The following is a 57,671-nucleotide window of genomic DNA, read 5'->3' on the forward strand; positions in this document are numbered from 1 at the left end:
ACAGGCACGGTACGGATCGATACTGAAGAGTTCGCGCTGAAGACCAAGCTGAACGGCTCGAAAACAGGCGATACGGTGTCGCTGGCATTAAGACCGGAAGCCATTTCCCTGGGAAAGCGCCCGGGTAACGACGCAAGCCTTTCAGGCGAGATTACCGACGTGCATTTTCTGGGCTCGGTTATTCGTGTTCGCGTTGGTTTCGGTGAAAGCGTGGTGTCGCTTGACACTTTCAATAATCCGACATCACCACCTCCTGCCGTCGGTGAAAAAGCGGACATCAGTTTCTCTTCAGGCGACGTATTGGTTCTGCATTAAGCTTGGCGTGGCGTATTCATGAACCATCTTGTGTTCATTTCGGCAAACGTTTTTGGCTCTCTTTGCTTGGCACGGTTCGATATTTTCAGCGCTACATTGCAACCGCAACGGTGAAGCTGTACTGGCGTAACGGAAAATAAGCCGGATAATTAATGAAGTTGGCTGGCTGCGGCACCCGCTATGGTGCTGTTTTGGGCTGATGTGGCCCGGGTTGGTCGGCTCTTGATCGCGTTTGGTGCTTGTCGAAACACGCATTGGAACACCGATGCCGGTACTGTGAGTGTCGCTGAATGAGCCTGACTGTCTTTCTCGCGGTGCTTGCAGCGGCGCTCATGCATGCATTGTGGAATGCGTCCATCAAGATGCGGGGAGACCGTTTCGCCTCGATCTCGCTCATGTCGCTTGGTATGGCCTGTACCGCGTTGCCGATACTGCCTTTCGTCGAATTTCCAGGTGCGGCGGCTTGGCCATGGATCATTGCATCTGTCGTTATCCATATTGGCTATCGGCTTTTCCTGATCCGCGCCTATGAGGTCGGTGACCTGGCTCAGACATACCCACTGGCACGGGGCAGCGCGCCGCTGATTACCACCGTTGGGGGTATCTTTCTCGTCGGTGAGGTTCCCGGCGCGCTCGCCATTGCCGGCATCGTTCTTCTCTCAGCCGGGACTTTCTTGATGTCACTACGCGGCGGCGCTCAACTTGGAAAATTGAATGGCGCCGCTGTCGGCTTTGCTCTCGTGACCTCGATATTCATAGCGGGCTATACGCTTGCCGACGGCGTGGGCGCGAGAATAACCAGCACTGCTGCCAGTTACGCTGCCTGGTTGTTCTTTTGTGATGGCCTATGCGCCACTGCAATTGGCCTATTCTATCGCGGCAAAGGGTTGTTGACGACGCTGGCGGCGGAATGGAAAATAGGGCTTCTCACCGGGTTCCTCAGCGCAACCGCCTACGGGATTGCCATGTGGGCGATGACCAAGGCACCGATTGCCTCGGTCGCCAGTTTGCGCGAAACATCGATCCTGTTTGCCATGGCGATCTCGGTATTCGCGCTTGGCGAAAAGATGACAGCCTGGCGCTGTGTTGCTGCGCTTTCGATCGTGGCCGGCGTGATTGCGCTTCGAGTGGGGTAGAGCGCTCTTTGAAACAAATGTAAATTCAGGGGTTTGGATGGTGGGCGTGACAGGGATTGAACCTGTGACCCCTGCAATGTCAATGCAACGGCAATCCAGCAAATTCAAGGTGAAAGGATAGCACATGCTAGCAGCTGTGACCTTCCTAAATCAGCAATTTGCAACACTAGCAAAGCGGCAGCGTGTCAGTTGCGTGTCACCCTAGAAAAGCGAAACACCCGACGCTAATCGGCGCGATGTAATCATGGCGGACTGCTTAGGATGCGACGAGTAAGGATCAAGTCACGTTCGCCCTAGCTGTCACAACCGATTTTGCATGGGACGTATGATTAGCAAACCGTCATTCGTCTGTGATTGGGTGTTGAACGACGGCATATAGACCGCGCTCCTTCACGAAGGCGACCCCGACGCGATGACACCACACCGCATGACCGAGAGACTAAGAAACGTCTGGACTGAAAATCTCGCAATAGTATCACTGTCGCGCGCGCAGGAATTGCAATGGCGCGGCTCACCCACCTTGTGTCCACCCCTTGTCCGGGCACATTGTCTGGATAAGGAAGTAGACAAGGAGAATTTCGGACTGACTACGCCCGGCGCGCTAATAAAACCATAGGATTATTGACCGTTTGCGGGCCACAAAATGATGCCACATTGAGGCACGTGCTGGCGAGACGCGGTGCCCGCTGAATTTCTCCTTTTCCTAGCCCGGTTCTTAGCTAAAGTTCGTAGTGGGTTCGGATGATCCAGCCCCCTCCCGGCAAACAAGCCATGGAGGGCGACTTGAACGGACCAGAAATTGTTGTGTCGGTATTGGCCGACATCGAACGCGACATTCAACATCATCACCCAGAGCATCCAGCCAGCATTCCGGCGATAGTTTCACCGGGGGTCGCTGCCGCCCTGTTACAGAAATCCATAAGGCGCGGTCGAACTGATCTCGCGCTTGCCGCCGCAGCCCACTTTCTGAAAGGTGCGAAGGAACGGCTCTGGCGCAGGCTCGTCATCATCGCGGTCGAAGACATTGGCCTTGGCGACCTCGACGCGGTGTATCAGACTATTGCCGCTGCATCGCATCGACGGCGTCTGGAACAACGTTTTGGTGAGGACCGCCTTGCTGGCCTCATCATCGCCCGGCTGGCATCAGCAGCCAAATGCCGCGCCTGCGACGATCTATACGTCTCAACGGAAGACGTTCCGAGATGGCGCGAGGACAGGCTGGAACTTGCCGAACTACCCATGTGTGACCTGTACGATCTAATTGCAGCGGATGAGACGATAGAACGCCGCGCCATAGCGGTGCGCTACTTGATGGGAACTGACATGGTGACCAGCAGCAATTTGGAGAGACGTCGAGGGCGTCCACAGGCCCTGTTCGATATGTTGTGCGAGATTGCCCCACACAGCCTCGGCGAGATTGCACGCGAGGCATACCGTCTGACCCGCGAACCGTTCACTGCCTTCCTGCCATTGCTGCATCGGAAACTCGACGGCAGCGAGGCCGAACTTTGCACCGACCCATTTCCACCCGAGGAAAATATAGGCGGCGTGCCAAGCTGGGCGCTAGACGGCTTTAGCCGGGAAGGCCGCAGGGCGCTGGTACGCTTCCTCAACACAGATTGCGCTACCGCTCAATGGATACGGACGCATGTTGCATCGGGTGACCGGATGAACGTCTTGCGACATGCGCAATTCCGGGTCGAGGCGGGGCTTGTCGTGGATCGCATGATCTGGACGACAGGAGAACGGTTACGACGGTAAGCTGATTTCGATAGCTGGCCGTTTCCGCCCGAAGACGCCGCGACCCTGCTCACCCTGTTGCAGAGTGACGTCAACTTCCTGAATGACGCGCGGGAGGCGACCTATGGGCATTGAGCGCGTCGGCCACACCCAGCAGAAAATCGACGGTTCGGTAAAATGCGAGCCGTTGGTAAAATCGGAATTTAATCCGAGTGTCGGTATGCTTGATTGCACAGGATGGATGGCGACAAAGAAAGAAACATCCTGTGCAATCAATTGCACTGACCATCGTCGGACAGGTGCGCCTACATTCGAGCGAGAAGTACCTACCTCGCCATTTCCAGCCCTACCAGCGGCCATCAGAGAACTGGTCCATCATTCCCTTTCCGAGAACACGAGGCGCGGCTACCGTGCTGATATCGAGCACTACCAGGGCAGTGGTCGAACGATCCCCTCGACCCCAGAAATTGTGGCAACTTATCTTGCCGAGAGTGTCGGTCTCTGCGCCGTCGCCACCTTGCAGCACAGGCTGGCGGCTATTGCCAAGGCGCATGCTGCATTGGGGGCTGACGACCCGACCAAGAGCGAACTCGTTCAAGCCACGATGCGCGGCATTCGACGCACCCAGGGTGCCGCCCAGCGGCAGGCGCAGGCACTGCTCCGCGACGATCTATTCGCTGTGCTCGACCGGCTTGGCGACCGCCCGAAAGACATCAGGGATCGCGCCATGTTGTTGTTGGGTTACGCGCTTGCCGCCAGACGGTCCGAATTGGTGGCGCTCGATGTGGAGGAAGTCGAGTTCACGACCAAAGGTGCGCTCGTCACCATCCGGCGTAGCAAAACAGATCAAGAATGCCGAGGTAGGAAAGTCGCAGTGCCGTTCGGGCGGACCCGTCATTGCCCGATATCGGCATTACGGGACTGGCTCAATTTCGCCGGGATCGAAACCGGACCGATCTTCCTTGCCATGAACAAGCACGGCGACACCCTGAGCAGACGCATCTGCGGCGAGGCTGTCCGGCAGACGCTCAAGGCACGTCTCGCGGCGGTCGGTTACGATCCTAAGCCATTCTCGGCACACTCGCTTCGCAGCGGTCTGGTGACCTCCGCAGCAATGGCTGGTGCGTCCAGTTACAAGATTAGGCAGGTGACCGGCCACCGCACCGAGGCTGGCCTTGCGCCATACCTTCGGATAGTTGATCTGTTCGATGACGCAGCAGTGGCAAGGGTTTTGTAAAACTTTATTTTCCGTCAGAGGTTTAGCGCCACGGGCGACCAGAGCGGCCCTTTGCGTTCCTCGTCCTTCAAGCTGCCCGATCCAAAGTGGAAGCGCAGGCCCGCGAGGAAACTATGTGCATCTTGGCTGCCGAGCGTCGTCCCGCCGATTTCCGCCGTGCCACGGTCATACCGATAGCCTGCAAAAACAGAGACAGGCATCTGTTCGAAACGGTAATTGCCGATACCAGAAATGGAATAGACGTTTACGTTCCCGCCTTGGGCGCTGAAACGGTTGAGGCTTCCCTCTACGTCGAACCGGAGATTATCGGTAGCGTAAAGTCTCGTGCCGATCTTGCCGACAAGATGATTGGCGTTGAACCCAGTGTAGGATGCTCGACCAAAGCCAATTTGCCCATAAAGGGTGGCGACGTCCGTGTAGATTGCCGCTTCACCACCACCGACGACATCTGTGGCGTAGCTATCAGCGCCTACACTGGCGAGGACGTCTAGCACAGTGGAGCCAAACCGGGATGCTTGAACGAATGCACCAACCGCATATGCGTCAGGAACGCGATAGTAGGCGTGCGCAGCACCGACAAGCGCGTTAGTGTCCACATTCTTGACAGAAGTTCTACTATATGAGCCGTCGATCTGGATATTCCAGTTCGTGTCCATCTGAACGTTAGTTGTCCCGCGCAAGGCCCATGTTGTGCCGTGAAGGTCAAAGTTGTTCAGTTTGCCGTAGCCAAAGCTGCCTTCGGCGAAACCCGAGATCGTTTCGCTCCCCGAGGGTGCGTTTTCAGCCGCAGGGTTGTATCGCACCGGAGGCTCAAAAAGCACCCTATCCATATCGGCGGCTACCGCCCATGTCACTCCCGCAGAAAACAGTGCTGCAGCCGATATGCTTACCGTGTAAATTTTTCTCATGACCAACCCCTATCTGCTGATCATCGTAGACAGGTATGGTTAATCGGGAATTAATTTCAACCAGAACGCGCATTATTCAATCGGATCGACAGCAACTCAATTTGGTCAATATACATTATCTGTCATCAATCTCGGGACGCGGAGCCGTTCATCTTCCCACATGCAAGGCCAGCTGGCCCACACCGTTAGCTGGGCAGGACGCTCGTCGTCATAGCTGGCCGCGCCAAACGAAAAGCTGTCGGCTCAAGAAACCACTCATCAATGTCTCACCCTAGCAGCCATTCGATGTTGCCGCACTTGCCAGTATAGACGCCATTCTGCTCGAACAGCCGAATGCATGACTCGATGATGAGGGCGGTGTTTCCCTTCTCAAGACGATGTAGCTTGACCGAAATCACTTGTTTACGATCGATTGATGTGGTGCGTGGATAATGAAGCTCATGAAAGCACTTTTGATCACGATCATCGCGGCGACACTTCTATGTCCAGTATTTGCATCTGCACAAAGCGGCTGCGCGGACAATATGACCCAAACGGGCATGAACCAATGCAGTTCTGCCGATGTAGATAAAGCGAATGGATCAATCCAAGCTGTCTACGACCGATTGCGTAGCGAACTATCGCATGAAGGCAAGAAACGCATCAAATACGCTCAAAGGTCGTGGATTGCCTTTCGTGACGCATGGTGCAAGTACGAGGCAATGTCAGTCGAACAGGGTTCTATGTACCCTTCCGTACTAGCAAGATGTCTTGTTCGCCTCACGAGCGAACAAGCTGATCGACTTACATATCAACTCACTTGCAACGGTGACGTAGACTGCCCGCGGACAGGCCCATGAGAAAGCTAATTTGCATCACTTTGGCTTGTTGGCCTGCTTGCGCGTTTGCTGACGATGTTCCTCGTTACGACCCGCCGCGATACTGTGTGACAGTTGCCGACACCGTCGGGGGATCGGAGATGATATACAACGGTTGCATAAAACAAGAACAAGACGCCTATAACCGATTGAAGGCGGATTGGTCAGGGCTTCCAGCAAAAACAAAGGCTTATTGCGATCAAGTAGCGGCCTCCATCGGCGGCACGTATGCTATTCTCCAAGGATGCATCGAGCAGGAGTTGGGTGCAGCTTCAGCTCGACCCGATTTCAAATTCTAATCATACTCTCGAGTGAACTGCCAATGCCAACTATACCACGTTCCCCGCGCCTCGCAGTCCTGATTGACGCCGACAATGCTTCTGCAAAGATAGCCGATGGGTTGTTCGAGGAAATAGCTAAGATCGGAGAAGCCAGCGTTCGACGCATCTATGGTGACTTCTCAAGTACCCGCTCAAAAGGCTGGGCGGATATTCTTTCGAAGCACGCCATCATCCCGCAGCAGCAATTCGCCTACACTACGGGCAAGAACGCTTCCGACATCACATTAGTGATTGACGCGATGGATCTTCTGCACAGCGGTCGGTTCGGTGGGTTTTGCCTCGTGTCGTCCGACAGCGACTTCACCCGGCTCGCTGCACGTATTCGCGAACAGGGCGTCGATGTGTATGGTTTCGGCGAGCAAAAGACCCCCGAGAGTTTCCGACAGGCGTGTCGTCGGTTCGTTTATACAGAAAATTTACTCGCAGCTATCCCGACCAAGGGGGCTGATGAGCCTCAATCGGCCGCGCCTCTCCAGCCAACAAGCGCAGCAGCGGCGATTATCAAAAGAGTAATTGCGCAGATGGAAAGCGAGGATGGTTGGGTGTCGCTCGGCGTAGTCGGCAATCAACTTGCCAATCTCGTCTCCGATTTCGACCCGCGTACCTTCGGCTCGCGTAAATTAGGCGACCTCGTGCGAAAGACGAATGAGTTCGAAATCGACCATCCTGAGGGCGGAACTATGCGCATCAGGGTGACATCGAAGCCCTCCGGGCGATCAGTGTCGAAGACAAGGCAGACTTCCTAACCTCCGAGAACCTTCTCTTATAGAGCCCTATTTTGGCTCGCCGGGGTCATCCAAAATGCCACTCCGTCTTTGCATCAAGCATGCCCTCAATGTCATCTGGCCCGCCAGTCTCCGGCAGGAAGCCATGCTGGCTAGTCAGATGGCGGCCCGGACCTTGCATCGGCACAAACCGGAAACCTTCCCCGCTCACCGTCGCAGGCGCTCACCAAGCAGGCTCAGATCATGCAGAAGGCGACCCGCTGCAACGGGTAAGATTGCACCTTTCGGCGAAATAGGCGAAGCTTCTGGCGGTGGGAGGGCTGGCAGTGGATGGACAATGGCTAGGACCGTTTAGCGGAACAAATAACGGCATCATGATGATCGACGCCGATCACTATGGCGATCACGTGCGAGGCTCCGCGTATGCCTTTGACGACACGCAAGGCTTTCCAAGCGTCTTGACCTCATTTCGCACTACGGACTTAAATGCGGTCCAGACATTTGATGTGGTGTTAGATTACTTGCACCCTTACACGCTGGATTTGCTTCCGAGGCATGAACTACCTCAGCTATTTCCCAATCAACAGCTTCCCCAAACAGCGACAATTACGTTGGCCCTAAAGACACGATCCCTGAACGTCGCGTGGCGTACACCGATAGGTACGTCTGGCACGGCAACACTTCCGCGCAGCAAAGCCGGAAAAGCATCGGACTATAGGGGAGACCGCAAGGTCCGTTCCTGGGACAAGTTCAAACAGTTCGCTATCGAGTTGGAACCGGGCCGGTACATATTTAGGGGGCAATCACTGCCTTCAAGGCTGCGGACGTCTTTCCATCGCACCAAGCGCAAAAATCTCTTGCAGTTCATAGACGAGGATATTCCGATCCTTCACAGGACGCTGATGGCGAGAACGCGACATCTGTTTAATTTGGGCGAGCCGATGCAGAACGGGGCGTTCTGGAACCTTATTCAGCATCATGGCTATCCCACACCGCTTTTGGACTGGACACATTCACCTTTTGTGGCCGCCTATTTTGCATTCTCGAAGTTGCGCAATGAAGCTACTCGGTCCGACAAAGTGCGCATTATCATGTTTGATCGCAGACAATGGGTTAGCGATCTGAGGCAACTTCAGCGGGTACACTTCGTCAGGCCACACCTATCCATATTGGAGGCTTTGGCAATCGAAAACGAACGTGCCCTACCCCAGCAGGCCCTGTCTAGCATCACCAACGTCGACGACATCGAGGGCTATATTCATAGTCGCGAAGTCGAGTTAGGAAAGCAGTATCTCAAGGTCTTTGATCTTCCTTACGAAAATCGCGATAACGTGATGAAGGAACTCCGCCTAATGGGCATCACAGCCGGTTCGCTATTCCCCGGCTTGGATGGAGCATGTGAAGAACTCAGATTACGGCAGTTCCCCTAAAGACATCAAATACGCAACTCAGCTATTTCTCGAACATAGCCCATCTTTCAGTGCGGTCATGTCATGTGAGTGTCCCACGGTAGTTCGAACTTCTGCACGTGGTCGAGGTTTCGGGCGTGCTTTGTCGCAAGCGTATTTATGACTTCTTCTAGAGCCTGCTCGGAAAGGATCATTCGGTTTTCGCTAAAGGCTTCTTTGTCTTCCTTCTCGAAATGGTTCTTCGTGTTCTGAATGTGGATGCGGTTCCGTAGCTTACGCAACTCGTCCAGCTTTTCGTAAAATATCGTGCTTTTCAAATCGAAGAAGTCATTTTCCTTGAGCTGGCGATGTACTTTTCGAACTCGTCAATTTGCTTGCCTCTGATCGCGTCCAGTACCTTTTGCGGAAGCGTCATACCCTCCCGCGTGTTGTTCTTGATCCGGGCATGGAAGTCGTACAGAAGGGCCTCGATGATGGAGATGTTCAAGAGCGTGATCGGCTTTAAAAGGTATCGCTTCCGGGCGGGCGTTCCTTCGGCCCGTAATGTATACAGCATTTTTAGAATACTGAGGTTATAGACGATGTTGTCGCCCAGCTTAAAGTCACCAATGAATTTGCTTTCGTAAGTTACCAACTCACCCCTCCCGACGACCGCATCGACTTTCGATACCTTCACTTCCAAAATGCTGTAGTCGAACTTCAGCCCGTTGGCTTGGAACCCGTCACCGTGAAGTTCCACCCGGACGGCACGTTCCACATGATGACCCAAAAGTATGCTGGGATCAACGAGCCGACGACAGCCGAAGTACCCGACGTTGCCGATTGGTGGGAAAAGAAGGTACTAGACACTGGCCCGACAATAAGCTCCCCCGATACGTCGATTGCTACGGGGACCGGCATGGCAAGCCGCGTATCTACTTCAATCGGCTCGGAACGCCAATGACCAGGCTACCGGGGGCCGGTCTAAAGTGAAGTCTTCATAACCGATTATCAGAAGGCCCTTGCGGGGCGTTGCGGAGAAGCCGACTGTCGGGGCAAGGAAGACCCGTCGCGGGCACCGTCGACCTGATCGCGCAATACTACCAGTCTCTTGTCTTGGTTCAAACAGCAGACGCAACGAAGTGGAACTTTCGCAGCGTCATAGAGCCGTTCCGCGCCGAGTTTGTCTCGCAGGTGACGGCGGCGCTCCGAGCAACCGCCATTGATTATGTGGCGTTGCAAAAGTCGAGTGTGTCGCAATCAACCTGATAGTCCCACGCCCCGATGTCGTCGAGGTACTCTTTAGCTATAAATTCCTTGAGGCATGCTTGGACTTCCCCAGAGACATACTCCCAACTGGGGCCACTAAATTTCGTTTTCATTGGCAAGGGGATCACCTTAGTCCAGGCATGTTGGCTCACATACCAATTTTTGGCGTACTCCATGCCGATAGACAACAATTCTTTCTTAGTGAATGCATCGCAATAGTTCCATCGGTTGAAAAGCCGCTCACGTAGTCGTCTGAACCGTTTCCCCGCAGGTCGTACGTGGATGGTGTCGTCGTTTCGTCTGTTTACTCGGTATCCAAGAATTTCGAAACCATCGACAGAAGTCGAAATTGCATGGTCGTGAAACTCAAGTGGTCCGGCAGGGTGGTTTTTCAACCGATAGGCCAGGGCCTCTAAGGACGTCGTTAGTTCCGATTGGGAGCGCGCACCTATGGCGAGGTCATCCAAATGGCTGAACCAAACCAAGTCCCATTTCTCCAATGTTCGCTGGAGTTCCCGTCCGAGAAACGTGCGTGCAATTTGTGGAGCACAGACGTCGCCCTGCATGATCCCCTGCCGGACCTTTTTGAGTGTCGCCCCGATGCTTTCCACGCAATATGGAAGACCGTGAGGCAGATCGTGAATGTGTCCGCTAAGGAAATCTTGCTCCGATAGAGTAAGACCATGCTTTGCATCGACAAACGTGATCGTGGCTTCTGAAGGAAGGAACACAAGGTTCTCGATCATCCACGTTGGCAGTGGAAAGTCCTTCAGGTGAGCCGGTCGCAAGGACGGGAAAAAGTCTTTGATGTCTAAGCTAATCCAGTGTTCGTAGCCCTCCTCGATTTTTGTTGTGATGTTTTTGAACAGCTGGCCTTCTCCGCCAGCTCCCGCCACCGTGCTGTCGAACGGACTATCGCCCATCATTACGAGCAGAATGTCACGGAGAATAAGTTGCTGTGCTCTGCGGCGTATGCCGGTTAGGCTGATTGGCCTCCATGATCCCGGCTTCGACGGTATGGGTTTGATGATAGCGGTTTCATGGTACGTTTTGCTGAGGCTGATCTCTTCGGCCATTGCTACCATTTCAGCGAACGATATTGGTTCACCATATTTCTGCGTCGCACGCACTACGGCGTTAAATTTCGCGTCGAACGAATTCAAGATTCGGGTTCTTGCTTCAGCTGCTTGAGACTTACCCTTCGAAGTCACTGCTACATGAAGGCTCTTAAGGCGGCGCTCATATCCCGCCGAGGCTTTTTTATAGACTTAATGTCGATGACTGAGAACGCCGATGCAGGGTCCGTTTTCGCAGCCTTCTTTGCTCGCCCAAGGTGGGCACGTATGGCTTGTTGAATATCCTCCATGATCTGGTCTACATGAGGGGCCATCACAGTTCGCTCCTTCCACGGGTGATTTCCGGCTGCTCGATAAATGCCTTTTGGTTAGACATGCGGTGGTGAATTTTACCGTGCCGCCTCGGATGTGTTTGTTCCGGACTGTTGACCCAGCCATAGCAATTAATTGCACAGGGGGCGAACACGTTCAGGTGTAGGCCGAGCACTAAAGTCATAGTTCCACTGTCGCTCACTTTTTCCGAAAGTTATTCATCGTCATCGTCATCGATCTCGAGACTTGGCACTCCATTGTTCACATGAATTTCCAATGCCGCTATCTTCTTACGCAGGCGGGCTAATTCGCGATCATGCGCCTTCAACTTAGCCACAACGGGGTCTTCGGCGGCAAACGACGCTTCTAGGCGAATATTGATTTCGCCATTCATAGTCCGCCCATTTCGTTTGGAAGCTTTTTCGATTTTCTGTCGAAGCTCGACGGAGATGCGCAATTTCATGTCGGGGGCTATTTCGCTCATGGGTACCATATACCCCAACAAGGGGTTGACGGAAAGAGCAAAAAATACTACCCTCATTGGGTATTTAAATACCCGTCTGGAGAAATCAAATGCCCGTGGATGACCTTAAGGTTCGCGTTCCCCGCGACCTCAAGCAGTGGCTGAAAGAACGCGCGAAGGATAACAGTCGAACCCTCAATGGCGAAGTTCTCGCTCTTCTGAAGGCGACCAGACAGGCCGAAGTCCAGATCGAAATCGTGTGATGTCGGTAACCGTTGAAAGCGGCTCGCGTGCACGTGCCGGAATTTTAAGGCGGCTCGTTTATATGGGCCAACCCGGCCATATCAATATGCCACTAGAGCTGATCGAGGGAATACGTGATGGCTCTGAATTCGTGCAGAAGCGGCTTGGTGGGACTGAGAGGCTATCTAACGGATCTAGTGAAATGGCACTGACGTCATGCTGAAGTTCGTCAAAACTTTGAATAAAACTTCGACGCCGAAGTCGGATTTTCTGACTGAAGAGCAAGCAGCGGTCTGGCTCGGCGTCTCCATCTTCACCGTCCAGCGTGAGCGAAAACGTGGCAACATTGGTCACGCCATGATCGGTAGCCGTGCTCGCTACTCTCTCGCTGACCTTCATTCCTACGTAGCGTCCAAGAGCGTAAAACCATGTCCGAAGACCGGTTCCAAATTGGGGAATACTACCTCGTCAAGCACCCCAACTCCCCAGTTTACAAAGCAGGCTGGTATGATACCCGCGCCCGACAAACAAAGCGCGCTAGCCTTGGCACAGAGGACCTTCAAGAAGCCAAAATCCGTCTAGCTGAGTTCGTCACCAAGAACGCCATGATCAAGGACCAGGCCCCGGTTGACATGCCTGTAGCGACGGTCCTTGTCCGATATTGGCTGGGTCACGCCAAGGACATGCGGTCCAGTGAAGCAGCGCAATATGCGCTTGGCTACTGGACTGAGTTTTGGGCCGAAGCGACCATTGGCGATCTGATAATTTCCCGGCAGGAGGAATTTATCGTTTGGTTGAAAGTGAAGGGCTTCAGCAACAGCTACGTGAGCCGGATCATGGCCATAGGGCGTGCGGCCATCCGAAGGGCGTGGAAGCACGGGGAAATCACGTCCGTGCCGTTCATCATAGACGAACGAGACAGGTCGGATGCAGAGGAGTATTACCGCCTCGACAAGGACGAAATGCGGTTGCTCCTGACCACCGTCCAGCGTTGGCCACACCTGTACGTCTACACAATGATTGCATTGAACACGCTGGCGAGGCCGGAAGCGATCCTCGATCTTGCGCCAGCGCAGGTGAAGTATGCCGACCATCATATTCATCTCAACCCCAAAGGGCGAAGGCAGACAAAAAAACGTCGACCTATCGTGCCGATCACCGACACTCTACGTCCTTTTCTGGTGCGGAGTGATGTGAAAAGGTTCGTTAATTGGCGCGGCAGCCCGATCAAAAGCATCAAAAAAGGCTTCAAGACCGTGGTCGAAGCCGCTGGACTACCGATCGAAATCGCTCCCTATAGTCTTCGCCACACAATGGCAGTGGAACTCAGGAAACGAGGCGTTCCAGCGTGGGAGGTAGAGGGTTTGCTTGGCCATCGTAGGCCGAGTGTCACCGAAACCTATGCTGAATATTCGCCAGACTACCTGTCGAAGGGCAGGGAAGCGATAGATGCATATTTCGCTGATTTGGACCTGCGTTTGCCGGTTCCAAAATACCTCTGCGTGTCAGTTGCGTGTCAGTCCGCCGACGAACAAATTTCGTCCGTTGCCGTAAAGTCAGTGATTTCATTAGCTTTGGATGGTGGGCGTGACAGGGATTGAACCTGTGACCCCTGCAATGTCAATGCAGTGCTCTCCCGCTGAGCTACACGCCCATCCAACGCCGCGCATACACCACTTTTGTTCCAGCGCGTCAATAGCGACAGACGCAAAGAACGTGCGGAAAATCGTGCTTGGTCCTAAAGGTTTAAAACTGCAGCGCGAAGCGGTCAGGCAGCTTGAAGCATCTTTTCGACTTCGTTGACAAGATCGCGCAGATGGAAAGGCTTCGACAGGATCTTGGCATCTTTCGGTGCCTTGGAATCCGGGTTGAGTGCAACAGCTGCAAAACCGGTAATAAACATGACTTTCAGGTCGGGGTCGATCTCGGTCGCGCGCCGGGCAAGTTCGATTCCGTCCATTTCGGGCATGACAATGTCGGTCAGCAGCAACGAGAATGGCTCTTCGCGCAAACGCTCGTACGCACTGGCACCATTATCGAAGTCGCTAACCTGGTAGCCGGCGCGTTCGAGCGCCTTGACCAGAAAGCGGCGCATGTCGTCGTCGTCTTCCGCTAGGAGAATGCGTTCCATCGTATCCCGTCCGAATCACCCGCTCAAGATTGCCGCCGGGCAATCCCGTTAACCATCCTCTATATGTAGTATCGCCGGTAAACATCAAGTGAACGCCGCATGGGAAGATCATAGTGAAGGCGGGCTAGATCGCTGTGATACTGGACATGCCTCATCCAAGATGGCACTTTTCGGTGATGGTAAGCATATGCTCGAGAAGTTGTTTCCATTGACGACGCCAGCCGCGGATTTTTCAGGCGTTCCGCCTTTTGAAATTCGTTCGTCTGCGGAGCAGCGTGTTCCTTTCATTTTCAGTTCTCCACATAGCGGACGCTACTATCCCGAGCGATTTCTTGCCATGACACGGCTGGATAGCAATGTGATCCGGCGATCCGAGGATTGCTATGTCGATGAACTGTTCGGTTCAGCGGTCATGCTGGGCGCGCCTCTATTGGCGGCGAACTTTCCGCGCGCCTATCTCGATGCCAATCGAGAGCCGTGGGAACTTGATCCGCGCATGTTTTGCGAACCAGTTCCTTCCTATTGCAATATCCGCTCGGCACGGGTGGCGGGAGGGCTCGGTACGGTTCCGAAGCTGGTGGGGGAAGGGCTTGATATTTATTCCGGGCGGCTGCCGCTGTCCGAAGCGATTGCCCGCATCGAGGTTGCATACAAGCCTTTTCATGAAGCTCTCAAGCTTCTCCTGACAAGAACACATGCCAAGTTCGGCTACGCAATCTTGATTGATTGTCATTCAATGCCTGCCAGTGTTCGCGTTGGAAATGACGGATGCAGGCCCGATTTCATCATTGGTGACCGTTTTGGCACCTCGGCTTCCGGCGCGTTGACCGAAACCGCCATAGGGCTACTTTCAGGCATGGGCTATACGGTCGCGCACAACAAGCCTTATGCGGGAGGTTTCATCACCGAGCATTATGGTCGCCCAGTACGCCACCTTCATGCGCTCCAGATCGAGGTCAATCGCGGTCTCTATATGAATGAACGAACGCTCCAGAAGTCGTCGGGCTTCGAGAAGCTCGGTTGCGATATGAGATTGTTTTGCGCGGATCTCATGGCGATACCCGATCATCATTTCCTCGATCTTCCACTCGCCGCAGAGTGATGCAATCACCTGCCGGAGTAAGATGAGAAAAAGCGGTGCCGCTTTTGCGCCCGCCTGCTGCCCAAAAGTGTGCAGCGGTTTTTCCCATAACGACATTCATGAAAACAAGGGCTTGAAGCGCGTGCAATGAAACCGCCAACGCGCGACATGCTTCAGGCAAAAAAAGACCGCATCGTTTGTACGACACGGTCTTGAGTCTAGGGAGGAAATGCCCAAGAAGAGCATAGACAGGAAAACCTGTCCGGGAACGAGATTATTGTGCGGTGCACAAATGTCAAGCGTGCGGAGGCGTTTGCCGCGACAAATCAAGAAATAAAGCGGGCGTGGCAATCCTGTGCCAGCTTTGCTATGACGCTGGTTCGGGTACGAAATTTCCATGTGCCTGTGCTTCTCGGGAGACGAAATTGGATATTTCCACCGAATTCATTCGGCGCATCGCTCATGTGGCCGCAGCCGAAACCCTGCCACGTTTCCGCAGCCAGGGAGCGGTGGATAACAAGCTTTCAAAGGGGTTCGATCCAGTCACGGAAGCCGATCAGGAGGCTGAACGCGCCATCCGCAACCTGATCGGTCGAGAATTTCCCGATCATGGTATTCTGGGTGAGGAACATGGCAGCGAAAATCTGGATAGTCGCCATGTTTGGGTGATCGACCCGATAGATGGCACGCGCGCCTTTATCTCAGGTATTCCGGTATGGGGAACATTGGTTGGTCTCACCGTCGATGGCGATGCAATTGCGGGACTGATGGCACAGCCATTCACCAACGAACTCTATTTTGCCAATTCGGCCGGGGCATTTTATGAAGGCCCGGGCGGGACACGCAGGCTTGCAGTGCGCCAGACAACATCTCTTGCAGATGCGATTTTGTTCACGACGACGCCTGCCTTGTTTAAAGGCGATATGCGACCTCGCTACGATCATCTGGAACAGCAGGTGCAGCTGGCTCGCTATGGTACTGATTGCTATGCATTTGCCATGCTCGCGGCCGGTTATATCGATATTGTCGCCGATCCGGGTTTGAAACCTTATGACATTGTCGCCTTGATTCCGATCATCGAAAAAGCAGGCGGGATAATCACCACTTTCGACGGTGGACCGGCGGAAAATGGTGGAGACGTTCTTGCTGCCGCTACACCTGAACTGCACGCTGCCGCACTTGCTGCACTCTACGCCTGACCGATTGACGTGGTCTTGAGCCTTCCGTCACCCCAAAACCACGACACACCGATGCTCTAAAGTGTGCCGTCGTCGGTTCCGGGTATGAATGCATTGATGGCTGCGAGCAGTTGTTCGCGATAAAGATCAGTTTCTTGCAGGATTTCGTGACGCGCCCCGTCAATCATCAGCAACGATCCGAGACGCAAATGCCTTGCGTAAGAGGCCACAGCTTTCGTGGACACGACCTGATCTGCTCCGGCGCCTATTACAAGCATCGGGATGCGGATGGCTGCCATGAATTCCGGTTTGGTAACAGCCAAAGCAGCAGAACTTGCAGCCCTTAGCCAGCGGATGGTCGGGCCGCCCAGCGCAAGATGCGGGAAGGCTTCATAGATTGCCGTATTACGCCGATACCGGGCTGGGTCAGATGTCAGCTTGTTGGTATCGAAAGGTGCGGTTTCCTTGGGACGTGGCCCCCATGCAGCGTAGAGGCGCCCCATGCCAATACTGCTCAAAAGCGTTGTCACCCATCGCACCATCTTCATTGATACCGGCTGACCGGGAAGCGCGAGGAATGGGGCGATCAGAACCATGCGGCGAACGCGGTTGACCATATTGGGTGCAGCGAGAAGCGCCACCACTGCTCCCGTCGAGTGAGCGAGAATATAGAAGGGTCCGCGACAGTCAGGCAGTACAATCTCCTGAAAGAACTGTTCCAGGTCTTTCGCATAATCATTGAAGCTCTTGACGTAGCCGCGCTGGCGGTTTCGCAGCAGTCGATCGGACCCGCCCTGTCCGCGCCAATCAAGGGTTGCGACGCCCAGTCCCTTGTCGCAAAGATCGCGGATGGTTTCGAAATATTTTTCAATGCATTCGTTTCGACCGGGCAGGATGATCACCGTGCCCTTGTTGGGGCCCTTGTTGGGGCCCTTGTCGGGCAAGACCGTCGCTGCAAAGCGCGCATAGCGGATATTTTTGCCGTCGCGCGAGGTGAAGAAGCCCGCGATGGCGTTTTCCGGAATCGGATTGCCGGGAATTTCGTGCAAAAGGTCCATGTCTGGCAATTCGTTCGTGTCGTGGGCCTGCGTCCGGCTGGCGAGGTGTGTGCATGGTGATAGAAAGCCTATGGGGGAAAAGCAAAGGAATTCCGGTGAAATGAGTAAGGCCGGAAGCCGTTCAAGACGTGCTTCCGGCCTTTGTCGACCCGGGGGAAGGGACGTTACACCCGGCTCGGCCTTATCGCGGTCGCTCTATGTGGCCGCTTTGTGCAGTGTTGAGTAACCGTAACGCAGCTTGTGTGAACATCGTCCGATGAGGGCGTTCATCTGACGTTCACAAGGGCGGGTGCGAAGAAATTTTTGCACTTGGGGCAATCTTGAAATGTAGCGAGGGTGCTCCCAAATGACTGGAGCGGTCGCCGTTATCGGGGTCGCTGGTTCAAGGAACGCCGTGAAGGGTTTCTCGCTGGACCATAACGCAAACCTTGTTGCTCAAAAGGAGAACACATTATGCGTCACGTTGATTTTTCCCCATTTTATCGCTCGACCGTTGGCTTCGACAGGATGCTCACCATGCTGGATTCACTTGCCCAGCCGGAGGGCGCGCAGACCTACCCGCCCTACAATATCGAAAAGACTGGCGAGGACGCCTATCGCATCTCGATGGCCGTTGCTGGCTTCTCGGATGAAGAGATTTCGATTGAGGCACACCGCAATGTGCTGACCGTGAAAGGCGAACGCAAGGAAGATGCTGACGGCGAAGGTTCAGAACTGCTTTATCGCGGTATCGCTTCGCGCGCTTTCGAACGCCGCTTTCAGCTCGCCGATCATGTCGATGTTGTGGGTGCTGCGTTGAAGAATGGTCTGCTTTTCGTGGACCTGAAGCGCAATATCCCGGAGGAACTGAAGCCGCGCAAGATCGCCATCTCGGCAACGACGGCGAAAGCCAAACAGATTGAAGCCAAAGCGGCCAGTTAATCTGTGTGACCTGATTTCTCTCACCTCCCGAGAGAAGGGCGACGCCGCGAGGCGTCGCCTTTTGTTTGCAGGCTTCATTAATGAGTCCTGACCCTAATTGCCCTATGCGCCGATGAGTTCGGCAAATTGCTCGATCTCTTCAGCGGTCGTGGCGAAACTGGTGACGAAGCGATAGATTTTTTCATCGGGCGCGAGCGCGTCTGTGAAGCTGGCAGGCGTTGGCCAATCGTAGAATGCCGCGCCCTCAGCCTGGAGTTTTTCGGCGACGGTTTTCGCCATGATCGCAAATACTTCATTTGCTTGTGGTGCCCATGCAAGGCGCACTGAGGCGGAAGCCCCGAGGGTGGCAGCCAGACGCGCAGCCATCGCGTTAGAGTGGCGCGCACTGTCAAGCCACAGCCCGTCTTGAAAATAGGCATCGAACTGGGCCGCGATGAAGCGTGATTTCGAAAACAATTGTGCTGCCCGTTTGCGCAGGAATGCCATCTCCGCAGCCTTGTCGAGGTCGAACAGCAGGATCGCTTCCGCGCACCAGCAGCCATTTTTCGTTCCGCCAAAGGAGACGACGTCAACGCCATTTTTCCATGTCATTTCGGCTGGCGTTGCGCCAAGTGTGACGAGTGCATTGGCAAAGCGTGCGCCGTCCAGATGCAGCGGGATCGAGTGGCGTTTGGCCAGTTTTGAAATGGTCGCGATTTCGTTGAGATTGTAGAGGGTGCCTATTTCGGTTGATTGCGTGATGGAAACTGCCATTGGCCTTCCGGCATGGACAAATTCCGGGACAAAACGATCCAATGTGTGCTCAAGTGTGATGGGATCGATCTTGCCGAGTGCGCCATCAACGGCATGTAGCCTCGCACCCCCTGAAAGATATTCAGGCGCGCCGCATTCATCTTCGATCATGTGCGCTTCACTGTGGCAGAAGGAGATGCCGCCGGGCTTGTTGTAGGCTGTCAGCGCCAATGCATTGGCGGCAGTTCCAGTCGCCACAAAGAATACTGCGACCTCTCGTTCGAAGATTTCGCTGAATTTTTCCTGAACCTGGCGATCCAGGGCGCTGTCACCATAGGCCGTGGAAAAGCCGCCTGAATTGGAAGACAAGTGAGCCGCGATCTTGGGATGGGCACCTGCCCAATTGTCGGAAGCGAAGTACATTGGCATATCCGTGTCTGTTGAGGCGAAAACGGCGCGACATTGACCGGTTTCGTCGTCATTGTGCAAGAGCCAGCCAAAGATGCCGGGTTAATGCAAATCATGGGACCGGAAATGGGGCTTTGCGGACCGAAAGTTTCGCGATGTTTCAAATATGTGTAATTTTCTGTCGCTGGCTGGCCATGAATTTTGCTGAATCGGTCTTGTGTGAGGTTACGAAATCTGACATAAAAATTTAGGACAGTAATGCTGTCTTATTTTATCGCGCAGCGTACGCGGGAATGTCGTATTGTCGGCATTGATCCGGTTGCTATCGCAAGCGGCACTTCATTCGGGCCGTATGGGTTGGCGAGGCTTTCGCAAGACCTGCCGAACGGGTTAAAGGAGGCGGGCGCTTCCTATCGATAAAAAAGCGCATTATTGGCGCGGAACGGAGGACATGACGATGACGGACGTGACGCCATCTGTGACGACGGATTTTACAGCCGAAGTGCAGACGAAAGCGCATGCCGTCAAACCGGGCGCGCGTTCATTGAGCGCGCCTGTTGCTCAAGGCCTGTATGATCCGCGCAACGAACACGATGCTTGTGGAGTTGGCTTCATTGCCAATATGAACGGCGAGAAGTCGCACCAGATCGTCATCGACGGGCTTCAAATGCTCGAGAATCTGACGCATCGCGGGGCAGTTGGCGCTGATCCGTTGATGGGAGATGGTGCAGGACTGCTGATCCAGATTCCCGATCGCTTCTTTCGCGAGGAAATGGCCAAGCAGGGAATAGAACTGCCGCTTTCGGGACAATACGGTGTTGGCCACTGGTTCATGCCGCAAGATGAAGAGCTTCGTGCCCATATCGACGAGATCATTGTCGAGTCGGCCCAGTCCGAAGGCTTGCCGCTGCTCGGCTTTCGAGATGTTCCTGTCGACAATGCATCCTTGTCCAAGGCCCCGGAAATCGTTGCTGCGGAGCCGCGTCACCGCCAGGTATTCATCGGGCGCACGCCGGAAATCGACGATGACGAAGAATATGAGGCGCGCCTTTATCTTCTGCGGAAGGTGATTTCAGGGCGCATTTATGGTGAGAACAACAACAGGGATATCGGCGCCTATTGCGTGTCGCTGTCAGCGCGCACCATTGTTTACAAAGGCATGTTCCTGGCAAATCAGGTTGGTGCCTACTACAAGGATCTTGACGATCCTCGTTTCGAAACAGCGTTGATCCTTGTCCATCAGCGGTTTTCGACCAACACGTTCCCGTCTTGGAAGCTTGCCCATCCCTACCGCATGGTCGCGCATAATGGCGAAATCAACACGGTGCGCGGCAATAACAACTGGATGGCGGCGCGTCAGGCTTCGGTTGACAGTGAATTGTTCGGCAACGACATCTCGAAGCTCTGGCCGATTTCATATGAGGGGCAATCGGACACTGCCTGCTTCGACAATGCGCTCGAATTCCTGTTCCAGGGTGGCTATTCGCTGGCTCACGCCATGATGATGCTGATCCCCGAAGCATGGGCCGGCAACAAGCTGATGAGCGAGGACAGCAGGGCGTTCTATGAGTATCATGCCGCCTTGATGGAGCCGTGGGACGGGCCAGCCGCGGTTGTGTTCACGGATGGGCGCCAGATCGGCGCGACGCTTGATCGCAACGGTTTGCGGCCAGCGCGCTACATCGTTACCGACGATGGGCGTGTCATTATGGCATCGGAAGCTGGTGCGCTGCCGGTTCCGGAAGAAAAAATCGTCAAGAAATGGCGGTTGCAACCTGGCCGCATGCTGCTCATCGACCTTGAAAAAGGCCGCATCATTTCAGATGACGAAATCAAGTCGGAAATTGCGACGAAGCATCCCTACCGCAAGTGGCTGTCCAATACCCAGTTGATCCTTGAAGACCTCAATCCCGTTGAGCCGCGCGCGTTGCGCAAGGACGTGTCGCTGCTCGACCGTCAACAGGCTTTTGGTTATTCGCAGGAAGACCTGAAAATCTTGATGTCGCCGATGGCGACTACCGGCCAGGAAGCCGTGGGTTCAATGGGTACGGACACACCTATCGCGGCCATGTCGGACAGACCGAAGCTGCTTTACAATTATTTCAAGCAGAACTTTGCTCAGGTCACCAACCCGCCGATCGACCCGATCCGCGAAGAGTTGGTGATGAGCCTGGTTTCCTTCATTGGACCGCGGCCGAATATTTTCGATCTTGTCGGTTCGTCGCGTCGCAAGCGGCTTGAGGTTCGCCAGCCGATATTGACCAATGCCGATCTCGAGAAAATCCGGTCTATCGGGCATACCGAGGAACGCTTCGACACCAAGACGATCGACATCACCTATTCGGCAAGTGAAGGCGCGGCAGGTATGCCCGGAGCGGTTGAGCGACTTTGTGACAGGGCAGAGGCAGCAGTTGCCGGCGGTTATAACATCATCATCCTTTCAGACCGCCAGCTTGGCCCTGACCGTATCGATATTCCGTCATTGCTTGCGACCGCTGCGGTACACCACCACCTGATCCGCAAAGGGTTGCGCACTTCGGTCGGTCTGGTGGTCGAGTCAGGTGAGCCTCGCGAAATCCATCACTTCTGCTGTCTGGCGGGTTATGGCGCGGAAGCGATCAATCCGTATCTGGCTTTCGATACGTTGACCGACATGCACAGGAATGGTGCGTTCCCGCCGGAAGTGGATGATCAGGAGATTGTGTCACGCTACATCAAGTCGATTGGCAAGGGCATTCTCAAGGTCATGTCCAAGATGGGGATATCGACCTATCAATCCTATTGCGGCGCGCAGATTTTTGACGTCGTGGGACTGAAGGCAGATTTCGTCGACAAGTATTTTACCGGCACCGCAACGCATATCGAAGGGGTTGGTCTGGAGCAGTTGGCGACTGAAACGGTCAACCGGCACAGTTCCGCTTTCGGTGACGATCCGGTCTTGCGCAACGCATTGGATGTCGGTGGTGATTATCTTTTGCGTATGCGTGGCGAAGCGCATGCGTGGACGGCTGATGCGGTTGCGACATTACAGCATGCGGTTCGGCAAGGTTCCTGGGATACCTTCAAGGCGTTTTCGGAGCAGATCAACAACGCAGCGGTTCATGCACAGTCTATTCGCGGCCTGTTCAAGATCACCATGGCGGAAGACGCCGGGCGCAAAAAAGTGCCACTTGATCAGGTGATGCCGGCTTCCGAAATCGTCAAACGTTTCTCAACGGGAGCGATGTCGTTTGGCTCGATTTCGAGAGAAGCCCACACGACGCTTGCCATTGCGATGAACGAGATCGGCGGCAAGTCGAATACCGGAGAGGGTGGCGAGGAACCGGATCGATACCTTCCCTTGCCGGGTGGCGGCAAAAATCCCGAGCGGTCGGCCATCAAGCAGGTGGCATCGGGACGCTTCGGCGTCACGGCGGAGTATCTTGTCAATTCCGACATGATCCAGATCAAGGTTGCGCAAGGGGCGAAGCCGGGCGAGGGTGGGCAGTTGCCCGGTCACAAGGTCGATGCGACCATCGCCAAGACGCGCCATTCCACACAGGGCGTGGGGTTGATTTCGCCGCCGCCTCACCACGACATCTATTCGATCGAAGATCTGGCGCAGCTCATCTACGATCTGAAAAACGTCAATCCGGCTGCCGATATCTCGGTCAAGCTGGTGTCGGAGGTGGGCGTTGGCACGGTCGCTGCCGGCGTAGCCAAGGCGCGAGCGGACCATATCACGGTTTCGGGCTATGATGGTGGCACTGGCGCGTCACCGCTGACCTCGCTCAAACATGCTGGCAGCCCATGGGAAATGGGGCTTGCCGAGACGCACCAGACCCTGGTTTTGAACGGATTGCGCAGCCGCGTGGCGCTTCAGGTAGATGGTGGTTTGCGCACGGGCCGCGACGTCATCATAGGCGCGTTACTGGGTGCCGACGAGTTTGGATTTGCGACGGCTCCGTTGATTGCGGCTGGATGTATCATGATGCGCAAGTGTCATCTGAATACGTGTCCTGTTGGTGTTGCGACGCAAGATCCCGTGCTTCGCAAGCGCTTCAAGGGAACGCCGGAGCATGTCATCAATTTCTTCTTCTATGTTGCAGAAGAGGTTCGCGAACTCCTTGCCGAAATGGGCTTCACCCATCTCGATGAGATCATCGGCAATACCGATCTTGTGCAAAAGCGCGAACTGATCGAGCATTGGAAGGCTAAGGGGCTCGATTTCTCCAAAATTTTCTACAAGCCCGATGCGCCCCATGAAGCGACACATTGGAGCGAGCGTCAAAAGCACCCGATCGACGATGTACTGGACCGCAAGCTTATCGAACTGGCCAAGCCGGCGCTTGAAAAGAAAGAGGCGGTCAAGATCGAGGTTCCGATCCGCAATGTCGATCGCTCAGCGGGAGCCATGCTCTCTGGTGAGGTGGCCAAGCGGTTCAAACATAAGGGGCTGCGTGACGACACGATTTCGATCAAGTTGACCGGCACTGCAGGTCAGTCTTTCGCAGCTTTCCTGACACGCGGAATTTCGTTTGATCTGGTGGGCGCTGCCAACGACTATGTTGGAAAGGGCTTGTCGGGCGGGCGTATCGTCATCAGGCCGCCTGATGAAGCCAAGATAATCGCGGCCGAATCCATCATCGTCGGCAACACCGTCCTGTATGGAGCGATCGAAGGCGAGGCGTATTTCTGCGGCGTCGCTGGTGAACGTTTCGCGGTGCGCAATTCCGGCGCGATTGCCGTCGTCGAAGGTGTGGGCGATCATGGTTGCGAGTATATGACCGGCGGCATTGTCGTTGTCATCGGCCAGACGGGGCGCAACTTCGCTGCGGGCATGTCCGGGGGCGTGGCTTATGTGCTGGACGAGGACGGCGATTTTGCCGAACGCTGCAACATGGCCATGGTCGAGCTTGAACCGGTGCCGGAAGAAGACGACATGCTGGAAAAACTGCACCATCATGGCGGCGACATCGATCATAAAGGTCGCGTTGATGTGTCGGGAGACATGACGAGCCATGACGAGGAACGCCTGTTCCAGCTCATCTCGAACCATGTGCATTTCACAGGCTCCAAACGCGGCAAGGAAATTCTCGATGGTTGGGCAAACTTCCGGCCGAAATTCCGCAAGGTCATGCCGGTTGAATATCGTCGCGCCTTGATCGAGATGGAGCGCAGTCGCATGAACGTGGCGGCAGAGTGATGGCCAAAATGGTTTCGACAAAGGTGTCTGGATCATCCATCAGGCACAAAACCGGGGCGCGACCGCGCTAAACGGAAAGCCGCAAGACGGCTTGAACCGCCGGACCAATGCGCCGGCTTTCTGATCCGATCCGTACAAGCGACCAGATGTCAGGTTCATTCGGGTCGAACGCAAGTCCGAGGATATCGAAATGGGTAAGGTAACAGGATTTCTGGAGATCGACCGGCAGGTGCACAAGTATCAGCCTGCATCGGATCGCATTCGGCATTTTCGCGAATTCACGCTGCCGATGTCGGAGAGCGAAGTCGAAAAGCAGGCGGCACGCTGCATGGATTGTGGCGTGCCCTACTGCCACGGTCCGACGGGTTGTCCGGTTCACAACCAGATTCCGGACTGGAACGATCTCGTCTATCATGGCGATTGGGACAATGCGATCCGCAACCTGCATTCGACCAACAACTTCCCTGAATTTACCGGTCGGATTTGCCCAGCGCCCTGTGAAGAGGCATGTACGCTCAACCTTGAAGATATTCCCGTTGCTATCAAGACGGTCGAGCAGGCGCTGGCGGACAAGGCCTACGAAACCGGCTACATTCGCCCCTATCCGCCGCAGACGAAAACCGGCAAGCGGGTTGCCATTGTCGGGTCTGGACCGGCTGGCATGGCGGCTGCCCAGCAATTGGGCCGCGCCGGTCACGATGTCCATGTCTATGAACGCGAGAGCCGTCCGGGCGGGTTGATGCGCTTTGGCATCCCTGATTTCAAGATCGAAAAGCACTTCATCGATCGCCGCGTCGAGCAGATGCAGGGCGAAGGCGTCACGTTCTTGTGCGGTGTCAATGTCGGCGTCGACAAGCCCGTGGCCGAGTTGCTCGCGGCCTATGATGCGGTGTTGTATTGTGGCGGGTCCGAGATGCCACGCAAAGCCGGTATTGCGGGTGAAGACCTCGACGGCGTTCACGATGCAATGCCTTATCTCGTGCAGCAGAACAAGCGTGTTGGCGGCGAGGAAATCCTGTCGGTCGCGTGGCCTTCGACATCAATCGTTGCCAATGGTCAGCATGTTGTTGTGGTTGGTGGCGGTGACACAGCGTCCGACTGTGTCGGTACAGCTTTCCGTCAAGGCGCGGTGCGGGTAACACAGCTGGACATTCGCCCGCAACCACCCATCAAGGAAGACAAGCTGGCCGTGTGGCCTTACTGGGCGACGAAAATGCGCACATCGTCTTCGCAAGCCGAGGGGGCCGAGCGTGAATTTCAGGTGGCGACGCTTGAATTCATTGGCGAGGAAGGTCAATTGACCGGTGTGAAATGCTGCGAAGTCGATGAAAAGCGCAAGCCTGTGGCCGGTACGGAATTTGTTATCCGAGCAGATCTCGCTTTCATTGCTATCGGTTTTTCCGGCCCGTTCGAACACGGCATCTTGTCAGAGTTGGAAAAAGGCATGGATGTTGCTGTCGATGCGCGTCGCTCCAGGAATGTGGCTGCTAATGAGCGCGACTACAGGACCAGTGTCGACAAGCTCTATGCTGCTGGCGATGTGCGGCGCGGGCAGTCACTGGTCGTGTGGGCGATCCGGGAAGGCCGCCAGGCAGCGCACTCAATCGACAAAGATCTCATGGGTGTGACTGTTCTGCCTGTTTGATGGTCGCAGCGCGATGCTCTAGCGATCAATGGCGGTTGTGGTTTCAGGGGCGGCTAAGGGTATTGTCACGTCCTTTGGCGGGGGCCATGAAAAATCGTCCGCTCGGCCTTTTTCCCTTTCCTGCGTCGTCAATCCATCTGCTTCTTGTCGCGTGTCAACCATATTGTCCCTATGAGGAAAAGCGCCAAGAAGCTCAGTGCCGCCGTCAAGTGCCGGATCATTGAGCAGCATGGGCGCGGTCCGGTCGACATTTTCCGGCGCGGTGATTGCGGCGGGCGTCTCAACGGGAAGTCCGGCGGGCGTAAACGAGGGCTCTGCGTCTGCTCCAATTGCTAACCCCAATATCTTCATCAGCGGCTTTTCTACGTAGAACGCCACTTTTCTCTTGCCTGCCCGCGTGAGATTGATGCCATCGCTTCCGCGCAGATTTACCGGTTGTCCGTTAATGTCTGGCCCCTTGGTGATGAAAGCACCGTTTTCGTCGACGAAACCATCCCAAATGTCCACGAATTCGCCACCATTGCTTTCCGCCGCAGCGCGATAGATTTCATTGAAGGCGAGCATGTCGGATGTCATGCTGGAAAACCTGAAGGCAGGAATGCCGACCCAAATGAAAGGCACTTTGGTTTTTGCGATCTCTTTGCCAAACGCGGTGACGCGCGCTTCATATTCCTTGGTCCATTTCTCCGATCGCGGTTGCTCGCTCGTATCGCCGACGCGCAGTTGCTGCCGGTCGTTAGACCCGATCATGACAACGATGGCAGCCGGCTTCTCGCTCTCAACCAGTGCTGGTAGCTCAGCCGGCCAATTATAGTAATCGTCACGCACGAGGCCCGACGAGCCATTGCTGCGGCTTTCTATCTTGATCGAATGATTTTCCTCGAAAGCGGCCTCAAGGCCCTCTGCCAGACCGCCTGCGAGGAAGTCGCCGACAACCAGAACCAGCCGGGCGTCCGGCGCTTTTTCGACGGCTTGCACCGGAGGCTTGACCGGTTGGCGCGCAGCAGGCGCTTGTTTTTTGACCCTTGGGGGCTTTCTGCGGATTTTCGCAGGGGGTTCGACGCGTTCTCTCTTGCGTGGCAGAAACAGGTCACGCAGCGACCAGGTCCGGGTCTGCACTTCCTGAGCGAATGCCGGCACCTGGAATGTGCCGGCAATGCCGATGAAAAAAATGGCGAGAACGAATATCAGTATCGGCGAACGTCGCAGTACTATCCAGTTGCGCAATGCCGAAACCAAAACAACCTCACTATCCAAAAACCATTCGCGCGGTTATCGCTGCCGAAGCCGCTTGAGCACTTCCATGCTCGGATGTCCATCCTGGGTCAAGCCTGCCTGAGCCTGGAAGGCAATGATGGCGGATTTCGACCCGGCACCGACCTTGCCGTCGATCTTTCCGTCATAATATCCGATCAGGGACAAACGCTTTTGAAGTTCCTGCCTCTCCTCAAACGTCAATTTGGTGAACGGGCGGTTCCAGTCGTTGACGAGGCCACCATAACCGGCAATTTCGTCGGCCAGAAGGCCAACGGCGATGGCGTATTTGTCGGCGTTATTATAGCGCTTGATCACGGAGAAGTTCTTGATCATCAAAAAGGCCGGGCCTTTGCGTCCATCGGGGACTTTCAAGACCGCACTGTCGGAACTGTGGGGAAAGGGTTTGCCCTTGGCTCGTGTGAGGCCGAGCGATTGCCATTTTCGCAATGACAGTCGGCCAGCGGGGAATTTTCGTCCGGCGGGCAGGTTGACCTCATAACCCCAGGTCTTGCCCGTTTGCCAGCCATTTTTGCGCAGCAGATTTGCCGCAGTGGCCAGCGCGTCGGGGATGGAATTCCAGATGTCTCGTTTGCCATTGCCATCAATATCGACAGCATATGCCTGATAACTGGTCGGAATGAACTGTGTGTGTCCCATCGCACCGGCCCATGAGCCGGTCAGGTGACTTTCGTCGATATCGCCCTTCTGCAGAATCTTCAAAGCGGCGATCAACTGCGTTCGAGCGAATTTCGAGCGTCTCTTGTCTGCATAACCAAGAGTTGCCAGCGAGCGTACGACATTGCGCATGATGTCATCACGTTTGAGTATCTCGCCATAATTCGATTCCATCGACCAGATCGCCAAAAGGACGTAGCGGTCGACGCCGAATTTGCTTTCGATCCGGTCAAGCCAAGGCTTCCACTTCCGCGCCATTTCCCTGCCGGTTGCAATCGATTGGTCCTGCACGCGGTTGTCGAAATAATCCCAGGCGGGGGCCGTGAACTCAGGCTGGTAACGGGCCTTTTCCAGGACTACGGGATCAATCTCGGTTATGTTGCGAAAGGCCGCATCATAGAGCTTGCCCGATACGCCATTTTTAACGGCGGTCGTGCGGAAGCTGGCTACCCATTGACGAAACCCGGAATCTGCGTAGGCCGAACCTGCCGGCACCAAAAGGGCGAAAGACAGGCTGGCGACGGACAGTGCGCGTGTAAGGCGTTTTGTGGCGTTGCGAGCAGACATTTCGTCCTCCATCTTTGTGTGAAAGAGATCATTCATCGCCGATTCCGGTTAGGAATTAGTTTACCATAGGGGCCTTCTGGAACGAAAAGAGGCTTCAATGCTTAATTGTCGGACCTGCCAGCGCGTTTCAGTTCAGTAATCTTCAATTTCGATGTGGAATTGTGTCGGAAGCACGGTGGCCACGAAAAAGAATGGATGATTGACGATATGAAGAGAGTGCGTAAGGCAGTTTTTCCCGTTGCCGGGCTTGGTACGCGATTCCTCCCTGCCACCAAGGCTATCCCGAAAGAGATGCTTACGGTGGTTGATCGGCCGGTCATTCAATATGTCGTCGATGAAGCGCGCGAAGCGGGCATTGAGCATTTCATCTTTGTCACTGGCCGCAACAAGACGGTCATCGAGGATCATTTCGACATTCAGTTCGAACTATATGATACACTTGCCCAACGTGGAAAGAATGACGAACTCGACAGGCTGAAGAAATTACAGCCTGCGCCTGGCCAGACGAGCTTTACACGCCAGCAAGTGCCGCTTGGACTGGGCCATGCTGTGTGGTGTGCGCGTGAACTGGTTGGTGACGAGCCATTCGCACTGCTTTTGCCCGACATGATTATGCAATCGGAAAAGAGCTGCCTGAAGTCGATGGTCGAGCTTTACGAAAAAACCGGCGACAACGTTGTCGCGGTGCAGGAATGCGATCCTGCCGAGGCGCACAAATACGGCATTGTCGGGCGTGGTGAAGAAACGCATACCGGTTTCAAAATCAATGAAATGGTGGAAAAACCAGCGCCGGGCACCGCGCCGTCAAACTTCTATATCAACGGGCGCTATATTCTCCAGCCGGAAATATTCGATATTCTGGAAGGACAGGAAAAAGGTGCCGGCAACGAAATCCAGCTTACCGACGCCATGTTGAAACTGGGTGGGCAAAAGTCATTCTATGGCTATCACTATCAGGGCCGCACGTTCGATTGCGGTTCACCGGAAGGGTTCGTCGAGGCCAATGTGGCCTTTGCCCTGTGGCGCTCTGACATGAAAGATAAAATGGCTGACGTGATTGGCTCGCTGGTGAGCGACTACCAACCGGGCTGAGCACGGACCTTCGTGGTCTGAACTGCAGCATGGTTTAGCGTTGCAGTGTTACACCCAGATAGACGCTGTTGGTCTTTGAATCGCGGCCTGCCAGATTGCTGGCGAGCGTTTCGTGACGCACACGCGTTGTGATGCCGGCGTAGCGATTCAGCCACCATGTCAGCCCGGCTTCGGCGCTGAAAATGAGATCGTGGCCGCTGGAGCCGCTGTAATTGCGCCAATCCAGGCCGAGGGCTGCCGTCCCTGTCAAATTTGCCCGGATCTGCCGCTCTGCGGTAATGCGTCCGGAATAGAGGACCGAGCCACTTTCGCCAGCCGTCGTTGTACCTTCCAATTCAGTCGTACCGCGGATGCCGATTGTCGTGCCGCGTTGCGGCGACCATCTCAAATCGGCGTTGAGGGTTGCACCGGAGATTGGCGCCAGGCGGTCATCATCAAAGCTTTCTCGCAACCAGCCGGCTGAAAATTCGCCCGCCAGTTTTTCGCCGAGGTCGAGTTCAACGCCACCGCGCGCGCCGAGCCTCGTCGAAGAACGTTGATAACCACTGCTGTCGGCGCGCTGGTCGTAAAGCCGCCGTCCACCTTCGAACTCGACAAAGGGTGTTATTGCAGGAGAGATTTCATATCCACTGCGCAAGGTTGCGGTGTAGAGCGTCGAATTTCGATCTTCCTGGGACAAGGTGGCGCCCGTTGACAGGTCGGCGTCCCCATAAGAATCATGTGCGGCAGCGCCTGTCAGGCCAAAACGCATCTTGCCTACGTCTTTTTCGATACCAAGACTGCCATCGATGGTCTGACGCAGGGGTTGCGATGCGGTTCCGGTAATAACGACCGGTGATGATGCGGATTCGGGCGCAGCCTCGTAGCCAAGCTTGCCGATGGCGCGCAATTCATTGCCGAGATCGATATTGAGCGTGCCATCGATGCGCCCCTTGCATCGCTGACCTCTTCTCCCGAAAGAGTCTTTCTGACAATGCCGTAACCATTGATGGATGCTGAATTTTCCCGCCAGTCGGAAGCGGCGTTGAAGCGCAAGGTCGTTTCCGAGAGGATGGCAGATTGGCCATTGCTGCTGGAATCGGCATTAGATGTGGCCGTGATGCCTTGTTCGATTGTGGGTCTCAGGGTGAAGGAGCCAACTCGAATACCAAGCGGAGCATATGGGTCGGTCTCAGGCTCGCTGCTCTGGCCCTCGATTGAACCGGTTCGTTCTTCGCGCGGGTTCAATGGAAGCCTGTTGTCGGAATCGACGGTGGATGCGCGCCGGTTGGTTGTTTCTTCTTCCTGGTCCGAAGCCCCGGCGGCGGTTGCGGCGTTGTCCTGCGGTGCCGTGTTGTCTTCTCTGTTTGCCGGTTGGGTTCGCGCTGTGGATGACCGGCGCTGCCGCTGAGTGGTGGGGTCGTCGGCGGTATCATCTGGCGATGCTTCTGAATTGCCGAAAATGCTGCCCGTCGCAGTGCTCGTGTCGCTATTGTCTGGCAGCGCGCCGGGGTTGGCCGGCACATAGGCTGGAGTTGGCAGGCCTGCTGCCACGGTTGGTGTGGTGCCCGATGCATTTTGTGCAGCGGTCAATTGGCGGACCTTGGCTTGCTGGTCACGCTGAATTGCAGATTCGGATACCTCGCCACGCAGTTCCGTTTCCTGAGCGTGGAGGTAAACCGGCGTGGTAATTGCGAAAATGCTCGTTGCCAATAAAAGCATGCGAGCGGAAACATTCCGCTCGTCCCTCTCGTTTTTTGGCTGGGAACGCAACATATTGACCTCGAAGACGCCTGCGCGCCATTGTTACCGAACCGTAAATTGTGATGGTTAACGGACGGTTGAAGCCATTGCAGTTTGACGGATTGAACGCCGCAATATTGTTGGACAGGCGAGTTTCAACGCGTTAAGCGCTTCGGCGATGAATACAAAAGACAAAACAGAGCCCAAGCCGGACCGGGAGGCGTCTATCGCCTCAGCCTTGAGAACTGTCGCGACAGGGCAGGCCGGCATTGAGGCCCTTACTGGTGCGCTGGAAAATGGTCTGTCTGGACCCTTTTCGCAGGCCGTCGAAACATTGTCGGGTATCAATGGCCGCGTCATTGTCACCGGCGTTGGCAAGAGTGGCCATATCGGCTCAAAGATCGCGGCAACACTTGCGTCGACTGGAACGCCAGCATTCTTCGTTCATCCTTCCGAGGCCAATCACGGCGACCTTGGCATGATTGCGTCTGACGATGCCATCATTGCCTTGTCCTGGTCAGGTGAAACTGCGGAGCTAAAGGGCATCATTGCCTATTCCCGGCGCTTTTCCATTCCGTTGATCGCGCTGACAGCGGGCGAGAAGTCTGCGTTGGCGCGTGAGGCGGATGTCGTTGTGTTGCTGCCGCGCACGCCAGAGGCATGCCCGCATGGTCTTGCGCCGACAACCTCGACCCTATTGCAGCTTGTCATTGGCGATGCTCTGGCAATCGCCTTGCTGGAGGCGCGCGGCTTTACGCCAGATCACTTCCGAACCTTTCATCCGGGTGGGCAGCTAGGTGCCAACCTGACAAAGGTTCGCGACATCATGCATGTGGGCGCGAAAGTCCCGCTGGTTCAGGTTGGAACCGGGATGCGTGGGGCAATCCTTGAAATGTCCGGCAAGGGCCTGGGGTGCGTGGCCATTGCCGATGGTGATGGTAGTTTGATCGGGATCATTACCGATGGCGACATACGCAGGCAGATCGAGGGTGATTTGCTGGCAATGACGGTTGAACAGGTGATGACGAAGGCGCCAAAAACGATCGGACCCGATACTCTGGTCGCCGCCGCCTTGCAGATTATCAATACGTCATCGATCACGGCGCTGATGGTCGTTGAAAGCGGACGACCGGTTGGTCTGGTCCATCTTCACGACCTGCTACGCATTGGTGCTGCCTGAGTTTCAGATGGCTTCGACCGTGAGGTCAAGGTCCGTTTCGCTCGCTCCAATGACGCGAACTCTCGCTCCTGCAGGTAAATCGGGGCCGGAGATTCGCCACAGTGTATCACCAAGCTGGATGCGGCCCCTGCCTTCGGTGATCGGCTCGGAGAGTGTTGCTGTGCGCCCGATCATCTGTTCGCCGCGCCGGTTGAGGAGTGGCTGGTCGGAGGCCTCGTTTCGCGACGAAACGAGTTGCTTTCCGATGTAAGCTGCTATCAGGGACAGGGCGAGGAACAGTACAACCTGAACCTGCCACATCCAGAATCCCGAATCCCATATGATCAGCGATATCGTTCCGACAATGAGTGCGGCGATGCCGATCCACAAGAGGAAAACACCTGGCACCATGATTTCCATCATGAGCAGGATGAACCCGAGAACCATCCAGTTCCAGGGACCGAGCTCGGAAAAAATACGCTCCAGCATTATCGTTACCTAGCTTTCAGGATCAGTCCTCTTCCGGGCGAATGACGGGAGGCCTTGCCGCTTGGCGCTGCGTGCCGGTTTTTCCACCATCCTTGAAGACTTCCTTGGCGATCTCGCCAATGCCGCCGAGCGTGCCGATGAGCGAGGATGCTTCCATCGGCATCAACACGACCTTTGAATTGCCGGCGGAGCCTATCCGGGCAAGGGCGTCGGTGTATTTTTGCGCTACGAAGTAATTTAGCGCCTGCACATCGCCTTTGGAAATTGCCTCGGACACCACCTGGGTGGCGCGGGCTTCGGCTTCAGCAGAACGCTCGCGCGCTTCGGCATCGCGGAAGGCGGCTTCACGGCGGCCTTCTGCTTCAAGGATCTGCGATTGCTTCAAGCCCTCAGCCTCAAGAATCTGGGCGCGCTTGTTTCGTTCGGCCATCATCTGACGCGCCATCGAATCCACCAGATTCGTAGGCGGATTGATGTCCTTGATCTCGATGCGGGTAATCTTGATGCCCCACGGGTGTGCGGCTTCGTCGACGACACGCAGCAGACGTTCGTTAATGACGTCGCGGTTTGATAGAAGCTCGTCGAGGTCCATCGATCCCATGACGGTACGAATGTTGGTCATGGTCAGATTGAGGATAGCGTTTTGGAGGCCTGCGACCTGATAGGCTGCTTGCGGTGCATTCAACACCTGAAAGAAAGCGACGCCGTCGACCGCCACGATGGCATTGTCTCGGGTGATGACTTCTTGTGTGGGAACATCCAGCACCTGCTCCATCATGTTCATCTTCGCACCGATGCGGTCGACGAACGGAACGATCAGGTTGAGACCGGGCGTCAGCGTTTTCGTATAGCGCCCGAAACGCTCGACCGTATAGTTGTAGCCCTGCGGAACCGTTTTGATGGCGGTGAAAAGGACCAGCACCACAAGAACGGCAAGAACCGGAAGGACAATGTCTAGTCCACTGAACATGTTGTTTTCCCCTCGAATTGGTCAGAATTGCCACATCTGACCGCCTGTATCAGAAAAACACTTAAGGTCGTTTCCTTAACGATACAATTAAACGGCAACATTAAACGGACCGGCATAGGCCAAACAGGTCATTTTGGCGCGTGAACCGTGCTTGACGGCTCAAATCCAGCCCAGAAGTTCACGGCGTGTCAGTGCCTCGATGACCGCCATGCCATCAGTGCTATCGTTCAGGCAGGGGATATGTGTGAATTTTTCGCCACCGGCATGGTGAAAAATTTCGGCAGCTTCTCTGCCGATCTCATCGAGTGTTTCTATGCAATCGGATGAAAAGCCGGGATTGATAACTGCGACGGATTTGACGCCGTCACCTGGCATTTTTTCCAGGGTCTTGTCGGTATAGGGCTGGAGCCATTCCTGCGCACCGAAGCGCGACTGGAAGGTTGTGATTAGCTTCTTGTCGCTCAAGCCCAGCCGTTCGCGAACAAGTCGCGTCGTCTTCAGGCAATGGCAATGATAGGGGTCGCCCTTCTCGAAATAGGCTTTTGGAATGCCGTGGTAGGAAGCGACGATGACTTCCGGGTCGAAATCGAGGCTGGCCAGATGCTGTTCGATAGAACGGGCCAGTGCATCGATATAGACCGGCTCGTCATAATAGGATGGCACGCTTCGAATTGCTGGCGCGCGCCGCATTTTCATCAATGCGCGAAAAAGCTGGTCGTTGGCTGTCGCAGTCGTGGTGGCCGAATATTGCGGGTAGAGCGGGAAACAGACAATGCGGTCGCAACCCTGAGCGGTCAGCTTGCCTGCAACGCTTTCGGTTGATGGATTGCCGTAGCGCATCGCCCAGTCGACAACGACGTTGGGAATGTCACGCAGGGCGTGCGCCAATTTCTCGCCTTGGCCGCGGGTGTAGGTATGAAGTGGCGATTCGTTGTTTTCGCGGTTCCATATCCGGGCATAATTTGCTCCGGATTTCTGCGGCCGCGTGGTGAGGACAAGACCATAGAGGATCGGATACCAGATCGCCTTATTAAGCTCGATAACGCGGGGATCAGACAGGAATTCGCGCAAATAACGCCACATGGACTTGAAATCGGTGCCGTCCGGTGTGCCCAGATTGACCAACATAACGCCGATCTTGCCGGTCTTGACCGGAGGATGACCGTCGGGAAGTGGTCCGATGGCAGCGGTGTTTGGTTTGATGGGGTTCGACAGGGTCATGGCATGGTGTCTCCGCACATCAGGCGAACCTAGTGATGCGGCACGAGGATGCAATGTCGCGTCTGGCCGCACTACACACAAATATTTGTTGGTTGCGCGTAGTGCGGATGGGTGCGTTGCTGCAACTCCCGATAGTCAACAGGCCTTAGTTCGCTGCAGGAATTTCCAACATGGCGCCGAGCGGAAGATTGTGTGGCCTGATTTTCGGATTGGCCTTTGAAATCATTTTCCACTTTGTGCCGTCGCCGTAAGCTTGAACTGCCAAATCCCATAAAGTGTCGCCGCGGACAATCGTATGGCTGCCTTTGACGGCCATCGCGGGCGTACTCATTTCTGCAGTTGGTTCTGCCGATGCCGATGCTGGGGCCGCTTCCACCGCGATAGCTGGTGGGCTGTTTGCAATGTCGTTGGAAGCGGCTGGAAGTTCAGGTGTGGCCGTTGCAGCGGGCTTTGCCGGTTCGGGGGTCGATTCCATCGCAGTGGCTGCACCGATTTCGGTGATGCGACCTTCGACGCCGGGCGTGTAGGGATTGTGTGCTGTTAGGTAGTCGGCAACGACCTGCTCAAGGCCGGGACCATAGTCGTAGGCGTTCTTGGCTTTTTCAGCGAAGATCTTGTAGCCGTCGCCACCTTGACGCACATAATTATTGGTCGCGACGAGGTAATCCTTGTTCAGGTCGATTGGTGCCCAACTGCCGCTATCCATAACCTCAACGTCCTTGACGCGGCTTTGCGGGGCAGCAGCCTTATCGAATGCGTATTTCAAACCGGCAACCTGCGCGAAGCGCCCGGCACCGTCTTCAAGCTGGCTGACACCGTTTTCGAGTGCTGCGACGATATCCTTGCCCGACAGTTGGAACGTGGCGACGGTATTCTGGAACGGTAGGACGGTGAGCACCTCGCCCATCGTCACCGGACCCTGGTCAATAGAGGCGCGCAAACCGCCGCCATTGGAAAACACAATTGAAATCCCCTGATCCTTGACGCGATCCAGCACCGCGTCGGATACCAGATTGCCCATCTCACATTCGCGGGCCCGGCAATTTTCGCGACTGCCATCTATTGGAGCCGTGGTTTCGCCAACGATTTTGGTTTTCAGTTCCTCGATCGGGGCTCCAAGCTCCTTGATGCGGGCGAGCGCGGCAGCGTCAGGCGTGATCGACTTGTCGAGAAAGATCGGGTCGCCTGAAGCTTCCTTGACGACGCCATTGTCGTCGAAAACGACTTTGAATTCGCCAAGATATTTCGAATAGGACGCGGCTTGCGTAACCGGTACTTTGTAACCGTCCGGATTGTCGATCATCGTCGGGTAGGGGCCTTCGGCCTTGGGGTCCGTGTTCGACAATAGCGAATGGGAGTGGCCGCCGACCACGACATCGACGCCTGGGATCTTTGCGATCATTTCCTTGTCGCGCGGATAGCCGACATGGGTCAGCGCGATGATCTTGTTGACGCCCTCAGCCTTCAGCTTTTCGACTTCAGCCGTGATCGTCTTGATATCGTCCTCAATGGTGATGTTCGGGCCGGGTGAAGCGATTTCCGGCGTCTGGGTGGTGACCGCACCGATGATGCCGATCTTCTGGCCACCGACTTCGATCACCACAGAAGGCTTGATGCGGTCGCCAATTTTGGCGGCGGCACTTGCCTTGACGTTGGCACTGAGGACCGGAAACTTGATGACATCGAGGAAGGGCGCAAGGGCATCCTCACCGTCGTCGAATTCGTGGTTGCCAACGGTCATGGCATCGAACTTCATTTGGTTCAGGAATTCGGCTTCGACCTTGCCTTTATAGGTGCTGTAGAAAAGCGACCCTTGAAAATTGTCGCCACCATTCAGCAAGAGGACGTTTTGTCCTTCGAGTTTCTTTCGTTCCTGGGCAATCGCGGTGATCAGGCGCGCAGCGCCTCCGATGCATTCGCCCTTTGTCTCTTCCTCGGCAGAGCAGGTGGATTCATATTTGTTGTTGCTCTCGATGCGGCTGTGCCAGTCATTGATATGAAGGATGTTGAGCGTGTAGTCGGCAAATGAAGCTCCAGCCGATAGGCCGAGCGCGGTGGCTGACAAGGCAGCGATTGCAACAAATCTGTTCATGGAGTTCTCTCCCGATTGGACCGGTCCAACTCACCTGACCATCTTTCATGACAGGCGAATAGCAAGCTGGACCACAGCATGTTCACACTGCGATTTTACGGTTGCAAGTGGAATCGACAACGCCTGAAGTGGATGTATCGAAACGGTCTCAGACTTTTACGCGCTCGGAACCGGGATCATACATCGGTTTGAGTGACGCCTTGGCCTTCACCCTTGTTCCGGCAACCATGATTTCGAATTTCGATGCCAGGAGATTTTGTGCCGTTTCATCGACACATGGCACGTAACCCATGCCGACGCTGCCGCCAAGCGTATGGCCGTAGGAACCGGACGAGATATATCCGACCACTTCACCGTCGCGTATGATCGGTTCATTGTGGAAGAGTAACGGTTCCGAATCTTCCAGAAGAAACTGCATCAATCGCGATTTGGGGCCGCTTTGCTTGCGCGCAAGCACGGCGTCACGCCCGATGAAGTCTGGTTTCGTGGTCTTCACTGCAAAGCCCAGTCCTGCGTCAATCACATTATCTTCACAGGTGATGTCGTGGCCAAAATGGCGGAATGCTTTTTCGATCCGGCAACTGTCCATCATGTGAAGCCCGCAAAGCTTCAGCCCCATATCCTGGCCGGCTTCATGCAGCGTTTCAAAGACATGAGCTGCCATATCGCTTGAAACATAGATTTCCCATCCCAATTCACCGACATAGGTGACCCGGTGAGCGCGGGCAAGCGCCATGCCGATCTCGATTTCCTGAGCCGTTCCGAAAGGGTTCGTAGCATTGGTGAATTCGGCGGGAGATACGCTTTGTAGAAGGCTGCGCGAATTCGGTCCCATGACCGCAAGCACGCCTTCGCTGGCCGTCATGTCGGTGATCGTGACATTGAAATCCTGTTTGTGACGCCGCAGCCATGTCTGGTCGGCCTGGCGCGTGGCGCCTGGCGTAACCATCAGATAGGATATTTCATCAAGCCTCGTCACGGTTACATCGGCTTCGATGCCACCGTGGCTGTTCAACATCTGCGTGTAAACGATCTTGCCCGCGGGCACACTCATGTCGCCGCCGCAGACATGGTTGAGGAATGTTTCCGCATCACGCCCTTCGATGCGGATTTTCCCAAAGGATGTCATGTCGTACATGCCGACATTTTCGCGAATGGCCTTGTGTTCTTGCGCCGCATTTTCAAACCAGTTCTGGCGGTTCCAGCTATAGCGGTACTCGCGTTCCTGACCTTCACGTGCGAACCAGTTGGCGCGTTCCCAACCGGCGGTCTCTCCAAAAACGGCACCATGTGCCTTGAGGTGTTCATGGAGGGGGAGCGGCGAATTCCGCGCGCTGTCGCTTTTTGGCGAAACGGAAAATGGTCAGCGTATAGAAGCCCGAGCGTTTCGGTCGAGCGTTGGTAGAGATACGACGCATTGCCTTGAAATGGTTGCATGCGGCCAATGTCTACATCGCCCAGATCGAACGGCTTTTCGCCCGCCTCCATCCACTGGGCCAATGCCATGCCCGCGCCGCCGGCAGACTGGATTCCGATTGAATTGAAACCAGCGGCCACCCAGAAATTGTCAAGTTCGGGGGACAGGCCCAAATGGTAGGCGTCGTCGGGCGTGAAGCTCTCGGGCCCGTTGAAGAAAGTGTGGATGCCGGTCTGTCCGAGAACCGGAAAGCGGTTCACTGCCTTTTCCAGAATTGGTTCGAAATGATCGAAATCCTCGGGCAACTGGTCGAATTCGAACGCTTCAGGGATGCCGCCCATGCCCCACGGTTTGGACACAGGTTCGAAGGCACCCAACAGTATTTTTCCAGCATCTTCCTTGTAGTAGGCGCATTCATCGGGAACACGCAAAACAGGCAAGCGTTGCAGGTCTGGAATGGCTTCGGTGACAATATAGAAATGCTCGCACGCATGTAGCGGCACGTTGACGCCAGCCATGCGGCCAACCTCGCGTCCCCACATGCCGGCGCAGTTCACCACCATTTCAGCTTCGATATGACCTTGTTCGGTTTCGCTTTGCCATTCGATGCCAGTGACCTTGCGGCCAATTTTGCGAATGGCTGTTGCCTTTACACGCTCAATGATGCGAGCGCCGCGCTGGCGTGCTCCCTTGGCGAGGGCGAGGGCAATGTTTGACGGGTCACCTTGCCCATCCTTGGCAATGTAAACGGCGGCAATCACGTCTTCGATATTCAGATGGGGATAGCGGTTCTTGGCCTCAGTTGGGGAAATTTCTTCCACATCGACACCGAAACCGCGCGCCATGGAAGCCTGGCGCAGAATTTCCTCGCGACGCTCCGGGGTCAGCGCCACAGTGATCGAGCCGTTGCGGCGACAGCCTGTCGAAACGCCCGTTTCAGCTTCAAGGTCGTTGTAAAGTTCCTGGCTGTATTTCGCCAGCTTCGTCATGTTCGCGGTTGCCCGCAATTGACCGATCAATCCGGCGGCGTGCCAGGTCGTGCCGCTGGTTAGCTGCTTGCGTTCGAGCAGGACAATGTCTTTCCAGCCCTGCTTGGCAAGATGGTAAGCAACGGAGCAGCCGATCACCCCGCCGCCAATAATTACGACGCGGGCTTTGTCTGGAACCTGATTCATCGTGGGTCGTCTTTCAATGGCATGGTGAACAAGGATGAACAGGCTCTGTTGCCGGGGAGGTAACATGCCCATCGCCAAAAGCATGAGTAGCCATTTCGTCTCGTTTTTGCACGAAGAATATTGGCGTGGCTCAGTCGTATAAGACCGTGTTCATCGCCTGTGTCGGCGGGGGCGATCCGGATAAGGCACACACTTTTCATGAGATGGTGCTGGAGCGGAATTTCGTTATTTCCATGCTGTGTGAGGCGAGCGCGCTTCATGTTTTTGCACAAGCACATCAACGATGGTGGTTTTTGATTTACGTACCTCAAAAAATTGTCTATACCGGTACGAGGAGGAGTTCAGCGTTGCGTCCAACGATACATGATGTAGCTGATGAGGCAGGTGTCAGCCTGGCGACGGTGGACCGTGTGTTGAACAAACGCTCGGGCGTGAGGGCGGCAACAGTGGCGCGCGTTGAGGCGGCTGTCGCCAAGCTCGCATTCGTGCGCGACATCACTGCGGCAAATCTTGCCAAACAGCGGATCTATCATTTCGTCTTCATCATCCCTGAAGGTCCAAACAGCTTTATGCGCGGGCTTGAGCGCGAGCTTGAAGAAGTGAAGTTGCATTCGCTGATTGACCGGACGCAGATCAGCATCGTCAAAGTGCCAGCCTTCGATGCCGCAGCCCTTGCGCGCGCCGTCGATAGCCTGGATGTCGACAGTATTTCCGGCGTTGCGCTTGTCGCAACGGAATCGACGGTGGTTCGAGAATCGCTGGCGCGTTTGTGGCGTGCCAATGTTCCGGTCGTGACCGTTGTTTCGGATATGCCGGCGTCCAAACGAAGCCATTATATCGGCATTGACAATGTTGCTGCTGGCAGAACTGCGGCCAGCCTGATTGGCCGGTTTTCTGCCGGAAAATCAGGCAAGGTGGCGCTTGTAGCCGGGTCGATGCTGGTGCGCGACCATGTCGAGCGGCGCATGGGTTTTGACCAGATCATCCGGGCGGAGTTTCCAGCGCTTGAGTGTCTGCCGGTGCTCGAAGGGCGTGACGATGCGCAAACGACGCGCGACGTTCTTGCGGCATGCCTTGAGCGACAAAGTGACATCGTCGGTGTCTATAATATCGGTGCGGGCAATCGTGGTGTGATCGAAGTTCTGTCGGCGAAGCCGATCTACAAGGATCTTGTCGTCGTTGCGCATGAACTGACGGACCATTCCCGCAAAGCATTACGTGATGGAATTTTCGACGCCGTTATCAATCAGGATTCTGGCCATGAAACCCGCTCTGCGATCAGGATCATGAAGGCCCTTACGGATGGAACGGCGGTCATCGACAGTCAGGAGCATATCCGGATTGAAATCTATCTGAGAGACAATCTGCCATGACGGAATATTGCTGCGAAATTTTGACGTACGTTAATCGAGATGTCATGCACGAGCCTGTCGAGATCGGGCGAGATGCAGTTTCAATATTGCCAACAAGGGACACAATATCATGAGCACCGGTTTCTTTGGCGATATCGCTCCCGTTACTTATGAGGGGCCGGATTCGAGCAATCCGCTCGCCTATCGCTTCTATAATGGCGACGAGATTGTGGCCGGCAAGAGGATGGAGGACCATCTGCGTTTCGCTGTGGCCTATTGGCATTCCTTCGCCTGGCCCGGTGGCGATCCATTCGGCGGGCAGACATTTGAGCGCCCCTGGTTCCCGAAAGCGGGTGGGGCAGACACGATGGAACATGCCAGGCTCAAGGCTGATGTTGCCTTCGAGATGTTCTCGTTGCTTGGCGTTCCCTATTACTGCTTCCATGACGCGGATGTGCGGCCGGAAGGCGCAAATTTTTCAGAAAGCGCTTCACGCCTTGATGAAATCGCCGACGTTTTTGGCGAAAAACAAGGGCAAACCGGCGTCAAATTGCTGTGGGGCACGGCCAATCTGTTTTCACATCGCAGATATATGTCGGGAGCCGCGACCAATCCGGACCCGGATGTCTTTGCCTATGCGGCGGCAACGGTCAAAAAATGCATCGACGTCACCAAGCGTCTGAATGGCGAGAATTATGTCCTGTGGGGCGGACGGGAGGGCTACGAGACGCTGCTCAACACCGATATTGCCCATGAGCAGGAACAGGCGGGGCGCTTTCTGTCGATGGTCGTCGACTACAAGCACAAGATCGGCTTCAAGGGGCCGATCCTGATTGAACCCAAGCCGCAGGAGCCGACCAAACACCAGTATGATTATGATGTCGCGACGGTTTACGGGTTCCTGAAGAAATTCGGGCTGGAGGACGAGGTCAAGGTGAATATCGAGCAGGGCCATGCGATCCTTGCCGGTCATTCGTTCGAGCATGAACTGGCGCTGGCCAATGCGTTGGGCATTTTCGGTTCCATCGATATGAACCGCAACGATTACCAGTCTGGCTGGGATACCGACCAGTTCCCCAACAATGTTCCGGAAATGGCGTTGGCCTATTATCAGGTTCTCTTGGGCGGTGGCTTCAAGAGCGGTGGTACGAATTTCGATGCCAAACTGCGTCGCCAGTCGCTTGATCCTGCGGATTTGCTCATTGCTCATATCGGCGCGATGGATTGTTGTGCGCGTGGTGTGAAAGCAGCGGTTTCGATGATCGAGGACAAGGCGCTCATTGCACCGGTGCAAGAGCGTTATGCAGGCTGGGCCTCTGGCGAGGCGAAAGCGATGCTTTCCGGCAAGCGGACACTGGAAGATATTGCCGGGCGCGTGGTCAGCGAGAACATCGAGCCGCAACCGAAATCCGGCCGGCAGGAATATCTGGAAAGCATCGTGAACCGCTACGTCTGATGCAGACAATGCCAGCAGTTTTGTAATATCCGGGAGGAAATATTGTTGAAGACCATAAAAGGCCCCGCCATATTCCTGGCTCAGTTCGCCGGAGATGCAGCGCCATTTAACTCATTCGATGCGATCTGCGAATGGGCGTCGTCGCTCGGCTACAAGGGTGTGCAGATACCCACTTGGGACGGGCGTTTGTTCGATCTTGAAAAGGCATCTGACTCGAAAGACTATGCCGATGAGATAAAAGGCGTTGCCGCCAGTCACGGCCTTGAGATTACAGAACTTTCGACGCACCTTCAGGGGCAACTTGTCGCTGTCCACCCCGCATATGACGCAGCGTTCGATGGATTTGCCGCTCCTGAAGTGCGCGACAATCCGGCGGCGCGGCAGGAATGGGCGGTCGATCAGGTCAAACGCGCGCTACGCGCCTCAAAACACCTTGGCTTGAAAGCGCATGCCACCTTTTCCGGTGCGCTGGCTTGGCCTTATGTTTATCCGTGGCCGCAGCGGCCAGCCGGTCTCGTGGAAACGGCCTTTGATGAACTGGCCAAGCGATGGACACCGCTGCTCGACTATGCCGAGGAGAATGGCGTCGATGTGTGTTATGAGATTCACCCTGGGGAAGATCTGCATGATGGCGTGAGCTACGAGATGTTTCTTGAGCGGGTAAACAATCATTCGCGCGCGAATTTGCTTTACGACCCCTCGCATTTTGTCCTGCAACAACTCGACTATCTCGACTTTATCGACATCTACCATGAGCGCATCCGGGCGTTCCACGTGAAGGATGCTGAGTTCAATCCTACGGGCCGCCAGGGCGTCTATGGTGGATTCCAAAAATGGGTGGACCGGGCAGGACGCTTCCGGTCGCTGGGTGATGGACAAGTCGATTTTGGCGGCATCTTTTCCAAGCTTACGGCCTGCGGTTTCGATAGCTGGGCGGTGTTGGAATGGGAATGCGCACTGAAGCATCCTGAAGATGGGGCGCGCGAAGGTGCCGAGTTCATCAATCACCACATTATCCGTGTGACCGAACATGCGTTCGATGATTTTGCCAATGCGGGGACCGACGATGCGGCCAACCGCATGATGCTCGGCCTGCCCCGGGAGGCATAAATGTCAATCGAAACAAGCAGACGCGATACACCCAGTGGCCAGATCCGACTTGGAATGGTGGGTGGCGGCCAAGGCGCATTCATAGGCGCGGTACATCGCATCGCGGCGAGGATCGACGGTCAATTCGAACTGGTCGCTGGCGCGCTATCATCCGATGCAGAGCGTGCCAAGGCATCGGCAGCGGAACTGGGGATCGCGCCGGATCGAGCATATGGTTCTTTCCAGGAAATGGCCAAGACCGAGGCTGCGCGTGCGGATGGCATCGAGGCCGTTTCAATCGTCACGCCCAATCATATGCATGCACCCGCCGCCCGCGCTTTTCTCGAGGCGGGCATCCATGTCATTTGCGACAAACCGATGACGACGACGAGTGCGGAGGCGCAAGCGTTGGTCGATCTGGTGGCGAGTTCAGGCAAGGTTTTCGTTTTGACCCATAATTATACGGGTTATCCGATGATCCGTCAGGCGCGCGAGATGGTGGAGTGCGGTGAACTGGGCAACATCCGTGTCGTTCAGGTTGAATATCCGCAGGACTGGTTGACCGAGCGTGCAGAACTTTCGGGCAGCAAGCAGGCCGAATGGCGCACCGATCCGAAGCGTTCAGGTGCTGGCGGCGCGATTGGCGATATTGGCACACACGCCTACAACCTTGCCGGGTTCGTTACGGGCCTGGAAACCGACGAACTGCTGGCGCAACTGACGACATTTGCGCCAGGTCGGCTGCTTGATGACGATGTGCAGATATTGCTTCGCTACAAGGGTGGGGCGCGTGGCACGCTGTGGGCAAGCCAGGTGGCGGTTGGCAATGAGAATGGCCTGAAACTGCGCGTATATGGCACCAAGGGCGGGTTGGAGTGGACGCAGGCCGATCCGAACTATCTCTGGTTTACCCGGTTTGGACAGCCAAAGCAGTTGATGACCCGTGCCGGGGCCGGTGCTTTAGCACCGGCAACGAGAGTGTCGCGTGTCCCTGGTGGTCATCCGGAAGGTTATCTGGAGGGATTTGCTACGATCTATACCGAGGCGGCTCGTGCAATTCGCGCTGCGCGCAGTGGAGCCAAGCCCGATGCTGAGGTGATCTTTCCGACTGTTCAGGACGGCCTGGCCGGGATGCAATTCATTGAAGCGGCAGTCGCGTCTTCGAAAGCCGGCAATATCTGGGTGAAGGTCGGATGACGGCGTCTACAGCCACGATTGACACGACGGTGACGCCGCTACTTCAGGCGTCAGGACTGTCTATGTCGTTCGGCCCGGTTCAGGTGCTGGATGACATCAAACTCTCGATCAATGCGGGGGAGGTTCACGCCATTATCGGCGAGAACGGGGCTGGCAAATCGACGCTGATGAAATTGCTCGCAGGACATTTGCAGCCGACACATGGCGAGGTGCGAATAGATGGTCAGGCGGTTACGCTGGCTGGACCGGTTGATGCCGAGCAGCGCGGCATCGTCCTGGTGCATCAGGAAATCCTTCTCGCACCAGACCTCACCGTGGCGCAAAATCTCTACCTTGGGCGCGAGTTGCAAAATGGCGTGGTCGTCAACGACAAGGCGATGAACGAAGGGGCGCGTCAGGCAATCCGTGACCTTGGCGCCGAGATCGATCCCGATGTCGTGGTTGGACGCCTTTCCATTGCGCAAAGACAGCTTGTCCAGATCGCCCGGGTTCTGCTGGTCCCGCATCGTGTTGTGATTTTCGATGAACCGACAGCTTCACTGACGCCGGTTGAAACCGACGCGCTGTTGAAACTTATCGGGAACATTCGCGCCAAGGGGGCTGCGGTTCTCTACATTTCCCATCGTTTGCCTGAAGTGAAGGAAATCGCCGACAAGGTTACGGTGCTGCGAGACGGCAGGCTTGTCGCTACCCATGAGGCGAGCGAGCTGGAGCCGGTCGATATGGCACGGCTGATGGTTGGACGCGATGTTGCCAAGCTATATCCAGACCGCCACGCTGCGGCCGTTCGTGAACCGGTTCTCGAGGTCGAAGGTTTCTCGGTGCCCGGCTATGCGCGACATGCGTCTTTCCGTCTGGGGAAAGGAGAGATTCTCGGATTTGCGGGTCTCGTAGGTGCCGGGCGGACCGAGTTGATGGAAGGTATTGTGGGGCTTCGGCATGGCCGTGGTGCCATTCGGCTCAATGGTGAAGCTGTGCAATTTCCCAATGCCGGGGCCAGTCTGAAAGCGGGTATCGTCTATCTCAGTGAGGACCGGAAGGGAAAAGGTCTTCTTCTTGGTCAGGACATGCGCACGAACCTGACGCTTGCATCAATAGGCAAGTTTGTGCGTGGGTTTCAGATTGACCGGTCGAAAGAACGCGCGGCGCTCGATACCGCACTAGCCGATTTCGATATTCGTGCAGGGCGCAAGGATTTGCTTGCCGGAGAACTTTCCGGTGGCAACCAGCAAAAGCTTCTTCTTGCCAAAATGATGCTGCTCGATCCGGGCATTGTCATCATTGATGAACCGACGCGCGGCATCGACATTGGCAACAAGCAACAGATCTACAAATTCATCGCCTCTCTTGCTGAAGATGGACGCTCGATCATCGTCATTTCATCCGAGATGCCGGAATTGATCGGCATTTGCGATCGGATTCTGGTGATGCGGGCCGGTCACATTGTTGGAGAAGTGGCCAATGAGCACATGAACGAGAACGAGATCGTGGTGCTGGCAACAGGCGTAAAAACCGGGGAGGCCGCATAGCGGATCGATCATGACTGACCTCGCTGCAAACAATATGAAAATCCAGAAGTCGTGGAAGGACGTCGACCTGAGAGCTGTCGCGCCATTCGTGGCGCTGGCGCTTCTTCTGGTGCTTGGCTCTTTCGCCAATCCGAATTTCATCAGTGTCGACAATTTGCTCAACGTCATCACCCGCAGCGCATTCATCGCCGTCATCGCGGTGGGGGCCACCTTCGTCATTTCGGCAGGAGGGCTCGATCTGTCGGTCGGCTCGATGGTGGCGTTCGTTGCCAGCCTGATGATCATGTTCATGAATAGCGGCGTCATTGCTGATCCGGCATTGACGCTTGTCGCGGGCATACTTCTTGCCGTCGTCATAGGTGCGGCTTGCGGTCTGGCAAACGGGTTGATTACGACAGTCGGGCGCATTGAGCCGTTTATCGTGACACTTGGCACCATGGGCATTTTTCGCGGGCTGACGACATGGCTTTCGCAGGGCGGAGCGATCACGTTGCGATCCTCGGACATCCAGAGCCTCTATCGGCCCGCTTATTTCGGCTCGATACTTGGCGTGCCGGTGCCGATTGTCGTCATTGCGGTTACTGCGGCAATCGCTGCCTTCGTGCTTTACCGAACGCGCTATGGCCGCCACGTTCTGGCTGTCGGCTCCAATGAGGACGTTGCGCGCTATTCCGGCATTTCCGTCAATCGCGTGCGCACCATGACCTATGTGATCCAGGGGCTGTGCGTGGCGGTTGCGTGCCTGATCTATGTCCCTCGCCTCGGCTCGACGTCAGCAACGACCGGCTTGATGTGGGAACTTCAGGCCATAACCGCAGTCGTGATAGGCGGCACGGCGCTGCGTGGCGGAGTGGGGCGTATCTGGGGGACCATATGCGGGGCGTTCATCCTCGAAATCGTTGGGAACATCATGCTGCTGTCGAACTTCGTGAGCGAGTATCTGATCGTCGCCATTCAGGGCTCGATCATCATCATCGCCATGCTCGTGCAGCGCTCGTTGATGCGGAAATCGTGAATCGGTCGGGTTAATGGGTCGCCCGGTCTCTGAAACTGAATGACCCAATGACAGGTGGGAGAATGACATGCGCAAACGAATATTAGGCATGGTCGTGGCGATGGCGGCTTTGGTCGGCGTGGCACACGCCCAGGACAAAAAAGTAACGATCGGCGTTTCCATCCCGGCTGCCGACCATGGCTGGACTTCGGGCGTGGTTTTCCATGCCGAACGAGTGGCCAAGCTGTTGATGGAAGAGCATCCGGGCTTGAACGTTATCGTCAAGACTTCACCCGATGCAGCCTCTCAGGCAAACGCGGTTGAAGATCTTGCCATCCAAGGCATCGACGCTCTCGTCATTTTGCCGTCGGACCCCGATCCGCTGGTAAACGCCATCAAGGAGGTCAAATCCAAGAACGTCTTTGTGACGCTGGTCGATCGCGCGCCGAGCGACAATGACAACTCGGTTCGTGATCTCTATGTGGCTGGTAACAATCCAGCCCTTGGGGCAACGGCCGGCGAATACATCAAGGCAAACACCCCGGATGCCCAGGTCGCCGTCATTCGCGGCTTGCCTATTCCAATCGACCAACAACGCCAGGACGGTTTCGATCAGGCTATTGCCGGATCAAACGTCACAGTTCTGGAAAAGCAGTTCGGCAACTGGAACCGCGACGATGCGTTCAAGGTCATGCAGGACTATCTGACCAAATATCCGAAGATCGACGTTGTATGGTGCCAGGATGACGATATGGCAGTTGGCGTGCTTCAGGCTATCGAACAGGCCAAGCGCACCGATATCCAGTATGTCGTGGCCGGTGCCGGTTCAAAGGACATGATCAAGAAAGTGATGGATGGCGACAAGCTCATTCCAGTGGACGTGCTCTATCCACCGGCAATGGTTGGTACGGCGATGGAACTGACCGCAGCGAACTTCTACGATCAGGTTCCGGTTCGTGGCACCTTCATCATGGATGCTACGCTTATCACCAAGGAAAACGCGAAGGATTTCTACTTCCCGGATTCGCCGTTCTGATGCATGGCGCACAAAAATGTGCGACGTTTTTTTGACAACGACATGCATGAAAACAAAGGCTTAAAGCACGCTGTGTGAAACCCGTTAGACGCGATGTGCTTTAAGCTGGATGAACAAGGGGAAGGGTGCCTGTCGCCCTTCCCGATCATCCCGAAATCTTCGCAAACGCCGTGCGGGCGAGCCTTTTGAAGCTGGCCGACTGGCAATGATGCCCATACCGCCTCAATTGAGTTGCGGTATGTGAAAATTATGCGCGGCGCGTCAGCACGAAATTCTGTCCGCTGCCGCTCGTGCAATTCAGCTGGCTGGTCGATACCAACAGGCAATTGAAGCTGATCGGCGATTGCCGGATCAATGACGTGCCAGTGATTTGCACGGAGGTTGGACCCGTCATCGAATAGCTGCCGTCGGCAAGCTTCTGGCCGGTGTCTGTGGCAACTGTCTGGAAGGTGCCGCCGCCGAAAGTGGACAGGCCGGTGCCCTGAGCATCGATCCACGCGCCTTCGACGCCGGTCGGCATGGCGTTCATTCTCGATCCAGGTGGGCGGTTTGTCGTGCAAGCCCCAAGCGCTAATGCTGCAACCGCAGCAAGGCTTGCCGATAGAACTCTGCGCTCAATGTTCATGTGAAAATCTCTCCTCAGTCCGCACCCTTTCCATCGCCCGATTTCCGGGCGATTGCAAGGTGTAGGGGGTAAGCAGATGGGCTGTTATCGGACCAATATGTTGCGAAACTGCCACGGATTCTTCACGTCGAGGTCTTCCTTGAAGAGACCCGGACGCCCGTCCAGCGGTGTCCAATCGGTGAAATAACCTTTCACCGGTCCGAGGTAGGGGGTCTGCACTTCGAGGCAGCGCTTGTAGTTCATTTCGTCTGCCTCGACGATGCCGGCTTCCGGATTTTCCAGCGCCCATACCATTCCCGCAAGCACCGCAGAGGTGACCTGGAGCCCGGTTGCGTTCTGGTAGGGCGCAAGCTTGCGCGCCTGTTCGAGCGACAGTTGAGAACCATACCAATAGGCATTCAGGTCATGCCCGTAGAGCAGCACCCCCAATTCATCGACGCCATCGACAAGTTCGTCTTCATCGAGGACATGCTGGACGGGTTGCGCCTTGCCAGCGGCACCGAACATTTCATGAAGTGACAGAACCGCATCGTTGCATGGATGGTAGGCGTAGTGGCAGGTTGGACGATATTGCACCTTGCCCTTCTTGCCGCGTACGGTGAAGAAATCGGCGATCGATATCGCTTCGTTATGGGTTACGAGGAAGCCGTATTGCGCACCAGGTGTCGGGCACCAGGAGCGCACCCGCGTATTGGCACCGGGTTGTTCCAGGTAGATTCCTGCCTGAGAGCCCTGCTTGTGTTTCCTGGCGTTTTTGGAATCCACTTTTCATGTGTTCCCCAACCAAGCTCAGCCGGTTGCAGGCCTTCCGAAATGAAACCTTCGACCGACCATGTGTTCCAGAACACGTCCATCGGCTTGGGCAGTTTGGTGCGCTGGGTATCGCGTTCGGCAATGTGGATGCCCTTGACGCCTGTTTTTCGCATTAGCTTTGCCCAACCTTCGCGGTCGTGCTCGGCCGGCTCGGAAAAGTCGAGCGCAAGTTCCGTCGCCAGATTGACCAGCGCCTGTTTGACAAACCAGGAAACCATGCCGGGATTGGCTCCGCAGGTTGATACCGCAGTTGGCCCGCCGGGGTGCTTGTGTTTTTCCTTCAGCAGGCTTTCACGCAGCGCATAGTTGGTGCGAGAGGCATTGTCGGCTTTGGTATCGAAATAGAAGCCGAGCCACGGCTCGATGACTGTGTCCACGTAAAGCACACCGAGTTCTCGACAAAGCCGCATCAGGTCTACCGAGCCGGTGTCGACCGACAGGTTCACACAAAAGCCGCGGCCTTCACCTTGTTTCAACAGAGGAGCCAGAAGCTTCTTGTAATTTTTCCGGGTAACGGAATCCTGCACGAAGGCTATGCCACGTTCATCCAATAGCGAACGGTTCTCGTCGCTTGGGTCGATGACGGTCATGCGTGTCTTGTCGAATTTGAAATGACGTTCGATCAGCGGCAGCACTCCCCGGCCGATTGAACCGAAACCGATCATCACGACAGGGCCGGTAATCTCACCGTAGACGGGCCATTTTTCTTTCGCCATTTTTCAGCTAACTCCTTGAACCCACGAGTTTTTGCGACGGAATATTCCAGTATCTCGAAGATTGAACACAGATTAGTGTCACATGCCAGTGAAAACAACCAATGCAGAACTGGCTGACTTGGCTATGTGGTTAATGTTGCGCGGATCAGTCCGCGCAGCGAGTTGCCGACAAATAGCGCGTTGGCTGCCTTGATGGTGTCGGGCGTAATTACTGTTTCGCGCGCGCGGCCCTGTCCGATCAGTTCGGCACGCAAGACACCTGCCAATAAGCCGCAATCGAGGCGCGGCGTTGCCAGCACACCATCGCCAAAATCAACGAAGAGTGTCGAGATGGTTCCCTCGCAAATTTCGCCACGTTCGTTGGTCAGCAGAACTTCGTCGACTTCACTCGCCGGGTATTCGGCGCGTGCCTGAACATAGGCTTCGCGTTGGCTGGTCTTGTGGCGTAGCAGCATGTTTGAGGAGTGGAGTGTCGTGCGGGCAAGTGCAAGTTTCCAGACCTTGTCTTGCAGCATTTGCAGGTGGGGATGGGTGGTTGCGCTGGCAGTGCCGTCGTGTGCCAGAGTGAGCCTGACACGCAGGGCGGTGGCTGATCCGCTGACTGCGTTTTGCAGAGTCATTCCAATCGCTTTGAGATCGCAATTGAAGTCTAACTCCAGAGCGGAAGCCTGGAGGCGGGCCAAATGTCGATCAAGCCGAACCAGACCGGTGCCGGGCTCCCAGCGCATTGTTTCGATCAGGACGAAGCCGGTGCCATGCCGGTCGCGAAGCGTGCTTTCAACAGGCACTCCTTGAACTCCTCACTTGCCGTGGAATCGAACACCACGCCGCCGCCCACATTGTAGACGGCCTCGCCATCCGGGAAGAGTGTGATGGTGCGAATGGCGACGGAAAAACGCATCGTTCCGTTTGGTGCGATCCATCCTATTGCGCCGCAATAAATGTTGCGCGGGACGCTTTCCAGATCATGCAGGATTTCCATCGCCCGGATCTTCGGCGCGCCAGTGATTGATCCGCATGGAAATAGTGCTGCAAATATCTGGCGTATGGTGAGATCGGGCAAGAGCTTCGCATTGACCCGGCTGACCATCTGATGAACGGTAGGATAGGTTTCGATACGAAACAGTTCCGGGACGTCGAGCGTTCCAACTTCGCTGATCAGCGAAATGTCGTTGCGCAAGAGATCGACGATCATCCGGTTCTCGGCCTGGTTCTTCTCATCATTGCGCAGGAAGTCACGCAGCTTCCTGTCTTCGATCTCGTTTGCGCCACGCGGCGCAGTGCCCTTCATCGGGTGCGTCTCGATCAGGCCCTGAGAATCGATTTCAAAGAACAGTTCGGGAGAGCGTGACAATACGAGCGGGCCGCCAAGATTGATCAGCGAACCATATTTTACCGGTTGGCGTTCGGTCAGTGCGTTGAAGGCCGCGAGTGGATCGCCGGACCATGATGCGTTGACCGGAAATGTCAGATTTGCCTGATAGCAATCGCCTTCGCGGATATGGCGGTGCAGGCGCTCGAAATGTCTTTCATAATCGTCATATGTCCAACTGGCTTTTGCGTCAAAGATTGGCCCATTGGTCGGTTGTTCTTGCAAAACTCGCGAGGGGCCATCGGATGGCCCGTCGAAAACGCCGAGGCAAAAAGCGGGGCGCGCCTGCCTTTCGGCAAAAGCGGTGTGAGTTTGGGCTCAAGAAGGTAACCTGCCTCGTAGGAAAAATAACCTGCCAGCCATTTGCCGTCATTGTGGGCTGCTTGTGCTGCGGACAATGCGCTTTCGAAGTCCGCTGCGTCGTCGGGCGCAATGGTCTGTGATGGGCTTTCAAACACAACCTCGCGTCCAGCGAGGTCGTCACGAAAAAGAGCGAAGGGTGAAGCGAACACTTGGGATAACCAGCATGAACCTGCGAATGTGACGGCGCTCTAATCCAGCGCTTCCAGTTCGTCGATCAGACCACCGAGAACATCCAGCCCTATCTGCCAGAAGGCGGGGTCCGTAGCGTCGAGACCGAATGGCTTCAACAATTCGGAATGATGCTTGGTGCCACCGGCGCGCAACATGTCGAAATATTTATCCTGAAAGCCACGTTCGGCATTTTGATAGACGGCATAGAGCGAGTTCACAAGACAGTCACCAAAGGCATAGGCGTAGACGTAGAATGGCGAGTGAATGAAATGCGGGATATAGGCCCAGAATGTTTCGTAACCTTCGCGCAGCCGGATTGCCGGGCCAAGGCTTTCTGCCTGCACTTCCAGCCAGTATTTGCCCAGTTGATCTGACGTCAGTTCGCCGTTCTTGCGCTCGGTGTGGACCTTGCGTTCAAATTCGTAGAAGGCAATCTGGCGCATGACCGTGTTGATCATGTCCTCGACCTTTTGGGCAAGCATCGCCTTGCGTTCGCGCCGGTCCCTGGTTTTGTCGAGCAAGGAGCGGAATGTCAGCATTTCGCCAAAGACGGATGCCGTTTCGGCCAGAGTAAGCGGGGTCGAGGCCATCAAGGTGCCCTGATCGCCGGCAAGCACCTGATGGACGCCGTGGCCAAGTTCATGGGCGAGGGTCATCACATCGCGCGGTTTTCCCATATAGTTCAGCAAAACATAGGGATGCACCGAAGGAACCGTTGGATGGGCGAAAGCACCGGGCGATTTTCCCGGTCTGACAGATGCATCGATCCAGTTGTGATCGAAAAATTTGCGGGCGATGTCTGCCATCTGCGGAGAAAAGCTATGATAGGCCGACAGAACGGTGTTTTTTGCCTCATTCCACCCGATAATTGCCTGCGGGGTTTCGGGCAGGGGCGCATTGCGATCCCAATGGTTCATGGCATCCATGCCAAGCCAGCGCGCCTTCATTGAATAGTAGCGGTGCGACAGACGCGGATAGGCATCGCGCACCGCAGAGGCCAGCGCATCGACGACATCGCGCTCGACGCGGTTGGCGAGGTGGCGCGAATCGGCAATGTCTTCGAAGCCGCGCCAGCGGTCCGAGATTTCCTTGTCCTTGGCAAGTGTATTGGTAATCAGCGTGAAGGTGCGCAGATTGTTGGAAAAGGTAGCGGCCAACGCTTCGGATGCTTGCTGGCGCACCGTGCCATTTGCGTCCTGCAAGCGGTTCAATGTCGGTTCCAGCGCAAGCGATTCACCATCGATGTCGAACCGGAGGTCGGTCATTGTCTCGTCGAAGAGGCGGTTCCAGGCGCCACGGCCGGTAATGGATTTTTCGTGAAATAGCTGTTCAATGCGGTCTTCAAGCTGAAAGGGCTTGTCCTTTCTCAGATCAAGGACCCAGGAGCGGTAGTGACCGAATGCCGGATCTGTCTCCAGTGCATGTTCGATCGCGTCGTCGTCGATGTGGTTCAGTTCCAGCGCGAAAAACAGCAGATGCGCGCTGGCATCCGTCATTTTTTCCTGGATGTCGCCGTAGAGCTTGGCGCGTTTGGGATCTGACGTATCGCCAGCATAAATGAGCCCGGCGTATGAGACGATACGGCCAACCAGTTCTTCCAGTGCTTCATAGGCACGAAGCGCCTCGCCAAGCTTGCCGTCTCCTGCGCGCCCGGCTTCCGTGGCAAGTGTACCTTTCCAGCGACTTTCAAAGGCGATTGCATCTATCGACGCCTGTTCCAGATCCCGCTTTAGCTCGGGCGCTTCCATGCCCGAATAAAGATCGGACAGATTCCACTGTGGCAAACCAATGAGGTCAGTGGTTGTGCCTCCCGCGCTTTCACGTGCTGAAGCTGTGGTCGCAAATTGCCGATCCGAAGCCATGTGCATGACGAAACCTTCTGAATTGAGACAAGCCGGTCAAATCCTAAGGAATTCGTTCACCGGCTTTTTTGAAACCTTGTTTAGAATCCTGTGCCAAGATGATCCATAGGGCAGTTTCCTCAGGTGGGATATTTCGGGCACTCATGACAGGTTCCGTACTTATAGTCGATGACGATCCGGTCCAGCGCAGGTTGCTGGAGGCGGCAGTGGTGAAATTTGGCCACACGGCAATCCTTGCCGATGGCGGCGAAGCCGGCCTTTCGGCAATGGACGGGCCGACCGCGCGCGAGATTTCCGTGGTGATCCTCGATCTTTCCATGCCGGGGCTGGACGGTATCGGGGTGCTGAAAGCAATGCGCGATCGTGGCGTGGAGATTCCCGTCATCGTCCAGACAGCGCAAGGTGGTATCGAGACCGTCGTTTCCGCGATGCGTCATGGTGCATTCGATTTTGTCGTCAAGCCGGCGTCACCGGACCGTCTTCAGACCGCAATTGCCAATGCGCTGAAAGTTGAAGCCGTTGAAGGTGCGGTCAAGCGTTCATCGCGCCGTAGTGCCGGTGTGCTGACATTCAAGGATCTCGTCACCCGTAGCCCGGCGATGGACAAGGTTATCCGTCTTGGCCAGAAGGCGGCGTCGTCCAACATACCTATTCTGATCGAGGGTGAATCTGGCGTCGGCAAGGAGTTGGTGGCCCGTGCCATTCAGGGAACCAGTGATCGGCGCTCGCGCCCATTCGTTACCGTCAATTGTGGCGCTATTCCCGATAGTCTTGTGGAAAGCATTCTGTTCGGTCACGAAAAGGGATCGTTCACCGGCGCGACGGAAAAGCACACCGGCAAGTTTGTCGAAGCGCATTCGGGCACGCTGTTTCTTGATGAAATCGGCGATTTGCCGCTTGACGTGCAGGTCAAACTGTTGCGTGCGGTACAGGACGGGGAAGTCGATCCGGTCGGTGGACGCTCAACCGTGCGCGTCGATATCAGGCTGATTTCGGCGACGCACCGCAATCTCTTGCAGCAGGTCAAAGACAGCAAGTTTCGCGAGGATCTTTTCTATCGACTGAATGTCTATCCCATCTTCGTTCCGCCGTTGCGTGAGCGAAAGGACGATATTCCCCACCTGGTGAAACATTTCATGGATCGGATTGCCCTGACTGATCGCACGCGCTCATTGCAGGGAATTTCGGGGACAGCACTGGCCATACTTAAGGCATATGACTGGCCAGGCAATATTCGGCAATTGGAGAATGCCGTATTCCGGGCAACTGTGTTGTGTGAAGGAGATGTGCTGACGGCTGAGGAATTCCCGCAGATACGGGCGCAGGTCGAAGGTACGGTAAATCTCGACAAACCACGTTTGGCTGAGGACGACGAACATTTGCCGGATGCTACTGATCCTGCACCAAGTGACGACGGCTTGGCGGGTGCTCGGGTTTTTGCCAGCACGCCCGAGCCACATTTCGGTATCCTTCATGCACTTGATGATCGTGGCAATATGAGGTCGCTGGCCGCTGTTGAACTCGAGATGATCAAACTCGCGATCGACCATTATAATGGCCAGATGAGTGAGGTGGCGCGCCGTCTGGGCATTGGCCGTTCGACGCTATATCGCAAGCTCAAGGAATATGGAATCGACCCTGAAACCGGGCGTATGGAACGGCTTGCATCTTGATAGCCCCCTTGCCAAACCTTAGCTCAATGCGTTAAGACCCTGTTAACGTAGCTTAAACGCTCGGTTTACTAAGAAAGTGGATGCGTATTTTTTGCCTGTATGTCGCCACGGTGTTACCGCATTTCGGTTTCAATAAGCGATGATTAACCATTAGGATTGATATTCGGGTATGACTTCACCATATCCGTTTGGGCAAATCCGGGGACAAACGGCAGCCTGCAAGGCCTTTTGATTTGAACAGAATCGAACGACACACAAACGGGCGCTCATTTTACAACGTCTGCACCAGATGGCTGGCAGCGGCGACGTTGATCTTGGGAGTCGTCGTTGCAGCCGCGACATCTGCAAGCGCAGAAACGCGAACGCTCAAATTATACAATCTGCACACGAAAGAGAAGGCGCAAATCGTCTTCAAGCGGAATGGGCGTTACGATAAGGCCGGTCTCAGGAAAGCCAATGTATTCCTGCGCGACTGGCGGCGTAACGAACCGACAAAGATGGATCCGCGCCTGTTGGATCTGATTTGGGAAGCCTACCGCGCGAGCGGTTCCAATGGCTACATCAACGTCATTTGCGGATATCGTTCGCCAGCGACAAATTCGATGTTGCGTAGCCGCAGCCGGGGCGTGGCCAAGAAAAGCCAGCATATGCTCGGCAGGGCGATGGACTTTTATATTCCAGGCGTGCCGCTGAAAAAGCTTCGTGACATCGGTCTCAAGATGCAGGGCGGTGGCGTCGGCTACTATCCGAGATCGGGTTCGCCTTTCGTCCATATGGACGTTGGAAATGTTCGGCATTGGCCGGGCATCAGCCGTCAGGAACTCGCCAGAGTGTTCCCGAATGGCAAGACTTTGCATGTACCAAGTGATGGCAAGCCTTTGCCGGGCTATCAGCAAGCCCTTGCCGCTTATAAATCCCGCAAGAGCAAGGGTTCGCCAGCGATCGCACTTGCCAGTGCAGGTAGCAGCATCAGCAAATCCGGGGGCTGCTTGCAGCATTCTTCGGCGGCGGTGCCGACGAGGAAGAGGACAATGGCGATATCGTTGCCTCGGCAGCAGCGCCCAAAAAGGCGGTCAAGGCCGCACCGGCAGCCAAGAAATTGCCCGGTATTGCTATTGTAGCGCCGGAAAAAGCAAAGCGGGCTGAACTTCCCCAGATTGCCGAGGAAAAGCCCGAGACACCTGAAACCATCATTGCAGCCTTGCCGGCGCGTGCTATTCCGTTACCGGGCTTTGCGC

At 55.5% G+C, this 57,671-nt stretch carries 42 protein-coding genes, 1 tRNA gene and 6 pseudogenes (2 of these 49 cut by a window edge); 27 read left to right on the forward strand and 22 right to left on the reverse strand.

What is annotated here, in order from left to right; genetic code table 11:
• The 4 genes from AC0L7S_RS11655 to AC0L7S_RS11670 all read left to right on the forward strand — a co-directional run.
• A protein-coding gene (locus AC0L7S_RS11655; RefSeq protein WP_473471068.1) for an ABC transporter ATP-binding protein crosses the window boundary here: on the forward strand, positions 1-315 show its final stretch. 750 nt of this gene lie to the left of the window's left edge; only the last 315 of its 1,065 coding nucleotides appear in the window; its start codon lies beyond the left edge, outside the window; the stop codon is at positions 313-315.
• Between the two features lie 290 nt (positions 316-605).
• Positions 606-1,451: an EamA family transporter gene (locus AC0L7S_RS11660; RefSeq protein ID WP_473471069.1), complete on the forward strand. Its 846-nt coding sequence runs from the start codon at positions 606-608 to the stop codon at positions 1,449-1,451.
• A gap of 783 nt (positions 1,452-2,234) precedes the next feature.
• The gene (locus AC0L7S_RS11665; protein ID WP_473471070.1) at positions 2,235-3,212 is read left to right on the forward strand and encodes a hypothetical protein; all 978 of its coding nucleotides are present in this window, start codon (positions 2,235-2,237) and stop codon (positions 3,210-3,212) included.
• A 103-nt stretch (positions 3,213-3,315) separates the two neighbouring features.
• Positions 3,316-4,428: a site-specific integrase gene (locus AC0L7S_RS11670; protein ID WP_473471072.1), complete on the forward strand. Its 1,113-nt coding sequence runs from the start codon at positions 3,316-3,318 to the stop codon at positions 4,426-4,428.
• A gap of 14 nt (positions 4,429-4,442) precedes the next feature.
• On the opposite strand, the gene AC0L7S_RS11675 is transcribed toward AC0L7S_RS11670, so the two are convergent.
• On the reverse strand, positions 4,443-5,336 hold the full coding sequence (locus tag AC0L7S_RS11675) for a hypothetical protein (RefSeq protein WP_473471073.1): 894 nt from the start codon (positions 5,334-5,336) through the stop codon (positions 4,443-4,445).
• A gap of 524 nt (positions 5,337-5,860) precedes the next feature.
• Between AC0L7S_RS11675 and AC0L7S_RS11680 the strand changes: the two genes are divergently transcribed.
• From AC0L7S_RS11680 to AC0L7S_RS11690, 3 genes are all read left to right on the forward strand, one after another.
• On the forward strand, positions 5,861-6,175 hold the full coding sequence (locus tag AC0L7S_RS11680; RefSeq protein WP_473474273.1) for a lysozyme inhibitor LprI family protein: 315 nt from the start codon (positions 5,861-5,863) through the stop codon (positions 6,173-6,175).
• Between the two features lie 340 nt (positions 6,176-6,515).
• Positions 6,516-7,280 (forward strand): NYN domain-containing protein, encoded by a 765-nt coding sequence (locus tag AC0L7S_RS11685; protein WP_473471074.1) that lies wholly within the window; start codon positions 6,516-6,518, stop codon positions 7,278-7,280.
• 305 nt (positions 7,281-7,585) lie between these two features.
• Positions 7,586-8,689: an FRG domain-containing protein gene (locus AC0L7S_RS11690; RefSeq protein WP_473471076.1), complete on the forward strand. Its 1,104-nt coding sequence runs from the start codon at positions 7,586-7,588 to the stop codon at positions 8,687-8,689.
• 292 nt (positions 8,690-8,981) lie between these two features.
• Here the strand turns inward: AC0L7S_RS11690 and AC0L7S_RS11695 are convergent, their stop codons facing one another.
• On the reverse strand, positions 8,982-9,425 hold the full coding sequence (locus AC0L7S_RS11695; protein ID WP_473471078.1) for a hypothetical protein: 444 nt from the start codon (positions 9,423-9,425) through the stop codon (positions 8,982-8,984).
• On the opposite strand from AC0L7S_RS11695, the gene AC0L7S_RS11700 reads away from it, so the two are divergent.
• A complete protein-coding gene (locus AC0L7S_RS11700; protein WP_473471080.1) occupies positions 9,426-9,611 on the forward strand; it encodes a hypothetical protein in 186 nt (61 codons plus the stop codon).
• Between the two features lie 262 nt (positions 9,612-9,873).
• On the opposite strand, the gene AC0L7S_RS11705 is transcribed toward AC0L7S_RS11700, so the two are convergent.
• Positions 9,874-11,079 carry a reverse transcriptase domain-containing protein gene (locus AC0L7S_RS11705; protein ID WP_473471081.1) on the reverse strand — a complete coding sequence of 402 codons (1,206 nt, stop codon included), beginning with the start codon at positions 11,077-11,079 and terminating at the stop codon, positions 9,874-9,876.
• Positions 11,080-11,518: 439 nt separating this feature from the next.
• Positions 11,519-11,767, reverse strand: a complete 249-nt coding sequence (locus tag AC0L7S_RS11710) for an Arc family DNA-binding protein (protein ID WP_473471084.1) — start codon at positions 11,765-11,767, stop codon at positions 11,519-11,521.
• 110 nt (positions 11,768-11,877) lie between these two features.
• Here AC0L7S_RS11710 and AC0L7S_RS11715 point away from each other — a divergent pair, with 110 nt between their 5' ends.
• The 3 genes and pseudogenes from AC0L7S_RS11715 (at position 11,878) to AC0L7S_RS11725 (ending at position 13,611) form a co-directional block, all read left to right on the forward strand.
• Entirely contained in the window at positions 11,878-12,030 is a 153-nt protein-coding gene (locus AC0L7S_RS11715) for an Arc family DNA-binding protein (protein ID WP_473471086.1), read from the forward strand.
• 196 nt (positions 12,031-12,226) lie between these two features.
• Positions 12,227-12,415: pseudogene (locus AC0L7S_RS11720) on the forward strand (helix-turn-helix domain-containing protein); the annotation flags it as partial.
• 23 nt (positions 12,416-12,438) lie between these two features.
• Positions 12,439-13,611: a tyrosine-type recombinase/integrase gene (locus AC0L7S_RS11725; protein ID WP_473471088.1), complete on the forward strand. Its 1,173-nt coding sequence runs from the start codon at positions 12,439-12,441 to the stop codon at positions 13,609-13,611.
• Here AC0L7S_RS11725 and AC0L7S_RS11730 read toward each other — a convergent pair.
• Positions 13,590-13,664, reverse strand: a tRNA-Val gene (locus AC0L7S_RS11730). The genes AC0L7S_RS11725 and AC0L7S_RS11730 overlap by 22 nt on opposite strands.
• 114 nt (positions 13,665-13,778) lie before the next feature.
• Positions 13,779-14,141, reverse strand: a complete 363-nt coding sequence (gene cpdR / locus AC0L7S_RS11735; RefSeq protein ID WP_473471089.1) for a cell cycle two-component system response regulator CpdR — start codon at positions 14,139-14,141, stop codon at positions 13,779-13,781.
• 187 nt (positions 14,142-14,328) lie between these two features.
• On the opposite strand from cpdR, the gene AC0L7S_RS11740 reads away from it, so the two are divergent.
• Both AC0L7S_RS11740 and hisN read left to right on the forward strand, forming a co-directional pair.
• Entirely contained in the window at positions 14,329-15,243 is a 915-nt protein-coding gene (locus AC0L7S_RS11740; RefSeq protein WP_473471091.1) for an N-formylglutamate amidohydrolase, read from the forward strand.
• Between the two features lie 404 nt (positions 15,244-15,647).
• A complete protein-coding gene (hisN, locus tag AC0L7S_RS11745) occupies positions 15,648-16,421 on the forward strand; it encodes a histidinol-phosphatase (protein WP_473471093.1) in 774 nt (257 codons plus the stop codon).
• Positions 16,422-16,477: 56 nt separating this feature from the next.
• Here the strand turns inward: hisN and AC0L7S_RS11750 are convergent, their stop codons facing one another.
• Positions 16,478-17,458, reverse strand: coding sequence for an alpha/beta fold hydrolase (locus AC0L7S_RS11750; protein WP_473471095.1), 981 nt, complete (start codon positions 17,456-17,458; stop codon positions 16,478-16,480).
• 453 nt (positions 17,459-17,911) lie between these two features.
• Between AC0L7S_RS11750 and AC0L7S_RS11755 the strand changes: the two genes are divergently transcribed.
• Entirely contained in the window at positions 17,912-18,379 is a 468-nt protein-coding gene (locus AC0L7S_RS11755; RefSeq protein ID WP_473471097.1) for an Hsp20 family protein, read from the forward strand.
• Between the two features lie 102 nt (positions 18,380-18,481).
• Here AC0L7S_RS11755 and AC0L7S_RS11760 read toward each other — a convergent pair whose 3' ends face one another.
• Positions 18,482-19,534, reverse strand: a complete 1,053-nt coding sequence (locus tag AC0L7S_RS11760; protein WP_473471099.1) for a threonine aldolase family protein — start codon at positions 19,532-19,534, stop codon at positions 18,482-18,484.
• Between the two features lie 442 nt (positions 19,535-19,976).
• Here AC0L7S_RS11760 and gltB point away from each other — a divergent pair, with 442 nt between their 5' ends.
• Both gltB and AC0L7S_RS11770 read left to right on the forward strand, forming a co-directional pair.
• The gene (gltB, locus tag AC0L7S_RS11765) at positions 19,977-24,704 is read left to right on the forward strand and encodes a glutamate synthase large subunit (protein ID WP_473474274.1); all 4,728 of its coding nucleotides are present in this window, start codon (positions 19,977-19,979) and stop codon (positions 24,702-24,704) included.
• A gap of 190 nt (positions 24,705-24,894) precedes the next feature.
• Entirely contained in the window at positions 24,895-26,349 is a 1,455-nt protein-coding gene (locus tag AC0L7S_RS11770) for a glutamate synthase subunit beta (RefSeq protein WP_473471101.1), read from the forward strand.
• Positions 26,350-26,367: 18 nt separating this feature from the next.
• Here the strand turns inward: AC0L7S_RS11770 and AC0L7S_RS11775 are convergent, their stop codons facing one another.
• The gene (locus AC0L7S_RS11775) at positions 26,368-27,588 is read right to left on the reverse strand and encodes an SGNH/GDSL hydrolase family protein (RefSeq protein WP_473474275.1); all 1,221 of its coding nucleotides are present in this window, start codon (positions 27,586-27,588) and stop codon (positions 26,368-26,370) included.
• A 33-nt stretch (positions 27,589-27,621) separates the two neighbouring features.
• Positions 27,622-28,848 (reverse strand): lytic murein transglycosylase, encoded by a 1,227-nt coding sequence (locus tag AC0L7S_RS11780; RefSeq protein WP_473471103.1) that lies wholly within the window; start codon positions 28,846-28,848, stop codon positions 27,622-27,624.
• Between the two features lie 207 nt (positions 28,849-29,055).
• On the opposite strand from AC0L7S_RS11780, the gene galU reads away from it, so the two are divergent.
• A complete protein-coding gene (gene galU / locus AC0L7S_RS11785) occupies positions 29,056-29,940 on the forward strand; it encodes a UTP--glucose-1-phosphate uridylyltransferase GalU (protein WP_473474276.1) in 885 nt (294 codons plus the stop codon).
• Positions 29,941-29,974: 34 nt separating this feature from the next.
• Here galU and AC0L7S_RS11790 read toward each other — a convergent pair whose 3' ends face one another.
• Both AC0L7S_RS11790 and AC0L7S_RS11795 read right to left on the reverse strand, forming a co-directional pair.
• The gene (locus AC0L7S_RS11790) at positions 29,975-30,829 is read right to left on the reverse strand and encodes an outer membrane beta-barrel protein (protein ID WP_473471105.1); all 855 of its coding nucleotides are present in this window, start codon (positions 30,827-30,829) and stop codon (positions 29,975-29,977) included.
• 134 nt (positions 30,830-30,963) lie between these two features.
• A pseudogene (locus tag AC0L7S_RS11795) lies at positions 30,964-31,695 on the reverse strand (outer membrane beta-barrel protein); the annotation flags it as partial.
• A 145-nt stretch (positions 31,696-31,840) separates the two neighbouring features.
• On the opposite strand from AC0L7S_RS11795, the gene AC0L7S_RS11800 reads away from it, so the two are divergent.
• Entirely contained in the window at positions 31,841-32,842 is a 1,002-nt protein-coding gene (locus tag AC0L7S_RS11800) for a KpsF/GutQ family sugar-phosphate isomerase (protein WP_473471107.1), read from the forward strand.
• Between the two features lie 3 nt (positions 32,843-32,845).
• On the opposite strand, the gene AC0L7S_RS11805 is transcribed toward AC0L7S_RS11800, so the two are convergent.
• The 5 genes and pseudogenes from AC0L7S_RS11805 to AC0L7S_RS11825 form a co-directional block, all read right to left on the reverse strand.
• A complete protein-coding gene (locus tag AC0L7S_RS11805; protein WP_473471109.1) occupies positions 32,846-33,310 on the reverse strand; it encodes an NfeD family protein in 465 nt (154 codons plus the stop codon).
• 22 nt (positions 33,311-33,332) lie between these two features.
• The gene (locus tag AC0L7S_RS11810) at positions 33,333-34,280 is read right to left on the reverse strand and encodes an SPFH domain-containing protein (RefSeq protein WP_473471111.1); all 948 of its coding nucleotides are present in this window, start codon (positions 34,278-34,280) and stop codon (positions 33,333-33,335) included.
• A gap of 159 nt (positions 34,281-34,439) precedes the next feature.
• Positions 34,440-35,501 (reverse strand): ferrochelatase, encoded by a 1,062-nt coding sequence (gene hemH / locus AC0L7S_RS11815; RefSeq protein WP_473471113.1) that lies wholly within the window; start codon positions 35,499-35,501, stop codon positions 34,440-34,442.
• Positions 35,502-35,646: 145 nt separating this feature from the next.
• Entirely contained in the window at positions 35,647-37,593 is a 1,947-nt protein-coding gene (locus tag AC0L7S_RS11820; protein ID WP_473471115.1) for a 5'-nucleotidase C-terminal domain-containing protein, read from the reverse strand.
• Between the two features lie 148 nt (positions 37,594-37,741).
• A pseudogene (locus AC0L7S_RS11825) lies at positions 37,742-40,185 on the reverse strand (GcvT family protein).
• 347 nt (positions 40,186-40,532) lie between these two features.
• On the opposite strand from AC0L7S_RS11825, the gene AC0L7S_RS11830 reads away from it, so the two are divergent.
• From AC0L7S_RS11830 to AC0L7S_RS11860, 7 genes are all read left to right on the forward strand, one after another.
• On the forward strand, positions 40,533-41,558 hold the full coding sequence (locus AC0L7S_RS11830) for a LacI family DNA-binding transcriptional regulator (protein ID WP_473474277.1): 1,026 nt from the start codon (positions 40,533-40,535) through the stop codon (positions 41,556-41,558).
• A gap of 109 nt (positions 41,559-41,667) precedes the next feature.
• Positions 41,668-42,993, forward strand: coding sequence for a xylose isomerase (gene xylA / locus AC0L7S_RS11835; RefSeq protein ID WP_473471116.1), 1,326 nt, complete (start codon positions 41,668-41,670; stop codon positions 42,991-42,993).
• Positions 42,994-43,038: 45 nt separating this feature from the next.
• Entirely contained in the window at positions 43,039-44,103 is a 1,065-nt protein-coding gene (locus tag AC0L7S_RS11840; RefSeq protein WP_473471118.1) for a sugar phosphate isomerase/epimerase family protein, read from the forward strand.
• Entirely contained in the window at positions 44,104-45,279 is a 1,176-nt protein-coding gene (locus AC0L7S_RS11845; protein ID WP_473471120.1) for a Gfo/Idh/MocA family protein, read from the forward strand.
• Positions 45,276-46,808, forward strand: a complete 1,533-nt coding sequence (locus tag AC0L7S_RS11850; protein ID WP_473471122.1) for a sugar ABC transporter ATP-binding protein — start codon at positions 45,276-45,278, stop codon at positions 46,806-46,808. The genes AC0L7S_RS11845 and AC0L7S_RS11850 overlap by 4 nt, the downstream gene beginning before the upstream one ends.
• Positions 46,809-46,818: 10 nt before the next feature.
• The gene (locus AC0L7S_RS11855) at positions 46,819-47,823 is read left to right on the forward strand and encodes an ABC transporter permease (RefSeq protein WP_473471124.1); all 1,005 of its coding nucleotides are present in this window, start codon (positions 46,819-46,821) and stop codon (positions 47,821-47,823) included.
• Positions 47,824-47,890: 67 nt separating this feature from the next.
• Positions 47,891-48,838, forward strand: coding sequence for a substrate-binding domain-containing protein (locus AC0L7S_RS11860; RefSeq protein ID WP_473471126.1), 948 nt, complete (start codon positions 47,891-47,893; stop codon positions 48,836-48,838).
• Between the two features lie 247 nt (positions 48,839-49,085).
• On the opposite strand, the gene omp10 is transcribed toward AC0L7S_RS11860, so the two are convergent.
• The 5 genes and pseudogenes from omp10 to AC0L7S_RS11885 all read right to left on the reverse strand — a co-directional run bounded on the left by omp10 (position 49,086) and on the right by AC0L7S_RS11885 (position 54,766).
• Positions 49,086-49,463, reverse strand: a complete 378-nt coding sequence (omp10, locus tag AC0L7S_RS11865) for an outer membrane lipoprotein Omp10 (protein ID WP_473471128.1) — start codon at positions 49,461-49,463, stop codon at positions 49,086-49,088.
• 84 nt (positions 49,464-49,547) lie between these two features.
• Positions 49,548-50,992, reverse strand: a pseudogene (locus AC0L7S_RS11870) (homospermidine synthase).
• Between the two features lie 122 nt (positions 50,993-51,114).
• A complete protein-coding gene (locus AC0L7S_RS11875; RefSeq protein WP_473471130.1) occupies positions 51,115-51,780 on the reverse strand; it encodes an aminotransferase class IV family protein in 666 nt (221 codons plus the stop codon).
• Positions 51,729-52,876: pseudogene (locus tag AC0L7S_RS11880) on the reverse strand (aminodeoxychorismate synthase component I). Before AC0L7S_RS11880 ends, AC0L7S_RS11875 begins: the two are co-directional and overlap by 52 nt.
• 39 nt (positions 52,877-52,915) lie before the next feature.
• Positions 52,916-54,766 (reverse strand): M3 family oligoendopeptidase, encoded by a 1,851-nt coding sequence (locus AC0L7S_RS11885; protein WP_473471131.1) that lies wholly within the window; start codon positions 54,764-54,766, stop codon positions 52,916-52,918.
• Positions 54,767-54,903: 137 nt separating this feature from the next.
• Between AC0L7S_RS11885 and AC0L7S_RS11890 the strand changes: the two genes are divergently transcribed.
• Both AC0L7S_RS11890 and mepK read left to right on the forward strand, forming a co-directional pair.
• Positions 54,904-56,433, forward strand: coding sequence for a sigma-54-dependent transcriptional regulator (locus tag AC0L7S_RS11890; protein WP_473471133.1), 1,530 nt, complete (start codon positions 54,904-54,906; stop codon positions 56,431-56,433).
• A gap of 293 nt (positions 56,434-56,726) precedes the next feature.
• Positions 56,727-57,671, forward strand: a pseudogene (gene mepK / locus AC0L7S_RS11895) (peptidoglycan L,D-endopeptidase MepK) (it continues 809 nt past the right edge of the window).

The organism is Mesorhizobium sp. G2-6-1 (genome assembly GCF_055809095.1).

Excerpts from the sequence above, each read along its gene's own strand:
- AC0L7S_RS11660 (WP_473471069.1), top strand. The coding sequence starts at position 606 with ATGAGCCTGACTGTCTTTCTCGCGGTGCTTGCAGCGGCGCTCATGCAT.
- AC0L7S_RS11670 (WP_473471072.1), top strand. The coding sequence starts at position 3,316 with ATGGGCATTGAGCGCGTCGGCCACACCCAGCAGAAAATCGACGGTTCG.
- AC0L7S_RS11675 (WP_473471073.1), bottom strand. The coding sequence starts at position 5,336 with ATGAGAAAAATTTACACGGTAAGCATATCGGCTGCAGCACTGTTTTCT.
- AC0L7S_RS11680 (WP_473474273.1), top strand. The coding sequence starts at position 5,861 with ATGACCCAAACGGGCATGAACCAATGCAGTTCTGCCGATGTAGATAAA.
- AC0L7S_RS11685 (WP_473471074.1), top strand. The coding sequence starts at position 6,516 with ATGCCAACTATACCACGTTCCCCGCGCCTCGCAGTCCTGATTGACGCC.
- AC0L7S_RS11700 (WP_473471080.1), top strand. The coding sequence starts at position 9,426 with ATGATGACCCAAAAGTATGCTGGGATCAACGAGCCGACGACAGCCGAA.
- AC0L7S_RS11710 (WP_473471084.1), bottom strand. The coding sequence starts at position 11,767 with ATGAAATTGCGCATCTCCGTCGAGCTTCGACAGAAAATCGAAAAAGCT.
- AC0L7S_RS11715 (WP_473471086.1), top strand. The coding sequence starts at position 11,878 with ATGCCCGTGGATGACCTTAAGGTTCGCGTTCCCCGCGACCTCAAGCAG.
- AC0L7S_RS11725 (WP_473471088.1), top strand. The coding sequence starts at position 12,439 with ATGTCCGAAGACCGGTTCCAAATTGGGGAATACTACCTCGTCAAGCAC.
- cpdR (WP_473471089.1), bottom strand. The coding sequence starts at position 14,141 with ATGGAACGCATTCTCCTAGCGGAAGACGACGACGACATGCGCCGCTTT.
- AC0L7S_RS11740 (WP_473471091.1), top strand. The coding sequence starts at position 14,329 with ATGCTCGAGAAGTTGTTTCCATTGACGACGCCAGCCGCGGATTTTTCA.
- AC0L7S_RS11750 (WP_473471095.1), bottom strand. The coding sequence starts at position 17,458 with ATGGACCTTTTGCACGAAATTCCCGGCAATCCGATTCCGGAAAACGCC.
- AC0L7S_RS11755 (WP_473471097.1), top strand. The coding sequence starts at position 17,912 with ATGCGTCACGTTGATTTTTCCCCATTTTATCGCTCGACCGTTGGCTTC.
- AC0L7S_RS11760 (WP_473471099.1), bottom strand. The coding sequence starts at position 19,534 with ATGTACTTCGCTTCCGACAATTGGGCAGGTGCCCATCCCAAGATCGCG.
- gltB (WP_473474274.1), top strand. The coding sequence starts at position 19,977 with ATGACGGACGTGACGCCATCTGTGACGACGGATTTTACAGCCGAAGTG.
- AC0L7S_RS11770 (WP_473471101.1), top strand. The coding sequence starts at position 24,895 with ATGGGTAAGGTAACAGGATTTCTGGAGATCGACCGGCAGGTGCACAAG.
- AC0L7S_RS11780 (WP_473471103.1), bottom strand. The coding sequence starts at position 28,848 with ATGTCTGCTCGCAACGCCACAAAACGCCTTACACGCGCACTGTCCGTC.
- galU (WP_473474276.1), top strand. The coding sequence starts at position 29,056 with ATGAAGAGAGTGCGTAAGGCAGTTTTTCCCGTTGCCGGGCTTGGTACG.
- AC0L7S_RS11800 (WP_473471107.1), top strand. The coding sequence starts at position 31,841 with ATGAATACAAAAGACAAAACAGAGCCCAAGCCGGACCGGGAGGCGTCT.
- AC0L7S_RS11805 (WP_473471109.1), bottom strand. The coding sequence starts at position 33,310 with ATGCTGGAGCGTATTTTTTCCGAGCTCGGTCCCTGGAACTGGATGGTT.
- AC0L7S_RS11810 (WP_473471111.1), bottom strand. The coding sequence starts at position 34,280 with ATGTTCAGTGGACTAGACATTGTCCTTCCGGTTCTTGCCGTTCTTGTG.
- hemH (WP_473471113.1), bottom strand. The coding sequence starts at position 35,501 with ATGACCCTGTCGAACCCCATCAAACCAAACACCGCTGCCATCGGACCA.
- AC0L7S_RS11820 (WP_473471115.1), bottom strand. The coding sequence starts at position 37,593 with ATGAACAGATTTGTTGCAATCGCTGCCTTGTCAGCCACCGCGCTCGGC.
- xylA (WP_473471116.1), top strand. The coding sequence starts at position 41,668 with ATGAGCACCGGTTTCTTTGGCGATATCGCTCCCGTTACTTATGAGGGG.
- AC0L7S_RS11845 (WP_473471120.1), top strand. The coding sequence starts at position 44,104 with ATGTCAATCGAAACAAGCAGACGCGATACACCCAGTGGCCAGATCCGA.
- AC0L7S_RS11850 (WP_473471122.1), top strand. The coding sequence starts at position 45,276 with ATGACGGCGTCTACAGCCACGATTGACACGACGGTGACGCCGCTACTT.
- AC0L7S_RS11855 (WP_473471124.1), top strand. The coding sequence starts at position 46,819 with ATGACTGACCTCGCTGCAAACAATATGAAAATCCAGAAGTCGTGGAAG.
- AC0L7S_RS11860 (WP_473471126.1), top strand. The coding sequence starts at position 47,891 with ATGCGCAAACGAATATTAGGCATGGTCGTGGCGATGGCGGCTTTGGTC.
- omp10 (WP_473471128.1), bottom strand. The coding sequence starts at position 49,463 with ATGAACATTGAGCGCAGAGTTCTATCGGCAAGCCTTGCTGCGGTTGCA.
- AC0L7S_RS11885 (WP_473471131.1), bottom strand. The coding sequence starts at position 54,766 with ATGCACATGGCTTCGGATCGGCAATTTGCGACCACAGCTTCAGCACGT.
- AC0L7S_RS11890 (WP_473471133.1), top strand. The coding sequence starts at position 54,904 with ATGACAGGTTCCGTACTTATAGTCGATGACGATCCGGTCCAGCGCAGG.